Source organism: Tissierellales bacterium (assembly GCA_035301805.1).
In the GTDB taxonomy this organism is placed as follows: Bacteria; Bacillota; Clostridia; order Tissierellales; family DATGTQ01; genus DATGTQ01.
On sequence record DATGTQ010000079.1, the window covers coordinates 1 to 57671 of the forward strand.

Sequence of the window (57671 nt, forward strand, 5' to 3'; positions counted from 1 at the left end):
TGGTGGTTATTGAACCAATAGCAGATAAAAATGTAGTTAGTTTTTTTGAAGAGGTAAGTAAGTCTTTATTGTTAATATTAGTTAGTATATTAGCCGTTGCAACAATGTTCTTTATAACTATATCTATAATAATAGAAGCAGGAAATGCAACTCTTATGTTAAGGTAGGTGAAAAAATGGAAATAGTAAGCTTTTTAAGGAGCTGGGTAATTGATATAGTTATAATGTTTATTTTTATAACTGCATTGCAGATGATGTTACCTAGTAATAGTATGAAAAAATATATAGATGTCATAGTTGGATTTTTAATAATATTTGTAGTTATTAATCCTTTTGTAAAAATTTTATCGGGAAATATTAATTTGGAACAGAATTTTTTGAAAAAATATAAAGAGAACATAAGCTGGAATTATGACGAGGATGAGAGTTTTTTAAATTCACATAATCAACAAATGATTAAATTATATGAAGAAAATTTAGAAGAAAAGATTAAGGAAACTGTGAAATTGGAAACAGGGTATGAAATTACTGATATTAATCTGACTATTATAGATAATGCAGATGACTCGAATTATGGTGAGTTAGTTGGAATAGCCTTGACTATTAATCCTAATGAGAAAATTGAATCTGAAAAAGTAGAAGATAATTCAATAAAAATAAATGAAGTAAAGATTAGTGATGATAAAAAGAATAAAGTATCTGAAAATGATTTCAAAGATGATGGAAAGATAAAAAAAATAATTTCAAAAAATTATGATATATCTAAAGAAAATATTGAAGTTTTTTTAAATAAACAATTGGAAGGTGATTAAAATGAATTTGATCACTAAGTTTAAATTATTCTTAGAAGAAAAAAATAGTAAGAAATTTATGAGAAGTTTACTAATAGTATTATTAGTAGGGGCATTACTTCTAATCATATCTAGTATTTTATTTGATAATAAAGATAAGAAGGACCCCTTTATTAAAAATAATTTACCTGATGATGATTTAGAATTTAAAACAGAAGATTATGCTGAAATGCTAGAGAAAAAACTTGAATATATATTAGGTCAAATAAGTAACGTAGGAGAAGTCAATGTGATGATAACTCTTGAGGATACAGCTGAAAAAGTACCAGCGACTAATACAACTAAAAACCAAGAAACATCTAATGAAGAAGATTCTCAAGGAGGAAGCAGAGAAGTTTTACGAGAAGACTCCACATCTCAAGTTGTTACTAAAGGTGGTGAAGGTACGTTAATTGTACTTAAAGAAATTAAACCTGAAGTCAAGGGGGTAATAGTTGTTGCAGATGGAGCAGAGGATTTACAAGTTCAAGAAAAATTATATCATGCTGTAAAAACGGTGCTAGATATTCCTGGCAATAAAGTTGAGATATATTCAAGTAATTAAAAGGGGGTATATTATGTTTACTATTAAAAAACCTGCTATAATTATTGTATTGACATTGTTGTTAGTTTTAACTGGCTATATAAACCATAAACTTACTCAACAATCTTTATTAAAAGCTTCAAATGATTATCAAAATCATGAAGAAACAGAAATGGCTAATAAATTAGATCCAGATGAGAAAGAATTAGTAGAAACATTGTCAGAAGGTGATGAGAAGAAAAAAGAAAAAGAAAAGGGAAAAGATAAAAAGAGTCAATTAGAAGTAGTGGATTCAAAAGGAGATGAAAATGTATCCAGTTTAACAGAAAAAGCAGATTCAAATATTGAAGCTACAATAAGTGGAAAAAGTAGTTTAGGTTCACAAAATTATTTTATTGAGCACAGACTATCTAGGGATAAATTAAGAGCCAATTTAATAGATAAGCTAAACGAGGTGGTAAATAATGATAAAACTGATAATGAGGTAAGAAAAGAGGCCCAAAAGGAGATAATAAGATTAGGTAATGTGTCAGAAAAGGAACTTCATATTGAAGGACTAATAAAAGCAAAGGGTTTTGATGATGTGCTAGTATTTTTAAAAGAAGAGGAGGCTAGAATAGTAGTATCTACCAATGAGTTAACTGAACAAGATGTTGTTAAGATTTTAGAGATTGTTAGAAGTGAAACAGAACTAGATACTAATCAGGTAAAGGTGATGAAAAAGGATTAGAAATGTTTGTAAAAGATCTAAGCCTTTGGTATAATAATTCTAGGAGTTTGGGGTACATATGAATACGAAGGAGGATAATTATTATGGAAGATATAAACAAGGGAAAAAGTGTTGAATATGGTTCAATTAAAATAGCAAATGAAGTTGTTGCTATAATAGCAGGACTTGCGGCAACAGAAGTAGATGGAGTTGCAGGCATGAGTGGTGGAATTACTGGTGGAATAACTGAAATGTTAGGTATGAAAAACCTTTCTAAAGGTGTGAAAGTAGAGGTAGGAGAAAAGGAAAGTGCCATTGATATTTATGTTGTTGTAGAATATGGTTCTAATATAACAGAGGTGGCTACCTTAGTTCAAGAAAATGTAAAAGAGACTGTGGAAACTATGACCGGCTTAAAGGTAATAGAAGCAAATGTTCATGTCCAAGGAGTTAATATTCCTAAGGAACCGGTTCTTGAAGAGGAATCAAGAGTTAAATAAAAATTTTACCCTCTGCCTGACAGAGGGTAAAATTAAATATTTTTGGGAGGTAATAAGAATCTATGAACATTTTTGATAGAATATTATTAGTATTGTTTGCAATTTGTTCGGCAGTTATTTCTATATTGCTTATTTTGCTACCTTTTAATAATATTAATTTCTTGTCAGAAGACAATATATTATATTATATAAGGACTATGGAAGGTAATTATATATACTCAGTTGTTGGACTTGCTTTTTTTATTGTAAGTATAAGATTTTTAACTTTGGCTTTGAAAGTTAACAATATAAGGGAAAAAGATAGTTATCTTATTAAGCATACTGACCATGGCGAGGTAAAGGTATCTTCTCAGACTATTGTAGGATTAGTAGAAAGTGTATCCAATAAATTCTCTGGTATTAGTAATATTAGGACTGGAGTTAGAATTGAAGAAGGAATTTTATCAATATATATTACAGGAGAAGTAGTTCCAGAGATAAATATTCCAAATACTTCCTTAGAGTTACAAAGTAAGATAAAAGAACATGTTGAAACTTGTACTGGTGCTAAGGTAAATGATGTAAAAGTACAAATAACTGATGTTACAACACCATTAAGAAATGTCAAATAATTAATAGAGGTGTTAGAAAGTGATTAAAGAGAAAGTCTTAAAAATTTTTCAGGGCTTAGGAGATAAAAAAGGTAGAACAATCGGGGCAATAATTGGTTTAATTATAGGAATTTTTATTTTAATTATAGGTTTTTTTAGAACCTTATTTATTGGAATTTGTACTTGGCTGGGCTATTATATTGGCAAAATATCAGATGATAGGGAAAGCTTTAACGACATTTTAAAGAAGGTAATGCCTCATAATAGAGGTAACTAAATAATATTTATTTTCTATAAAATAAGGAGTGTACTATGGGTAGAAAATTAGCTAGAGAAGAAACTATGAAACTATTATATCAGATGGATATGAATAACAATTATACAACTGAAGTTGCAGATCTATACATAGAACTAAATGACTTTCAAAAAGATGAAATAGAATATATAAATCATGCTGTAGATATTATTCTTAACAATTTAGAAGAAATAGATTTAGAAATTGAAAACTATATAAAGGGATGGCGTTTACATCGTTTAGCTAAAATAGATTTAGCAATTTTAAGAATTTCAATTTATGAATTACTATATAGAAAAGATATTCCTGTAGAGGTTTCTATAAACGAAGCAATTGAAATTGCTAAAAAATTTAGCACGGATGAGTCCTCTAAATTCATTAATGGTATCTTAGGGAGCTTTGTGCGTAAGGATATGAAGAAATGAAAAAATATTATTTGGGAATAGATACAAGTGCATATACAACTTCTATAGCCGTTGTAGATAAGGATAGAAATATTATTTTTGATAATAGAAAAGTATTAAAAGTTGAATCAAGAAAAAAAGGTTTAAGACAGCAGGATGCAGTTTTTCAACATTTGAATAATATACCTGATATAATAGGTGATTTAACAGAAAATATAGATGTTGAAAAATTAGATACTGTCTCTGTCAGTGCAAAACCTAGAAATGCGAAGAACTCATATATGCCTGTTTTTGTCGTGGGAAAAGGACAGGCATATATTATTGCTAAAATGTTAAACTTACATTATAAAGAGTTTAGCCATCAAGAAGGACATATTGGAGCTGCAATGATGAGTAATGATTTAATATATAAAGACAAATTTTTAGCTTTCCATCTTTCTGGTGGTACTACGGAAGTTTTATTAGTTAATAATAAAGAAAAAAATTTTAAAATTGACATTATTGGTGGTTCTTTAGATATAAGTGTTGGACAATTAATAGATAGAATAGGGGTACAATTAGGATATAGGTTTCCTTGTGGGAAAAAGCTAGATGAAATTTCTAAGAATAGCTCTATTATCCCTTTAAAATATCCAATTAAGACTAAAGGTACTTGGGCTAATTTTTCAGGTATGGAAAACTTTTTTATTAATTTAATACAACATGAGAAATATGGTGAGGAACAAATTATAAAAACCATGTTCTACACTATTGGTTTAATGCTGGAAAAGCTTATATTAGGAACATGCAAGAAAACTAATATTAATACTATTGTTCTTATAGGTGGTGTAGCATCTAATTCTATTATAAAGGAATATCTTTTGGGTAATTTAAGAAAAAAAGGTATTAATGTATTTTTAACTAATAATAAATTATGTACTGATAACGGGGTCGGGGTAGCTTACTTAGGTACAATCAAGGATGGACACTAATAGGAGGTGAAAAAATGAAGGAAAAACCTTTAAAAGTTAGTGAACTAAATCAATATATTAAAAGAGTATTTGCTAGTGATTTTATTTTATCTAATGTTAGTGTAGAAGGAGAGATTTCTAATTATAACCACCATTATAGCGGACATAGGTATTTTTCTCTAAAAGATGAAAAGGGAAGACTAAAATGTGTACTATTTAAAAACAATAGTAAATGTTTAGATTTAGATCTAAAAGATGGCATGAAGGTTATAGTATCAGGGTATGTCTCTATTTATGAGAGAAATGGTAACTATCAATTATATGTGAAAAGCATCAAAAAAAGTGGATTAGGGGATCTATATATAGCATATGAAAAATTAAAGAAAAAACTTAATAACGAAGGTATGTTCAATGATGATGAAAAAAAGGAAATCCCTTTTTATCCAAAAACTATAGGAGTAGTAACATCTTTAACTGGAGCGGCTATAAAAGATATTATAACTGTACTTAGAAGAAGAAACCCAGGAATAAATATAATTATATATCCTTCATTAGTTCAAGGTAAAGAAGCACCAAAATCTATTTGTGAAGGGTTAAAATATTTAGATAATAGAGAGGATATAGATCTTATTATTACTGGCCGAGGTGGTGGTTCAATAGAAGAGCTTTTTGCATTTAATGATGAAGAAGTGGCAAGAACTATATTTAACATGAAAACTCCTGTTATATCGGCTGTGGGACATGAGACTGATTTCACAATTGCAGACTTTGTTAGTGATTTAAGGGCTCCTACGCCATCGGCAGCTGCAGAACTAGCAGTCCCTAAGGTGGAGAATTTAAAGGAGAACGTAGATAATATATATGATAAATTATTACACGAGTTTCTAAACATAAAAGATTTTAAACAAAATTACTTAACTATCTTAAAAAAGGACTTAGAACATAATAATCCAATGTCTAAATTAAATGAAAGCAGACAAGCCCTAGACTATTTATTCAAAGAACTTAATTATAATATGAATATACAAATTGAAACTCATAAGAACAATTTAAAGCAGATAGGTAATAAACTTAATTTATTAAGTCCTTTATCGTCCTTAGAAAGAGGGTACAGTATAGGAACAAATAATAAAGATAAGGTAATAAAGTCTATTTATGATATAAAAACTGGCGATTTTGTTAATATTATTTTAAAAGATGGTATTATAAGTGCAAAAGTGGAAAATATTAAGGAAGGAGAGTTTATAAAGTGAGTTTAGAAAATATGTCCTATGAAGAGGCAACTAAGAAGATGGAAAAGATAGTTAGCAAGTTGGAAGGTGGAGAACTTACTTTAGACGAAGCCTTAGATAACTTTAAAGAAGGCATAGAATTATATAAATATTGTAATAGTATTTTAGACAAAGTTGATGATAAAATAAAGGTATTGGTAAAAGATGATGAAAATAATATATTAGAAGAGGATTTTTCAACTGGAGGCTAAAGTTATGGATTTAAAACAAGAATTAGAGGCCTATGGAAATATAGTAGATGAAGAATTGAATAAATTATTTATTAACAAGAATGGTTACCAAAAAACAGTAATTGAATCTATGGAGTATAGTTTATTTACTGGAGGCAAAAGATTACGTCCCGTACTTTTATTAAAAAGTTGTGAAGCTTTAACAGGGGATTATAAAGATGCAATTCCTTTTGCTTTAGCAATGGAGATGATACATACTTATTCACTTGTACATGATGATTTGCCTCCAATGGATAATGATGATTATAGACGAGGAAAGAAGACAAATCATAGAGTATATGGCGAAGGAATGGCTATTTTAGCTGGTGATGGATTGTTAAATTTAGCATATGAATCAACAATAAATTATATAATAAAAAATTCTAATTCTAAAGAAGATTTTGAAAGATATATATATGCCCTTGATGTAATAGCAAAATCTGCTGGTATAAATGGAATGATAGGAGGACAAGTAATAGATATAGAGTCAGAAAATGAAAATATTAATATAGATACTTTGCATTGTATGTATGAAAATAAAACGGCGGCATTAATAAAGGCATCTGCTATTGCTGGGGGGATAATAGGTAAAGGTAATGAAAAGGAAATAAAAAGCTTAGGGGAATTTGGTTTGGCTATTGGTCTAGGTTACCAAATAAGAGATGATATATTAGATTTAGAAGAGGATAAAATAGCTAATAAAACAACTTATATATCCTTTTATAAAAAAAATGAAGCAGAAAAAAAGGTAAGAGAATTAAGTCTAAAGGCTATAAAGATACTGGAAGATTTAAAAGGCCATGATACAAGGTTTTTAGAAAGCTTTGCAAGGTATTTAATTAATCGAGAATATTAGCAGTTTTTCTTCATATTGAAATCATAGAATTATTATGTTATAATATTGTTGAGTCTGAGTGGTACAGTATTCTAGTCAGCACAGCTATTCTTGAAGGCGGGGCTAAAAATCCGTCAAAGGGCACATCGATGAAGTTTCTTGTTATAGCTTGCGACGCCCAGTTGGGGGCTATAACAGGGAGTAAGAAGGATGGGGCGATCCACAATGGCATGTGGGCGTTGACCCTACCTTCGTGGAGACTTATTATAAATTTTATAATAAGATAAACCTGAAAAGCAATAAAACATGCTTTCAGTGTAGCCTGCCTTGAGTGAAATAGGCAGATGATAATAATTGTCGAAACCTATTTTGCAAAAGAGGCTAGGGAATAAACTGGCTGTAGAGGAAAACTCCTAGACTGTTCTAAATATGGAGGTATATTAGGGATTACAGTGCGGACTAAGTGGTAATCTAGTTCTATTTATGGCGACATAATAGGGATAAGATTAAAGGGAAACCGCTGTAATGGCGACATACAGTTCTTATTTGGGAAATCCTGCTAGACCTTAAGCCGTAAGATTTACCTAACATACCACCACTCATTAGGCTGATAGCATAATAATAAGGCTATCAGCTTTTTATATTAATTTTTTTGGAGGTTATATATTAAATGGCAAGGAAAGAAAAGGTCTCATATAACATCAAATGGATATTATCAATTTCATTTTGGACTTTTTTAATGGCAATTTTATTTAGCTTTATTACTGAAAAATTGTTGATTAATTTAGATATATTATTTGGATTTTTAATACTTATAATTATAGTTTTTATTGGAATATTTTTTGATATAATAGGAATAGCAGTTACGGTTTCTAGTGAAAAACCTTTTCATTCAATGGCTGCTAATGGAGTCGATGGAGCTAAACAGGCTATAAAATTAATTAGAAACGCTGGACAAGTTTCAAATTTTTGTAATGATGTAATTGGAGATATAAGTGGTATTATTAGTGGTGGTGTAGGGGCAAACATTATATATAAATTAATAAATATATATAGTATAAAAGATGGCACATTGTTAAGTATTATTATTACAGCATTAGTTGCATCTTTAACAGTTGGTGGAAAGGCTTTGGGAAAAGAAATTGCTATTTTTTATTCTGAAAAAATAATTTTTAGAGTGGCAAAATTTTTTGAAACCTTAGAAACAAAGTTTAATATAAATATACTACCAGATATCAAAAAAAAGAATGATTAAAACGATTATGTTTTCAGGAGAGATATTATGGACAAGAAAAAAAGAATAGATGTACTATTAGTTGAAAAAGGCTTTTATAGTACTAGAGAAAAGGCTAAACGAGTTATAATGGAAGGAGTAGTTTTTGTTGGGGAAAATAGAATAGATAAGCCTGGTGAAAAAATAGATATAGATAGTAAAATAATTGTAAAAAAGGACCCAATTCCTTACGTTGGTCGGGGAGGATTAAAACTAGAAAAGGCTATAAATAGTTTTAATATAGAACTTAGGGGGAAAACGGCTATAGATATTGGGGCATCAACTGGTGGGTTTACTGATTGTATGTTAAAAGAAGGAATAAAAAAAGTTTATGCAATAGATGTAGGATATGGACAGCTAGATTGGAAATTACGTAATGATAATAGGGTAGTTGTCAAAGAACGGACTAATATTAGATATGTAAAAGAAGATGATATAGGAGAGAGAGTTGATTTTATCTCTATTGATGTTTCTTTTATATCCTTAAAGTTAGTATTGCCAGTAGCTGAAAGTTTGTTAAAAAAAGAAGGGGAAATAGTAGCTTTAATTAAGCCACAATTTGAAGCTGGTAGGGAAAAGGTAGGTAAAAAAGGTTTAGTTAAAGACAAAGGAGTCCATTTTGAAGTAATAAAAAAAATATTGAATGTTTGTAGTAAGAATAATTTACAATTAGATAACCTTACTTATTCTCCAATTACTGGTGCTACAGGTAATATAGAATTTTTAGCTCATTTAGTAAAAGAGACTAATCTAGATGTAACTTTAAGTGAGCTTCAAATAAAAGAAATAATTGAAAATGCTCATAAAAGATTATAATTTTTTGTTATTTCTTTTATTAAGGAGGAAAAAATGAGAAAATATACGAGACAAAGAAAGATATTAGAATTAATAGATAATAAAGAAATAGAAACTCAAGAAGAATTATCTGAGAATCTGGAGGAAATAGGTATATCTATAACTCAGGCTACTATATCAAGGGATATCAAGGAACTTGGTTTAGTAAAAGTTATTACCAATAATGGACGTTATAAATATTCAGCTATTGAGGACAATAGGGAAAGTAGTAAAGAAAGATTGATGAAAGTCCTTAAAAGTTCTATAATTAATTTTGAGGTAGCTGGACATATTATAGTTATTAGTACTTTACCTGGTGCAGCACAGATTTGTGGATTAGCCATAGATAGTTTTGAGCTAAAAGGTATAGTTGGAACTATTGCTGGCCATGATACATTATTTGTTGCTGTAGATGATATCAATAATGTGGACAAGGTTATTGAAAAGTTAAAAACTTTACTCAATTAGCCAAGGAGGTATCATATGCTTGTTGAGTTGAATATTAAAGATTTTGCAATATTAGAAAATTTAAATATTAATTTTACTAAAGGTTTCAATATTTTGACTGGTGAAACTGGTGCTGGTAAATCTATTATTGTTGAGGCCATAAGCCTAATTTTAGGGGAAAGAGCTAGTAAGGATTTAATTAGAACGGGTAGTCATAAAGCAGTTATTGAAGGTGTTTTTTATTTGGAAAAACCAATGGAAATTAGGCAAGGATTAATTGAATATGGTATAGACCTAGGGGAAGATAATTATTTAATTTTATCTAGGGAAATTTTTTCTACGGGAAGAAGTGTTTCAAGGGTAAATGGTAGGACTGTTACTTTATCTATGCTTAATAAAATTACGGAAAATCTAATAGACATTCATGGACAACACCAACACCAATCATTATTGAATATTGAAAATCATATAAAAATAGTGGATACTTTTGGTGATGCTAATTTTAACAAAATAAAAGAAAATATATCAAAAAAATACATAAAATTAATGGAGTTAAAAAAGAAAGTAAATAATTTATCTATGGATACTATAGAAAGAGATAGAGAAATTGATTTACTTAAATACCAGCTAGAGGAAATAAATAGTGCTAATTTATCTATTGAAGAGGAAAAAGAAGTAGAAAATGAATTTAAAAAAATGTCTAATACAAAGGAAATTACTTCTACAGCTGGAGAAGTAATAGATATTCTAAATTCAAATGACTATAATCGTTCTTCAGTTTTAGATGAATTAAACAATAGTATCACCTTAATGAATAATATAGAAACATATGATAAAAAGCTAAAAGAAATTAGTGATTCATTGGAAAATTTCAGCTATGAATTACAAGAGGTATCTATTACCTTAATGCAATATATAGAAAGCATTAACTTTGATGAAGAGAAAATGATTTATTTAGAGGATAGAATGGATATTATCAATACATTGAAGAAAAAGTATGGAAATACTATAGAGGATATTTTTAAATATGAAAATAAAATAAGGGAAAGGTTAAATTTATTAATAGATAATGATAATGAAATACAAGAACTTAAAATTCAAATAGCTGAGTTAGAAAAAGAATTAAATGATAGTTGCAAAATTTTATCAAGAGAGAGAAAAATAATTAGTCAAAAATTAGAAGAAGCTATTTCAAAAGAATTAGGTCAATTAAATATGCAAAAAGTAGTTTTAAAGGTTAATTTTGAAAAAAAAGATTATTTTACAAAAGAAGGTTATGATAAAATTGAGTTTTTAATTTCTACTAACTTAGGTGAAGAATTAAAACCTTTATCTAGAATTGTTTCTGGGGGAGAAATTTCTAGGATAATGCTCGCTTTCAAGACTATCTTAGCTGATTATGATAATGTTCCCTGTCTAATATTCGATGAAATAGATACAGGAATAAGTGGCAGAACTGCACAGATAGTTGGTGAAAAGATAAACAAAATTTCAAAAAAACGTCAAATTATTTGTATTTCTCATTTGCCACAAATTGCTGCTTTGGCAGATACACATTTTTCTATTAATAAAACTATTAAAGAAGGTAAAACTATAACAAATGTAAATAAATTAAGTTATGAAGAAAGAATTAATGAAATGTCTAGATTATTAGGTGGTGTAGATTTAACTAATACTACTAAGCTTCATGCAGAGGAAATGCTAAAAATGTCAAAAAAATTTAAAAATAAATAAAAGCATCCTAAAAAAGGATGCTTTTATTTATTTGGAAAAAAACATTATACTTAGTAAATTGATAAATATTTTTAGAGAATAAATAATATAAAATAAGGCCAAATTATATGTGCAACAATATTTTAGGGAGGTGAATATTTCATAAGGGACAATTGGGAGTGTGATTATTATTGAGGAAATTTAAAAATAGAAAAATATTTTCTATATTTTTTTTGATTATAGCTTTTTTTTATATGATACAAATTGCTAGCATTTTTTATTGTCCTAAAGAAATTAGAATAGTTAAAGGGGAAGATAAAGAGTTAGAATTATTATTTCCTTTTAGATTAAAAAATCGGGGTAAAGAAAATAAAATTTTAGAAACAACCTTTAACTTAAATAATAGGTCTAAACTAAAAAGGTCTTACAATATTGTGGCTAATCAAGAAGGAAATGCAAAATTTAATTTAAATATACTAGGTTTTATTCCAGTTAAAAATGTAGATGTTAATGTAGTAGATAGACAGGAACTGATTCTTGGAGGTAATTCTATTGGTGTAAGCCTTAATACAAAAGGTGTATTGGTAGTTGCTGTTACTGATATAATAGGTATAGATGGAAAGAACTATAATCCAGCAAGAACTGCAGGAATTAAAGCAGGAGATAGTATTATAGATATTAATGGTGAGAAAGTAAAAAATGCGGAACATGTAGTTCAATTATTAAATGATTTAAAAGATAGTAGTATAAAAATAACTATTGAAAGAAATGGAGCTAATTTTGTAACTAGTGTGACGCCAGTACAAAGCCTTCAAGATAACTGCTATAGACTAGGAATTTGGGTTAGAGATAAAACTGCAGGTATTGGTACCTTAACTTTTTATGATGAAAAAAGCAAAAACTTTGGAGCTTTAGGCCATGGTATTACAGATATTGATACTGGAAAATTATTAAATGTTAGAAATGGTAAAATAATGGATGCTAAAATTGCAAATATTGAACAGGGAAAAAAAGGGGAACCTGGCGAAATAAAAGGAATCTTTTATGAGACGGAAAATACAGTAGGAGATATAAAAGAGAATACTAATTTTGGTATTTACGGAAAATTAAATGATGAATTTATAAAAAATAATAGAGCAGAAGCCTTACCAATAGGATTTAGAGATGAAGTAAAGGAAGGTAAGGCTTATATATTAACTACAATAAATGATAACAAAATTCAAAAATATGAAATAGAAATTTTAAAAAAGCAGCAGCAATTTTCACCTGAATCTAAAAGTATGGTGATTAAGATAACAGATGAAAAACTTTTAAATAAAACCGGTGGCATAGTACAGGGAATGAGTGGTAGTCCTATTATTCAAGATGATAAAATAATTGGAGCCGTAACCCATGTCTTTGTAAATGATCCTACAAAAGGTTATGGTCTTTATATAGAGTGGATGTTGGAACAGTTAAGTATGGGGAAGGGTGAAAAAATTGGTAATGTAGAAGAAGATAGGTAGATTTACCTATCTTTTTCTATTAAATTAAAAAATAGAAAAAAGGAACTATTATGGTAGAATTAAAGGAAATAAGGTTTCGTTGTCGAAAGGAATAAATGAGAGTAATTATTAAATATTAAACAGGGGGTAATTTTTTTGGAAAAAACAACAGTATTGATTGCGGATGACAACAAAGATTTTACCGATATTTTATGCGAATACTTATCCATGCATGAAGATTTTAAAGTAATCGGGGTAGTAAAAGATGGGCTGGAAGCATTAGAAGAAATGCCTAAGGCGGAACCGGACGTTTTAATATTAGATATTATAATGCCTCATTTAGATGGTTTAGAAGTATTAGAAAGGCTAAATAGCATGGTGATTAAAAAATATCCTAAAGTAATTGTATTGTCTGCAGTAGGACAAGATAAAATAACTCAAAAAGCTATTAAATTGGGAGCAGATTACTATGTAGTTAAACCATTTGATTTTGATATTTTTATAAAAAGGCTAAGGGAAATAGCAGGTAATGCCAAAGAAGAACCAATAAAACGAAATTATATTAATATTCCTAAAAAATCCATAAATAATGGTGAAAATCAAGTAAGTGTTGAGGCAAAAATAACTAATATTATACATGAAATAGGAGTTCCTGCCCATATTAAAGGATATCAGTATTTAAGAGAAGCAATATCTCTGGTTATAGACGATGTTGAACTATTAGGAGCTGTTACTAAAGAACTATATCCAAATATTGCAAAGAAATATGGTACTACTCCAAGTAGGGTTGAAAGAGCTATAAGACATGCAATAGAAGTTGCTTGGAGCAGAGGTAAAATAGATACTATAAATAATATCTTTGGATATACTGTTCATACAGATAAAGGTAAGCCTACTAATAGCGAGTTTATAGCCATGGTGGCAGACAAACTCAGATTAGAACAGGAAATATTACAGTACTGATTTAGTAGCATCAGGACCTCGTAAGTAGTTCTTACTTATGAGGTTTTCTATATTTAATTCCTAATCTTTAATTTAACATGAACAAATATTATGCTATAATAAACTAGGGAGATTATAATAATTATTTAATGCTATAAAAGATGAATTGTATAACTAGAAAAATCGGAGGAATATTATGTTCATTAAAGGTGTTGTAAAAAAAGATAAGGTAACTAAAAATTTAACAAAGCGATTGAAACTTGGTGATATTGCATTAATAGCCCATAAGGATTTAGACGAAATTGCAGCCACCTCCCTTGTAGAAAAAAAAGTAAAGGCAATAATTAATACTGAGCCAACTATTAGTGGAAAATACCCAAATCAAGGACCTATAATCCTTTTAGAATCAGGTATTCCTATTTATGAAGTATCTGATAGTGAGATTTTTCACCATATAGAAGAAGGGGAAGTAATAGAAATTGAAAATGGGAAAATGTTTTGTGGTGACGAAGTATTAGGAAGTTGTCAACTATTAGATAAAGAAAAAATTGAAAACTTACTTAATAAGGGCTACGAAAACTTAGAAAGAGAATTAGATAAATTTATAGAAAATACCCTTGAATATGCAAAAAAGGAGAAAGGTCTTGTTACAGGAAAGGTTGATGTGCCAAATATAAAGACTAAAATAAAAGGTAAACATGTTTTAGTCGTTGTAAGAGGGAAGGGATTCAAGAGAGATTTAGCTGCAATTCAATCTTATATAAGCGAAGTTGATCCTATAATGATAGGGGTAGATGGTGGAGGGGATGCCTTATTGGAAATTGGATATACTCCTGATATAGTTATTGGTGATATGGATAGTGTTAGTGATAAGTGTTTAAAAGCTACAAAGGAAATAGTTGTCCACGCTTATCCAAATGGGGAAGCTCCCGGTCTTGATAGGGTGAAAAGCCTAGGAATTGAACCAGTAGTATTTCCAGCACCAGGAACTAGTGAAGATATTGCATTACTTCTTGCCTTTTCTAATAATGCAGATTTAATTGTTGCTGTAGGTACTCATAGTAATATGATTGATTTTCTAGAAAAAGGCAGAAAAGGAATGGCAAGCACATTTTTGGTTAGATTGAAAGTAGGCTCTAAATTAATTGATGCAAAAGGTGTAAATCAACTTTATAAAGCACATTTTAAATTAAAATATGTATTAGGATTATGTTTAGCGGCTTTAATTCCTATTTTGGTTATAACTTTAATGTATCCACCTATGCAGGAGTTTTTGAAGTTAATAAAAATTAGATTAAGAATAATGTTTGGGTTATAAGGAGTGATATTTTGAGTCCGAATATAAAATATTATGTAGTTACTATTGCAGCAATTTTTTTAGCTCTAGGAATAGGTATATATATAGGTTTTACTTTAGATGCTCATAATTTATTAATTGAGCAAAAAGATGATATTGTTACAAAAATAGAAGAAAAGTTCGATTATTTAAACGATGAAAATAAAGATTTAAAAGAAGAAGTTAGTGAGTTAGAAAAGGAGAACAACAAATATAATGATTATATAGAGACTATTTATTCATCTGTAATTAAAGATAGGTTAAAGAATATTAATGTAGCCATTGTAGAAACAAATGATGATTATGTATACTCTGGTATAGGTAAAACTTTAGAATTAGCTGGAGCAAATGTAGCTAGTATAACCACAATTAAAGATAGGTATTTAAGCGAGGAACTATTAGAAAAGATTAACAATTCTTTACCAGAGAGTGAAAGTATTAAAGATAATTTAATTGAAGGTGGAGTAATTAATTTAACAGAAGGAATTATTAAAGGGGAAAAGAATGAATTGATGCAAAAGCTTAGAGAAAATGATGCTGTAAATTTTGTTGGAAATTATGATATACCTATAGATTTTGTAATTATTGCTGGTGGAACGGAAAGTAAGGAGTCAAACAATATCTCCCAGATTGATAAAAATATTATAGAAGTAGCAAAAGGACTAGAGGTTCCTATTATTGGAATAGAAAAGGAAAAGGTAAATTATTCTTATACTGAAGGATACAAAGATTACCGTATATCTACAGTTGATAATGTAGATAGCACAATTGGTAAGACTGCATTAATATTATCTATGGAAGGCAGACCTGGAAATTATGGAGTAAAGCCTGGTGCTGAAGAATTATTACCTAATTTAGACAGTAATATTTCAGAATAGGACAAGGAGAGAAAGTTATGGAAAGAAAAGATAAAATTGTTGCGGTAGTACCGGTTTATAATGAAGAAAATAAAATTAGTGATACAATTGAAGGGCTAAAGTTAATAAATGCCATTGATAATATTATTGTAGTAGATGATGGATCTACAGACAAGACTTATAATATTATTAAACAATTAGGGGTAAACATTATAAAATTAGAGAAAAACTCAGGTAAAGGTTATGCTATAAAATCAGCTATTAAAAATCTAGAATATGAATATTTAGCCTTAGTTGATGGAGATTTGGGGAAAAGCAGTTATGAAATAGAAAAACTTATTGATCCAGTTGTTAATGGTGAAGTTGATGTAACTATTGCAAAGTTCCCACCTGCTAAAAAGAAAGGGGGATTTGGTTTTGTAAAAAAACTTGCAAAAAATGGTATTAAATATTATACTGGAACTGAGATCAATTCAGGTTTATCTGGGCAGAGAGTTTATAAAAGAGAGGTAATAGAGGATATAAACAATATACCTGATACTTTTGGTATAGAAGTAGCTATGACAGTAGAAACATTGAGAAAAGGGTATAGTATTAAAGAGGTAGATGTAAATATGACCCATGATGAAACTGAAAGAGATATTAAAGGATTTTATCATAGAGGCAAGCAATTTTTAAACATACTTTGGACTTTAATAAAGTTAGGGATTAGAAGGTGAATATATGGAACTATTAAAAATAAATATAGGAAGTTATTTAATAAGTCTTATATTATCTACTATAGCTATGCCTTTTTTCTTAAATATGCTTATAGATAGTAATTGTGCTGCTTTAAATTATAAAAAGGAAGAGATACCTATAAGTTTAGGTATACTATTTATTATTGTTCAAACTATGACCGTGAGTCTTTTTTCTATAATTAAGGAACATCATGTAAGCGTTATTATGGCCTATTTAGTTGGGTTTATATTGATAGGTTTTGTTGGAATATTTGATGATATAGTTGGAGATACAACGATTAAAGGATTTAAAGGACATATTTCTGCCTTTTTTAAAGGGAGACTTACTACGGGAGGACTTAAGGCTGGAGTAGGCTTTTTAGCTGCATTAATATTTTCTGCCCTAGTCTCTCATAATGTTCTAGATTTATTAGTAAATATATTATTAATAGCATTATTTATAAACTTTATTAATCTCTTTGATTTAAGACCTGGAAGAGCTTCAAAAGTTTTTATACTTCTATCTATTATTTTATTTGGGACTAATGATAAAACACATTATTTTGATTTTATTATTTTTTCTTTTTATGGTATTTTAACGAGATACTTACCTGTAGATATAAAAGCTAAAGCTATGATGGGCGATGTAGGTTCTAATAGTTTAGGTTTGACTTTAGGCATATATTGTGTCCTAAGCCATGGTTTAAAGATAAAAATTATATATTTAATTGTTTTAATAATGCTGCAAATTCTTGCTGAAAAAATATCCTTTTCTGAAGTAATAGAAAATAATAAGATACTAAAATATATTGATAATATTGGTAGATAGGAGGTAATTTCACTGATAAGTTATAAGAAAGGAATTGTAATTGAAGTTATAGAAAAAAATGATGTAGATTGGATAAAATTAGAGATTGATGATAATATAGAAAAAGCTGTTAATTATAGAAAGTTGACAGGAAAAATAAAAGTTGGTGATATAGTTATAGTAAATACAACTGCTGTAGAGCTTTCCTTAGGTACTGGCGGATATCATTATGTTATTTATAATTATTGTAATGAGAGCAAGAAAGCAGAGGGTAAAGGTCATATTATGAAATTAAGATATACGCCATTACAAATTAAATGTTTAACATCCGAAGAAGAAGATAGTCCTTATCATGAAGAATTTTTAAACTTTAAAAATTTAGAAGGCTCAATATTTATAGTAGGTACCTTACATAGTATGCTTGCACCTATTGCTTGTATGATTAAGTGGCTGGATCCAACAATTAATCTAAATTATATTATGACCGATGCAGGAGCATTACCAATAAGTTTTAGTCGTACAGTGGAAGAATTAAAGGAAAAAAGAATAATTAATAAAACTATAACTATTGGTCATGCTTTTGGTGGTGATCTAGAGTGTACAAATATTTACAATGGATTAATTGCAGCAAAAGAAATTTTAAATAGTGATGTAACCATTATTACTATGGGGCCAGGAATAGTAGGTACAGGTACAAAGTATGGATTTAGTGGAATAGAACAAGGTTCTATAATTGACAGTATTAATACATTGGGAGGTTTACCAATGGCTGTACCTAGAATAAGTTTTGGTGATAAAAGAAAGAGACATAGGGGTATTAGTCACCATACCATTACAGTATTAAGTGAGGTTTGTAAAACATCAGCTAATGTTATTTTCCCAATTATTGAAGAGGATAAATTAAATATATTAAAAAGACAAATTACTGAAAATAATATTAATAAGAAACATAATTTAACCTATGAAAAAGGTGAAAATATTGAAAAGGCTTTAAAAACCTATAATATGAAAGTAACAACTATGGGTAGAGGCTTCCATGATGACAAGGAATATTTTTTAACTTTAGGTGCTGTTGGTCAAAAAGCAGTTCAAATTTTAAATGAAGGGAATGAACGTTGAGATGGATTTTGAAGAAAAAACTATGAAGACAGAAAATGTATATAAGGGTAAAATGTTAAACTTAAGAATAGATACTGTAGAACTACCAGATAAAAAATATTCTAAAAGAGAAATAGTGGAGCACCCTGGTTCAGTAGCTATAGTTCCTATAACAGAAGACAATGAAATTATTTTAGTAAGACAATATAGGAAAGCAGTAGAAAGCAACTTATTGGAGATTCCAGCTGGAAAGTTAGAAGTTAATGAAGAACCAAAAGAGACAGCTATAAGGGAGTTAAAAGAGGAAACAGGAATTAAAGCTAAAAAATTAGAATATATAACTGAGTTTTATACATCACCTGGCTTTTCTAATGAGAAAATGTATTTGTTTTTAGCTATGGATTTATCTATGGATGTATTAGAACCTGCTGATGATGAGTATATAGAAATAACTAAAGTAAAAATAGATAAGTTAGCCAATATGATTAAAAAAGGAGAAATCTTAGACAGTAAAACAATGATAGGTATATATATGGCTATGGAGCATCTTGAAAGTAAATAAAATTACTTAGTGATATTATTCTCTTTTCAAGCATAAGATTTTCATATAGAGCTTGTATATTATGTGAAGGGAGGATAAATTTTTGCAATACAAAATTAAAAATTTATTTCGAAGGAACTTTCAAGATAATTTTATAATTTATTTTACTATAATAGTATTTCTGATTGCAGGAATAGTAATTGGTTCAATAACTATTAAAGTGTTAAATGCAGAACAAAAAAGTGAAATATTAAACTTTTTTAATTCTTTTTTTAAGAGTTTAGATAATAAAGATTATAATAATTTGCAAATTCTAAAACAATCAGTTTTAGATAATTTTAAAACCATTTTTGTAATATGGATAACTGGAATCCTTATCATAGGTATACCTATTATACCTATGATAGTATTGTTAAGAGGGTTTGCTTTGGGTTTTACAGTTGGTTTTTTAGTAAATGAATTTGGGATAAAGGGTTTTCTTTTCTCCTTACTTGCAATATTACCACAAAATATATTCATAATACCTGGTATTATATTTGTTTCATCTACAGGCTTAATACTTTCTTTAAAACAAATAAGAGGTGGTAAAACTAGAAGGAATAAAGAAAATACTTTTCAAGACATTATAAATTATTCAATTACAATTTTAACTTTTTCTATTGTAGTATTTTTAGGTAGTTTAGTTGAGGCTTATATTACACCTATATTTATAAAATTACTTACTGATTATTTTTCCTAAAATCAGATTTGTTTAAAAGTTTTTTAAAAAGTATATCAAAGTATATTAATATATAAAAGTAGTAGAAAGTTATAAAGGGGCCGTTTGTATGGAAGAATTAATAGAAGCTTATATTTTATATCTTAAGGAAACTAAGGGATTAGCAGATAATACTTTAGAGGCCTATAAAAGGGATATATTTCAATTTAAAGAATACTTAGATAGTAATCATTCAGTTAAATTAATAGAAGTGAATAAAACTCAAATTATAACATACTTAATGTTTTTACAAAAAGAAAATAAAGCTATTTCTACAGTTAGTCGAATTATATCATCTTTAAGATGTTTTTACCAGTATCTATTATATAAAAAAATTATTAAAGAGGACCCAACTTTTAATTTACAAGCACCTCAACAGGAGAAGAAACATCCTGATATTTTAACTACCGAGGAAGTTGAACTATTTTTATCAATGCCAAAGGGAGAGGATTTTAAAAGTATAAGGGACAAGGCTATGTTAGAATTATTATATGGAACAGGGGTAAGAGTATCTGAACTTATTTCACTGGATGCAGATGATGTGAACTTAGATATAGGTTACATAGTTATTAGAGAATCTGAACTTAAAGAAAGGGCAGTTCCAATAGGGAAAGCTTCTCTTAGTTCTTTAAAACCATATATAAATAATTATAGAGAAAAGGTTTTAAAAAATGAAAATGAAAATGCTTTATTTTTAAATTATCGGGGCAAAAGGTTAACAAGACAAGGTTTTTGGAAAATTGTAAAGTTTTATACCAAAAAGTCTAATATTAATAAAAACATAACTCCCCAAAAATTGAGGCATTCCTTTGCTGTCCATTTATTACAAAATGGAGCAAATGTAAAAGCTGTTCAGGAAATATTGGGACATTCAAATGTTTCAACAACTAATTATTATTTCACTACGGTGGATAATATAAATTTAAAGGATACTTAGAATAAAACTCATCCAAGAACATAGGAGGTATAAAAATATGACTTTTTTAAAAAAAATCGAAGAAAGCGCAAAATATATATTAAATAAAAGTGAAGTAAAACCAAGTATAGGTATAGTTTTAGGTTCTGGCTTAGGAACTTTAGCAGATGATATAATAAATCCAGTCATTATTGATTATAATGAGATACCTAACTTTCCTGTTTCAACTGTTGAAGGTCATAAGGGACGACTTGTTATTGGAGAACTAAGTGGAAAAAATGTTCTAGCTATGCAAGGCAGATTTCATTATTATGAAGGCTATTCAATAGAAGATGTTACTTTCCCTATTAGAGTTATGAAAGGGATAGGGATAGAAAAATTAATAGTTACTAATGCAGCTGGAGGTTCTAATAAAAATTTTGAATCTGGCGATTTAATGATAATAAGGGATCATATTAATTTTTCAGGAATCAATCCTTTAATGGGAAAAAATTATGATGAATTAGGACCACGTTTTTTAGATATGAGTATGGCCTATGATAAAGAGTTAATAGATATAGCTAAAGAAGTTGGTAATAATATAAATTTAGATTTAAAAGAAGGTGTATATATGTGGTTTTCAGGGCCAACTTATGAGACACCTGCTGAAATAAAAATGGCTACAGTATTAGGGGCTGATGCTGTAGGTATGTCTACAGTACCAGAGGTAATAGTGGCAAATCATGGTAGCATGAAAGTTCTAGGTATTTCATGTATAACTAATATGGCTGCAGGTATATTAGATAAAAGCTTAGATCATAATGAGGTTATAGAAACTTCTAAAAAAGTCAAAGATAAATTTGAACTATTAGTAAAAGAAATTATTAAAAGAATATAATTGAGGTGTTGTAGCTATGAATATGTACGACATTATTAAGAAAAAAAGGGATGGATTAGAATTAAATGAGGAAGAGATAAAATATTTTGTTGAAGGATATACCCATAATAAAATACCTGATTATCAGGTATCAGCCCTGTTAATGGCAATTTATTTTAATAAAATGAATGAAAAAGAAACCTTAGATTTAACTAAGGCCATGATTGATTCAGGGGATACAGTAGATTTGTCTATGATTGATGGCATAAAGGTTGACAAGCATAGTACAGGTGGTGTAGGTGATAAAACTACTATAGCATTGGCACCGATGGTTGCTGCTTGTGATGTACCTTTTGTAAAAATGTCTGGTAGGGGTCTTGGTCATACCGGCGGAACTCTAGATAAATTAGAATCTATAAAGAATTTCAAAGTAGAATTGGCTGAAGAAGAGTTTAGAACAATAGCAAAAGAAAATGGTTTAGCTATCTGTAGTCAAAGTGGAAATATTACGCCAGCAGATAAGAAATTATATGCTCTTAGGGATGTAACAGCTACAGTGGAAAACATTTCTCTTATTGCAAGTAGTATTATGAGTAAAAAGTTAGCAATTTCACCAGATGCCATTTTATTAGATGTGAAAGTTGGTAAAGGTGCTTTTATGAAAGATATAGAAAGTGCTTTATTATTAGCGGAAGAAATGGTCAGTATAGGAGATGGTTTTGGAAAAGAAACTATTGCTGTACTTACTAATATGGATGAACCTATAGGTTTTGCTGTAGGTAATGCACTAGAGGTTAAGGAAGCTGTTAATACCTTAAAAGGAAAAGGGCCTTCAGATTTTCATAAATTATGTATCGAACTTGGAGCTCGATTATTAATACTAGCCCAAAAAACTTCTACTTTAGATGAAGGAAAAAAGATGTTAGAAGAAGTAATTAGTAATGGTAAGGCCTATGAGAAATTTTTAGAAATGGTTAAGATACAACAAGGAGATATTAGATCTATAGAAAATATGGATTTACTTCCAGAGGCTCAACATATTATTGAGGTTAAAAGTTCAAAGGATGGTTTTGTAAAATCAATAGATGCGGAAAAGATAGGGCAATTAGCTTTACTATTAGGTGCTGGAAGAGAAGTTAAGGATAGTGATATTGATCTAGCAGTAGGTATTGAATTGAAGAAAAGAGTAGATGATAAAGTACGTAAAGGAGACGTATTGGCAATTGTCCATAGTAATAATATGGATAAGGCAAAAGCCGTTGAAAAAGAATTAAAAAAGATAATAGAGATAGGCGAAAAAAATAAAATTGCTAAAAAATTAATATATGGAGAAGTAACAAGGAAGGGAAAAAGGCTTTATTAATAAAGCCTTTTTAATCTTAATAAAATAACACTTCTATCCTGTTGTTGAATAACTACAATATTTAATGGTTATTCTAAATGTAAATAAAAAAGATAGGAGGTTATGTATTGAGTAGAAAAATATTAAGATTTATTTCAATATATTTAACAATAATCCTAATTTTATTAAGTCCAAATATAAGTTCTGCAGAATCTGAAGAGGTTTTTGATATTGATGCAAAATCAGCTTTATTAATGGATTTTAATACAGGAGAAATAATATATGAGAAGAATCCTCATGAAAGATTAGCACCAGCGAGTATTAGTAAAATAATGGTTTTATTAATTGCAATGGAAAGTATAGAAGATGGAAAAATAAGCTTAGATGATGAGGTAATAATAAGTGGTAATGCTGAAAGTATGGGAGGAAGCCAAGTATTTTTGGAGGAGGGGGAAGTACAAAAAGTAGATGATTTAATAAAGGCTATTAGCCTTAGATCGGCTAATGATGCTAGTGTAGCACTGGGAGAACATATTTCTAAAAGTGAATCAGCCTTTTTAAAGTTAATGAATAAAAGAGCAAAAGAGTTAGGAATGGAAAATACTAATTTTGCTAATGCTACAGGCCTACCAAATGATAACCATTATACTACGGCTTATGATATAGCTATAATGTCAAGGGAATTAATGAAATACCCTAAAATACAAGATTGGCTAACGCTATGGATGGCTGAAATGAAAGTTTCTAGGGATAAGGATATAGTTCAAGGCTTAGTAAATACTAATAGATTAATAAAAGATTATGATGGAGCAAATGGAATTAAGACAGGTTCAACTCAAGAGGCAGGATTTTGTCTTTCTGGTTCAGCAAAAAGGGGTAATTTACAGTTAATATCAGTGGTCTTGGGTTGTGAAAATTCAAAGATTAGATTTGAAGAAAGTAAAAGACTTCTAGATTATGGTTTTGACAATTATAACTCTGTTACTATAGGCAAAAAAGGTGATATAGTTGCTCAAACAAAGGTAAATAAAGGAAGTGAAGAGTTTACTAATATTGTCTTGGGAAGAGACAGTTTTATACTTGTACCTGAAGGTTCCTCATCAAATGTAGAAAAAGAAATTAACATACCAGAGACAATTGATGCACCTATAGAAATAGATAGGGTTATTGGAGAATTAATTTTGCAAATAGATGGAAAGACAATTGATAAGGTAGATTTAGTATGTGAAAAAAAGATTGAAAAGGCTAATGTCTTAGATATGATAAAGAAGATAATTAATATGTATTAATAGAAATATATAAATAATAAGCTAGATATAATTGTTTTTTATTCTATTTAGTTATACAATATATCTAGCTTTGTTATTTATATTTTAAAGTATTATATAAGGGAATTGTCAATTAAAAATATAGAATTAATTTATTATTTTGAAAGAGGGTTTGATATGGTTTTAAATAAAATTATTGCTTTACCAGGTTTATTTATGGCTATTATCTTTCATGAAGTGGCCCATGGATATACAGCCTATAAATTAGGGGATCCTACTGCTAAAAACGCAGGACGTTTAACTTTAAATCCAATTAAACATATCGATTTAACAGGATTTTTATTTTTATTGATTTTTAAATTTGGATGGGCCAAGCCTGTTCCTGTTAATTCTATGTATTTTAAACATAGGAAAAGAGATATGATACTAGTATCTTTAGCTGGCCCTTTAACTAATTTCCTTTTAGCATTGGTACTTGGAGGGATCCTTTCTATAGGTTTTATTACAAATGAAATAGTGGCTCAGATTTTAATTATTGGTATTTGGTATAATATAATGTTGGGAATATTTAACTTACTGCCATTTCCTCCTTTGGACGGTTCTAAGGTAGTTGCTAGCTTGTTGCCTACTAAATATGAATACTTTTTTTATGAAAACCAACGCTACTTAAGTTTAATACTAATTATTTTAATATTAACTAATTCAGTTGATAAAATACTAAGTCCTTTAATTGACTTTACTTTAAATATAATGATGAAAATATTTGCTTAACTAGGGGTAATAATATGGAGTATAAAGTAGTATTAGAAACATTTGAAGGTCCTTTAGATTTACTATTGCATTTAATAGAAAAAGCAGAAGTAGATATTTATGACATCCCTATAAGTAAAATTACTGACCAATATATAAAATATTTAAAGAATATGCAAAAATTAGATTTAGAAGTTACTAGTGAGTTTTTAGTTATGGCATCAACATTATTAGAAATAAAATCGAAAATGCTTTTACCTAAAATTAAAAGTGAAGATAGGAATAATAGCGATAAAGAAGAAGCCCAAGAGGATCCTAGATATGATTTAGTGAAAAGATTATTAGAATATAAAAGATATAAGGTTGTTTCCCAAAAGTTGAGACAACGGGAAAAAAAACAAAATAAAATATTTTATAAACCTCAGGAAGATTTAAGTCATATTGAACCTGAGGAAGAGGACATATTAGAAGATTTGGAATTGGAGCAATTAGTTATAACTTTAAATAAAATATTAAAGGATAAAAATAAGAATTATGAACCAATAAATTTTGATGAAATACATAGGGATGAAATTACATTAGATGAATGTATAAAAGAGGTTAAAGATGTACTAAGAAGAAAGGGTAGTATTAAGTTTACTCAGTTATTCCATGATAATGTTACTAGGACGGAAATAGTAGTAAATTTTTTATCAATTTTAGAACTTGTCCGATTAAAGGATGTAACTATTATACAAGAAGAAGACTTTTCAGATATACTAATTATAAAGACTGAATAAAGAGGTGCCTATAAAGTGGATAAGAGAGAAATAAAATCAATAATTGAATCTTTGTTATTTGTTTGGGGGGATCCTCTTTCTTTAAAAGATATAGCTAATGTATTAAATATAGAGGAGAAAGAGTTAAAGACAATAATTAATGAAATGATAGATGAATTTGATTATGAACGTAGAGGTGTAAAAATAAGCAAAATAGACAATGGGTATCAGTTAGGAACGCGAAATGAACATTTTAAATGGATAAAAAAGCTTTGTGTTCCAAAGGAAAATAAAAGCCTTTCTAATGCTGCTATTGAAACCTTATCTATAATAGCCTATAGTCAGCCAATAACAAAGACTGAAATTGAATCTATAAGAGGTGTTAGATGTGATAAGGCAGTAGAAACTCTTGTTAATAAAAAACTTATTGAAGAGAGAGGTAGGTTAGATAGAACTGGAAGACCTATTATATATGGAACTACAAGTAGGTTTTTACAGTATTTTGGTTTAAAAGATTTAAAGGAATTGCCACCTCTTAATAATATAGAAGAAGATATTATTGGAGAAAAATAATACATATATGTATTATTTTTCTTTTTTTATGGCATCATAACTAATAGCAATATTAAAAGAGGTGAGAAAATGCTATGGATAATATTGATTGCCATTTTATTAATCATATTATTTTTACCAATTAATATAAAAATAAAATTTAATAATGAAAATAGGAGCAAATTAGTTGTAAAAATTACACTACTAAAAGATTTAATTAACCTACCTGTAAGTTTTAAGAATAAGGATAAAAATAGTAGTAAAAATAAAGAGAAAAATAACTATTTAGATAATATCTTTCTAAATAAAAAATATATTATATATTTTTTAAAAAAATCAAAAGTTTTGCAATTTAAATGGACTACTATTGTAGGATTTAATAATGCAGCAACAACTGCTATTAGCACAGGAACCTTATGGTCTATAAAGTATAATGTTGTAGCTTTCTTCTTTAGGGATAAACCTATTGAAGATTTTTTTATTAATGTGGTGCCAGAATTTAATAAAAATAAATTTAATACGGAAGTTATTTGCATAATTAAAACTAAAGTTGTTCATATTATTATTATAGGTCTATGGATTTTAATACGAAATAAAGGTGGTGAAAGAGTTGTCGGAACACCCAATAGAAGGTTTAATGAAAACAACTATGGATAATTTAAAGGAAATGATTGATGTAAATACTATAGTAGGAGACCCTGTTCAATCTCCTGATGGTTTAGTAATTATACCAGTTTCAAAAGTATCTTTTGGTTTTGCATCTGGAGGTAGTGAATTTAATTTCGCGCCTTTTAATAAAAATATAAGTGAAATAGAGGCAGATAAGCATCCATTTGGAGGAGGTAGTGGAGCCGGAGTATCACTGCAACCAGTTGGTTTTATAGTAGTTGGCAATGAACAAATTAAGCTAATGCCTGTAGATGAAGGAAATAATGCTTTAAGTAGTTTCTTCGATTTTATGAATTCTATGTCAAATAATGTACAAAATATGATAAATAATAAGAAAGATAATGAAACTACAATAAAGGTAAAAAATAATTCATATGATGATGAAAATGAATAAGAAATATATAATATTATCTATAGGAGTTTGCTTACTACTATTTAGCGGTACGATAGGTTATGCTGATGGTGTAAAAGTACATGGTGAAGGGGTTATATTAATGGATACTGATTCTGGAAGAGTATTATATGAATATAATCCCTATTCAGAATTATCTATGGCTAGCACCACCAAAATTATGACTGCTTTGGTTGCTCTTGAAAATGGAAATTTAGACGATATAGTAACTATTAAAAAAAGCAGTGTTGGAATAGAAGGGTCAAGTATATATCTATATGAGGAAGAGGAAATTTCTTTAGAAGATTTATTATATGGATTAATGCTTAGATCAGGTAATGATGCGGCAATAGCTATTGCTGAGTTTATAGGAGGTTCTGTTGATGGATTTGTTGAATTGATGAATAAGAAGGCAAAGGAAATCGGTGCAAGAAATACAAACTTTACTAATCCCCATGGCCTTAGTGATGAAAATCATTACACTACTTCCTATGATCTAACCATTATTACAAGAGCAGCCTTAAAAAATGAGAATTTCAATAAAATTGTTAAAACTCAAAAATGGGTTGCAAATAGGGAAAAAAATCAATATTTTTATAATAAAAATAAAACCCTATGGCAATATGAAGGGGGAGATGGGGTAAAGACTGGTTATACAAAAAAAGCTGGTAGATGCTTAGTTGCTAGTGCAACTAGGAATGATTTACAATTAATATCTACAGTATTAAATGATGGGAACTGGTTTAATGATTGCTATGAACTTTTAGATTATGGATTCCAAAATTTTTCTCAGGTAATTATATATGATGCAGGTCAGTATGTTGAAAATGTAGAAGTTATTAACGGAAATAAAGATAAGGTACCGATAGTTACTAAAAATAGTTTCACTTATCCTTTAAGAAAAGAAGAGATAGACAAAATAACGGTTTTCTATAAATTGCCACCAGGAATAGAGGCTCCCATTAAAAAAGGAGAAGAAATAGGAGAAATATCTGTGTACTTAGATGGAAAACTAATTCATACTGAAAAGATGATAACTAAAGAAAACATAAATAAATTGAATATTTTAGAAAAGATGCTTAAGAACCTATAAGATTAGGTTCTTATTTTTGTAACATAAATAATTAATATTAATAATCTAGTAGAAAGAGCAATAAAGGGGGCAAAAAAAGATGGTTAAATATTGGAAATGTGTAGATGCTGGCAGTGAATATTGTCCTTGCTATTTAGCTGAAACTAAAAATTGTATTTCATGTTCTCAATTAAGGGGGGAAGAATTTTGTGATTGTCAATGGAATGGTGTTTGTATTTTAAATGAATATATAAATAATCTAGAAAAAGTTTCTCTTAGTAGGAAAAATTATAAAGGAAAGATAATTGATAAAAAGATACTAGAGAATGGTGTAGTTATTATTAAAATAAAGACGGAAAAAGATTTAGTTAAGAATTTAATGGAACCGGGATCTTATGTTTTTATTAAAGGAATTAAAGATGAAGATTATTTTAAAACTCCTATGTCTATTTTTAAAATAGACTCAGAAGCAAATATTTATATAGTATATCAGGAACTTGGATGTAAAACTAAAAGCTTAAGGGATAAATATGAAATTAATATAAGAGGGCCTTATTGGCATGGAATCCTAGGAAGTAGGAATTTAAAAAATATTACTAATTCAAAATCTTTAGTTATAGCAAGAGGTATTGGACAATCTTCGATTTTATTAGCAACTGAAAAATTAATATCTAATAATAATAAGGTATATATTATATTAGATAAAGGAAAGCTAAATAGTTTATATTTTTATGATTTTTTTGATGATATGGATAAAGTAATTATAAAAGAGCTGGATTTATTTACAAAGGAAGGAAGTACCTTCTTGGAAAGTATACTAAAAAAAGAAAAATTTAGCCTTGTGCTAAGTGGAGGTTCCAATATGTTACACAGGAGGATAAGTAGTAAGATAAGTCTTTTAGACGAGAAACCATATTTCTTAACTTCAAATAATGGTATCCTTTGTTGCGGTGAGGGAGTATGTGGGTCATGTATGGTGAAAACCATAGATGGAACAAAGACAAAATTGTGTAAATCTCTTGTAGCTCCAAATAAATTGTATTAAGAGGGGGTATTTGTATATGTCTAAGGTTGTAATTATAGGTGGTGGTTGGTCCGGTTGTGCGGCAAGTATTACTGCTAAAAAGGCTGGGGCTGAAGTAATACTTATTGAAAGAACAGATATGCTGCTAGGTTTAGGTAATGTTGGTGGTATAATGAGAAATAATGGTAGGTTTACAGCTACAGAAGAAAATATATTATTAGGTGCAAAAGAACTTTTTGAAATAACTGATAAATTTTCAAGGCATAAAAATATAGATTTTCCAGGTCATAGCCATGCTAGTTTATATGATGTGAATGAAATTGAACCAGAAGTGCGAAGACTGCTTATAGATATGAATATAGAACTAATATTTAAAAAAAGGGCTACAGATGTTATAATGAAGGATAATGAAATTACAGGAATAGTATTAAGTGATGAAAGCACTGTATATGGAGATGTGTTTATTGAAACTACAGGAAGTACAGGACCTATGGGTAATTGTCTTAAATATGGTAACGGATGCTCTATGTGTATTTTAAGATGTCCAACCTTTGGTCCAAGAATAAGTATTAATAATAAAGCTGGTATTGATGATATAGTTGGATTAAAAAAAGATGGAACTGTAGGGGCCTTTAGTGGTTCTTGCAAATTAAATAAGGATTCTCTTAGTAAAGAAATAAGGGAAAAACTAAATAGTACTGGTGTTGCTATACTACCTGTTCCTTCAGAAGATATAAATTTTGATAAATTAGATAAAAAAGTATGTCAACAATATGCCTTAAAGGAATATGCTGAAAATATTATACTTTTAGATACTGGTCAAGCAAAAATAATGACTTCGTTTTATCCATTAGAAGAACTAAGGAAGATAAAAGGCTTGGAAAAAGCTAAATATGAGGATCCTTATTCTGGTGGCATAGGAAACTCTATAAGGTATATTTCAATGGCACCTAGGGATAATAAAATGAAAGTTAAGGGCATAAAGAACTTATTTTGTGGAGGGGAAAAGGCAGGTTTATTTGTGGGCCATACAGAAGCTATATCTACAGGAAGCTTAGCCGGTCACAATAGTGTACGGTTTATAAAAAATGAACCCTTAGTTGAAATACCAATAGATTTGGCCATAGGGGATATAATTAGTTATACTAACAAAGTTATGGGTACTGAGGAAGGCTTAAAAGATAGATATACTTTTGCCGGTGGAAGTTATTTTGAAAGAATGAAAAAACAAAATTTATATACTATGAATATAGAGGATATAAGTAAACGGGTTAAAGGCACCGGATTATTAAATCTGTATAACTCGCAAATTTAATAAAATAACTACTAAAGAAAAATGAAAGGGGAAAATTATGAGATTACAAAAATACATGGCACAGGCAGGTGTTGCTTCTAGAAGAAAATCGGAAAAAGTAATCCTAGATGGAAGGGTTAAGGTCAATGGAAAGAAGGTTACAAAATTAGGCACTAAAATAAATCCTAAGGAAGATATTATTCAAGTTGACAATAAAAGAATTAATATGGAAAATACTATGATTTATATTGTGTTAAATAAACCTATTGATTATGTTACTACAGTAAAGGATGAATTTAATAGAAAAACAGTCCTAGATTTAGTTAAAGGAGTGGAGGAAAGAATATACCCAGTAGGTAGACTGGATTATGACACTTCAGGACTTCTTTTATTAACTAATGATGGTGATGTAACTTATAAAATGACTCATCCTAGTTTTGAAGTTGATAAAACATATATTGGAGAAGTTAAGGGAATACCGACAGAAGATGAAATTAAAAGGTTTGGAGAAGGTTTAATAATTGATGGGTATAAAACTTGGCCAGCTAAAGTCAAAATTTTAAAAGAAAATGTGGAAAGTTCAATTCTTAAAATTACAATACATGAAGGAAGAAATAGACAGGTAAGAAAAATGTGTGAAGCAATAAATCATCCAATAATTAATTTAAAAAGAGTTAGTATAGGAGAAATAAATTTAGAATCTTTAAATATAGGAGAATGGAGATTTTTAAGGGAAGGAGAAATTGAATATATTAAAAGCTTTTAGCATTAGAACAATAAATTTGCTCTAATGCTATCTTTTTGCCTTTTAAATTACCGACTATATTGTTATAATGTTCTTGGACTTCTAAAAAATTATATATAGTTGTCTTAAAATATAATTATGGTATATTAAACATGTAGCATAAAAGAAGAGACTTTTATTATTGTTGTAGGAGCGATAGAAGTGAAATATAAATATATGAATAACGTTCTTAATATATCAAAGGCTTTAATGGATTTAGCAATTTATAATGGGGATACAGTAATAGATGCAACTGTTGGAAATGGAAATGACACTTTATACATGGCTAACTTAATAGGAGATGAAGGAAAAGTTTATGGTTTTGATATACAAAAAACGGCTATAAATAGAACAAAGCAGGCATTAGAAAAGGCAGGCTTTAACAATAGGGTTACGCTTATAAATTCTGGCCATGAGACTATGGATGAGTATGTGAAGGAAAAGGTAAAACTTGTTGTTTTTAATTTAGGTTTTTTACCTAAAGGAGATAAAAAAATAACTACTTTGCCAGGCACTACTATAATGGCCATGGAGAAATCTTTGAAACTTTTAGTAGATAATGGTTTATTATTGATTATTTCTTATATAGGCCATAGTGGTGGTTTAGAGGAAAAAGAAGCTGTAGAAAATTACCTTAAGGAACTGAATCAAAAAGAATATAATGTTTTAAAATATAAGTTTATAAATCAAATAAATAATCCGCCTATATTATATGGCGTAGAAAAACGATCTTTTAAGGAGGGCTAAAATGTCTGGAGTAAAGATAACAGAAACAATTTTAAGAGATGCGCACCAATCACTAATTGCAACTAGGATGAAAACTGATGAAATGTTACCTATAGCTGAGAAATTAGATAAGGTAGGTTTTCATTCTTTAGAGGTATGGGGAGGGGCAACTTTTGATTCTTGTTTACGTTTTTTAAATGAGGATCCATGGGAAAGATTGAGAACGCTGAGGAAGGCGTTTGAGAACACAAAATTTCAAATGTTATTAAGGGGACAAAACTTATTAGGCTACAGACATTATTCAGATGATGTTGTTGAAGAATTCGTTAAAAAGTCTATTGAAAATGGTATAGACATAATGAGAATTTTCGATGCATTAAATGATCCAAGAAATTTAAAAACTTCTATTAAAGCAACAAATAAATATGGTGGACATGCGCAAGCAGCTATTTCTTACACTGTAAGTCCGGTTCATAATATTGATTATTATGTGGATTTGGCAAAAGAATTTGAAGGTATGGGAGCAGACTCTATATGTATTAAGGATATGTCAGGTATATTACTTCCTTATGTTGCTGAAGAATTGATAACTAAAATGAAAAAAGAAATTTCTATACCAATTCAAATACATTCCCATTTTACAAGCGGAATAGCTAATCAAACCTATATGAAGGCTATAGAAGCAGGGGCGGATATTATAGATACAGCCTTTTCACCTTTTGGTATGGGAACAAGTCAACCAGCTACAGAGTCCATGGTTGCATCTTTAAGAAATTCACCCTATGATTCTGGTCTTGATATGGATTTATTACTAGAGATTTCCGATTATTTTAATGGTATAAAGGAAAAATATAAAAGGGACGGTTTATTAAGTGAGAAAGTATTAATGGTAAATGCAAAAACATTGAAATATCAAGTGCCTGGTGGAATGATATCTAATTTAGTATCTCAATTAGATGGACAAGGAGCTTTAGACAAGTTTGAAGAAGTACTGGAAGAGGTGCCTAAAGTAAGAGAAGATTTAGGATATCCACCATTAGTAACTCCTATGAGCCAAATAGTAGGTACACAATCGGTTTTTAATGTAGTATTAGGTGAAAGATATAAAGTAGTACCAAAAGAGGCTAAAAACTATGTTAAAGGCTTATATGGGAAACCAACAGTTCCTATTAAAAAAGAAGTAGAAGAAAAAATAATAGGAAATGAATATGTCTACACCGGTAGACCTGCAGACTTATTAAAACCGGAATTAGATACACTTAGAGACGATATTAAAGAATATATTGAACAAGATGAAGATGTTTTAAGTTATGCTTTATTTCCATCAGTTGCTATTGACTATTTTAAATATAGACAAGCAGAGAAATATAAAATAGATAGCAATTTAGTGGATAACGAACTTAAAACTTATCCAGTATAAAAAATATTAATTAAATACAGTACAAACACGAGAAGAACCCATATACCTAAATAGCAATGATTTTATTATACGCAAAAGTAATAAATATTGACTAACAGCAATAAAGTATATTGTTAAAAGTATAAGATAGTTAAAATATAATAAATAGCGAATGGATAGTATGTCAACTGTCTATTCGCTATTTTGCATTTTATATATATTTTTTCATATATTTTAGATAGATATCTTATATGTATTTCTTTAGAATTATTAAAAAGTATTGATAAATTAGGAATGGATGAAATAAATCTTGCATATTTTACTTAAATGAATAAAAAATGAAATAAATCTTGCATATAATATATATCTTTGGTATTATCTAATTAAAGGTAGTTCTTTACTAAATACATTAATAAGGAGGAAAATTAATGGCTACAAAAGCTATGAAAACGCTTTACATAGACAAAAATTGGTGTAAAGGGTGTAGAATATGTGTAGCATTTTGTCCTAAAGATGTACTTGAAATAAAAGATGGTAAAGTAAATATTAAAAATGGTGATGATTGTATTAGATGTGGGCAATGTGAATTAAGATGTCCTGATTATGCAATTTATTTAAGGGGGGAATAGCATGTCTAATAATAGCGTAAGACTTATGCAAGGCAATGAGGCTTGTGTAGAAGGTGCAATAGCTGCTGGAATGAGATTTTATGCCGGCTATCCAATAACTCCTTCTACAGAAATTGCTGAAATTTCTGCTGCTAAATTACCTGCAATAAAAGGTAAGTTTATTCAAATGGAAGATGAAATAGCGAGTATGGGGGCGATTATTGGTGCTTCTTTAGCAGGGTATAAGTCCATGACAGCAACTAGTGGACCAGGCTTTTCATTAAAACAAGAAAACTTAGGCTATGCCGCAATGGCAGAAGTACCCTGTGTAATCGTTAATGTTCAAAGAGGTGGTCCGAGTACAGGATTGCCGACAGCTCCTGCACAAGGGGATATGATGCAAGCTAGATGGGGTACTCACGGTGATCATCCAGTTATTGCTTTATATCCATCTACAGTTAGAGAAATTTATGATATTACAATACGTGCTTTTAATTTAGCTGAAAAATACAGAACACCAGTAATGCTCTTAATGGATGAAGTAATTGGGCATATGAGAGAAAAAATTGAAATTCCAAAAGAGGATACTATAGAAATTATAAATAGAAAAAAACCTGAAGAGAATTTAGGTGAATATAATCCTTATGAAGTTAAAGAAGGAGATTTAGTTCCACCTATGGCAGCCTATGGTGAAGGATATAGATTTCATGTTACAGGACTTGTACATGACAAGACAGGATTTCCAACTAATGATAAACAGGTTGCTGAAATGTCTATTAAGAGACTTGTAAATAAAATTGAAGATAATGCAGATGACATTGTTGAATATGAGGAGTACAAACTTAGGGATGCTGACATAGCAATAGTTGCCTATGGCTCTACTTCTAGATCTGCAAAATCCGCTATAGATATGGGAAGAGAATCTGGTTTAAAAGTAGGGTTATTTAGACCTATAACTATTTGGCCTTCTCCAGAGAAGAAACTTAAAGAATTGTCAAAGAAAGTTAAGAAAATAGTTGTTATAGAAATGAACTTAGGTCAGTACTTTTTAGAAGTTGATAGGGTTGCAGGTAAGAATACAGAAGTTCATAAATATGGTCGTGTTGATGGAGAGTTAATAACTCCAGAAGAGATATTATCAGTTATTAAGGAGGTATAAAAGATGCCAAGTGAATTAGTAGAAAAGTATTATAGAGCAAATAAATTACCTCATATTTGGTGTCCCGGTTGTGGAAATGGAATAGTTACAAGAAGTATTGTAAAAGCTATTGATAATCTTGGGCTAGAAAAAGATAAAGTATGTATAGTTTCTGGTATTGGTTGTTCTTCAAGGGCTTCTGGTTATTTAGATTTTAATACCATACATACAACTCATGGTAGAGCTCTTGCATTTGCTACAGGTATAAAATTTGCCAATCCAGAATTAACAGTTATAGTAATAACTGGAGATGGAGATAGTGCTGCCATAGGCGGAAACCATTTAATCCATGCGGCAAGAAGGAATATTGATATTACTACTATTGTATATAATAATAATATTTATGGTATGACGGGAGGCCAATATTCACCTACAACTCCTACAGGAGACAAAGGTACTACTGCACCTTATGGAAATATTGATAGTAATTTCGACCTTTGTAAGCTTTCCGAAGCTGCTGGGGCAACTTATGTAGGAAGAGCTACAGTATATAATGCAAATATGATAACTAAGCTAGCTGAAGGTGGTATAAAGAATAAAGGATTCTCTTTCATTGAAACATTGACTACCTGTCCTACTTACTATGGACGTAGAAATAAAAAAGGCGATCCAGTGGATATGATGGAATTTATAAAAAATTGTTCTATAAATATTAAGGCCTACGAAAAATTACCAACAGAAAAAAAGGATGGTAAAATAGTTGTTGGAGAATTATTTAAAACTAGTCGACCAGAATATACTGAGAAATATAAAAAATTAATAGAATCCTTTTAAGGGGGGATATGTAATGCATAAAGAATTAAGACTAAGTGGTTCTGGGGGACAAGGGCTAATTTTAGCAGGAATCATACTTGCGGAAGCAGCTTTAGATGATGGAAAAAATGTTGTTCAATCTCAATCCTATGGGCCAGAGGCCAGAGGTGGTGCAAGTAAATCGGAGGTTATAATAAGTGAGGATGAAATAAATTATCCAAAGATTGGCGATAGTGATATTCTATTATGCCTAACTGAAGTGGCTTATGATAAATATATAGGTAGTTTAAAAGAAAATGGTGTACTTATACTTGATAATAATATAACTAAAAAAGTTGACAAAGATAAATGTAAAGTGTATAAAGTTCCTATACTAGATATTGCAGAGAATAAATTAAAAAAACCTATGGTTGCAAATATTGTGGCTCTAGGCACTATATATGAATTAACTAATGTTGTTAGTAAAGATTCCCTAGAAAAAGCTGTATTAAATAGAGTTCCTAAGGGAACGGAAGAGCTTAATAAAAAGGCTCTTGAATATGGATTTAACTTAATATTAGATATAAAAGATTAAAGATTAAGGAAGATTAATATGGAAAATTACGTTAACTTAATAAAGCTCCTACAAACAAATTTCAATAAACTAAGCAAAGGCCAAAAACTTATTGCTGAATATATCATAGAAAATTACGACAAAGCTGCTTTTATGACAGCATCAAAATTAGGTGAAACTGTTGGTGTTAGTGAATCTACAGTAGTTAGATTTGCCAATACTTTAGGTTATAAAGGTTATAGAGAATTACAAAATGAATTACAAGAATTAGTTAAAAATAAATTAACTACTGTACAAAGAATAAGTTTAACAGATAGTTATTTAGATACAAAAGATAATTCAATGAAAAAAGTATTAAAAAAGGATATGGATAATATTAGAAGTACCATTGATGAATTAGATTATGAAAACTTTGACATAGCTATTGAAAATATTTTAAAAGCTAAAACAGTTTATGTATTAGGCCTTAGAAGTTCTGCTTTTCTAGCAGGCTATTTAGGATTTTATTTTAATTTTATAGTTGATAATGTGAAAGTTGTAACATCTGCACCAAGTGATGTTTTTGAACAATTATTAAAAGCTACAGAAAATGATGTAGTTATTGGAATAAGTTATCCACGGTATTCTAAAAGAACATTAGAGGCTCTAGATTATGCTAAGGAAAAAGGCTGTAAAATAATTGGCATAACTGATAGTTTAGTTTCACCAGCTGCACAAATAGCAGATATAACTCTTATAGCTGGAAGTAATATGGTATCCTTTGTAGACTCCTTAGTGGCTCCTATGAGTTTAATTAATGCACTTATAGTTGGAGTTGCTATGGAAAAAGAGGAAGGCATTACAAAATATTTTGAGGATCTAGAAGCAATATGGGAAAAACATAATGTTTATGGAATTAGTAATAGAAATAATAATCTAAATAAATAAAAGGGTCTATGTATGACCCTTTTATTTATTTTTTCAATTAATTGTTGTTTTAATAGGGAATTTTGTAGGCAAAACCTATGATATCATATCAAATGTTATCATAAATGATACATACTATATTATTATTTAATCTATTTTTTAAACTATTTTTTAACTAAATCAGTTATCTCATATTTAAAATAAGAAAAAAATATAAAAATCTGGTATAATAAATTTTAGTAAATTAATGAAAATAAAATAATAAAAACAATTAATAATATAAAAGGTGATTAAAATGAAAAAAATTTATTTAACAAGACATGGTGAATCAAAATGGAATGTATTAAAAAAGGTACAAGGGCAACAAAATATTGATTTAACACAGAAAGGCATTAAGCAGGCAGAAAAATTAGCTAAAAGACTAAATAACCAAGAAATTGATGCTATATATAGTAGTGATTTATCAAGGGCATATGAGACAGCTAAAATAGTAGGAGCTGAAAATAAAATTAATATTGTAAAATTGAAGGAATTACGAGAAATTAAATTTGGACCTTGGGAGGGTTTAGATATAGAAGAAATAATAAATAATTATGGTGAAGAATATAAATTATGGTTAAAGACCCCCCATAAGCTTAAACTAGAGAAAGTAGAAACAGTAGAAGAACTAAAGGAACGGGCTAAAAAAGCTTTAGATATTATTTTAAGCAATAAAGAACTGGAGAATGTGCTTATTGTAAGTCATGGAGCATTTTTAAAAGCGATATTATTAGTTCTTTTAGATTTAGATATTTCTAGTTTTAGCAGGTTTTCACTAAATAATGTTAGTTTAAGTATTGTTGAATTTAGACAATACAATAATATTTTAAAATTATTCAATGATATTAATCACCTACGAGAGGATAATGTTTATAATGACTGATAAAGTTGCTATTATTGGCGGTGGACCAGCTGGAATGATCTCTGCTGGATATGCTGCAGCTAGAAATAAAGATGTCACTCTATTTGAAAAGAATGAAAAGCTAGGAAAAAAACTATATATAACAGGTAAAGGTAGATGTAATATAACGAATAATTCTCCCATAGAAGATTTTTTCGATAACGTAGTAACTAATAGGGAGTTTTTATATAGTGCATTTTATAGCTTTTCTAATTATAATATTATAGAATTATTAGAAGAATATGGGTTACAGAGTAAGGTAGAAAGAGGAAACAGAGTTTTTCCATCTACAGATAAATCAAGTGATGTAATTAATACACTGAAACTTTTTCTAAAAGATAAAAAAGCAAATATAGTTTTAAATAGTAATGTAGTTTCTGTCAATTCAAAAGGTAATGGTTTTATAGTTACACTGGATAGTGAAGACGAATATTATTTTAATAAAATTATATTAGCTACTGGTGGACAATCTTATCCTTTTACTGGTTCAACAGGAGACGGCTATAAATTCGCTAAAAATTTTGGTCATACAATTGAAAGCATAAGACCTGGTCTAATTCCTATTGAATTAAAAGATAAGTGGTTATCCTCACTACAAGGATTAACATTAAAAAATGTTACCTTGTCTGCTAAGAAAGATAATAAAGTTATTTATGATGAATTTGGTGAAATGATATTTACCCATTTTGGTATATCTGGGCCTATAGTTCTATCTCTAAGTAGTTATTTAAACAAATATTCTTTAAGAGAAATAAGTTTATATTTAGATTTAAAACCAGCTCTTACAAATGAAAAATTAGAAAAGAGAATATTAAGAGATTTTGATATATACAAGAACAAATATATAGAAAATGGTCTAGTTGATTTATTACCTAAAAAGATGATTCCTATTATATTAAATAATGCAGGTATAGATGGAAATAAATTTATTCATCAAGTTACAAAAAAAGAAAGATATGAATTAGTTAAAACTATTAAAAATTTTCCACTAAATACTTTAGGCTTTAGACCAATTAAGGAGGCTATAGTTACTTCTGGTGGTGTCTCAACATTGGAGATTAATTCTTCTACTATGGAATCTAAATTAAAAAAGGGTTTGTTTTTTTCTGGTGAAATTATTGATGTAGATGCATTAACGGGAGGATATAATTTACAAATTGCATATTCTACTGGCTATTTAGCAGGGAATAATGTGTAGTTAGATACATTATTTCTTTTAATATTGCATATTATATTTATAGAATATGTAATATTTAGGAGGAGTTTTTGTGCGTAAATTATTTCATGGATTAGAAATAGTAATATTAATTTTAACAGTTATAAGTATGCTATTTTTAGTCTTTATTCAAATTATTTCACCTAGTGATATGGATATAGTAGCAGTAATTGGTAAACATAATAATGGTAATGAATTTACTCCTATGAATAAGTTAAATATAAATGAAAAAGGCATTGTTATTTTAAAGTTATTAAATAATAATTTAGAAGATATTAAAATACTTGTAAATGGGGATGAAGTTGATAATTTTCAAGGTAATGATGAAGTAAGCATCCAAGTATATAATAATGATTTAATTGAAATAGATGGTACTAAATATTTAGAAAGGGTAAAAGTTCAAATAATAGGTATTAGCGAAAATTTAAAGCTACCTGAATTAGATACTACTATTGAAACTTCTCAAAGCATTGAAATGTTAGGAAGAGTTAAGTTAAAATAGCTTGAGTCTAATGCCTTTTTAATATATAATTATAAAAGAAAGTGGTGTTTTATGAGTATTATTGCTATTAGAGGAGCAATTACGGTAGAACAAAATAATAAAGCTGACATTGCTAAAAACACAAAGGAACTTATTCAAAAAATAGAAAAGGAAAATAATATAGAAAAGGATAAGGTAATAAGTATTATATTCTCTGTAACTAAAGATTTAAATGCGGATTATCCAGCAAAAACTGCAAGGGAGCTAGGCTATATTCATAGTGGTTTAATGTGTTTTAATGAAATGGAAGTTTCAAATAGTTTAAGAAAATGTATAAGAGTAATGATATTATATAATGAGGAAACTTCCCAAAGTAATGTAAAACACGTTTATTTGAAAGAAGCTAAGGTATTACGTCCAGATTTATCTTGATGAAAATTATGCAACAACCACCACAAGGTGGTTATAATTTTATATAGGAGGAAATACAGCATGAAAAATAAATTTTCTATTGCAATAGATGGTCCTGCTGCTTCTGGCAAAAGCACTATGGCTAAAATTATTAGTAAAAAATTAGGACTAGAATATATTGATACAGGAGCTATGTATAGGGCATTAACATTAAAAGTTATAAGTGAAAATATTGATTTTTCAAATATACCTTCTATTGTTAGCCTATTAGAAAATACTAAAATTGATTTCTCTAACAATCATATTTATTTGGATAATGAAAAAGTAGACAAGCAGATACGAAAAAATATTATTAATCAAAATGTTTCAAATATATCAAAGATTAAACAAGTAAGAAGTATAATGGTTAAAAAGCAACAGGACATTGCTAAAGAGAAAAATGTAATTATGGATGGCCGTGACATTGGAACAATAGTATTACCTAATGCTGAGTATAAATTCTTTGTATTAGCCTCTATTGAAGAAAGAGCTAAAAGGAGACACTTAGAGCTAATAAAGAAGGGTGAAAAGAGTGTAAGCTTTGAACAAGTAAAAGAAGAAATAGCTATAAGAGATAAAATTGATAGTAATAGAGAAGTTGGGCCTTTATTAAAAAGTCCAGATGCTTATGAAATTGATACAACTAACAAAACTATTGATGAATCTGTAAAAAAAATACTTAATATTATTGAGGGGGATAATTAATTGACATTTTATAAAGTTTGTAGGGGAATTTGCAATGTTTTATTTAGAATCTTTTTCAGATTTAAGGTAATCGGGAAGGAAAAAATACCAAAGGATGGCAAGGTTATAGTCTGTGCTAACCATATAAGTCTTTTAGACCCAATTGCATTGGCTATATCAATTCCAAGGCCTATAAACTTTATGGCAAAAAAAGAACTTTTTGAAAATAAATTTTCTAAATGGTTAATAGGAAATTTAGGGGCCTTCCCCGTAGATAGGGAAGGTTCAGATTTATCGGCAATTAGAAATTCTATGAAAGTATTAAAAAATAATGGCATATTAGGCATTTTTCCAGAGGGTAAAAGAGTTTATGAACCTGATATTAAAAATGCAAAACCAGGCATAGGTATAATTGCTGTAAAGGCACAGGCACCAGTAATACCTATTTATATAGATTCTAAATATAGGATTTTTGGTAAAGTATTGATTAAAGTTGGAGATCCAATAAAAGTTGATAAATATCATAAACAAAAAACTACAGGTGAAGATTATAAAAAACTAAGTGAAGAGATAATGTACTCAATTTATTCACTTAAGTAGAATAGGGGGAAATGTTTTGCAAATTATTTTAGCAGACCATGCAGGCTATTGTTTTGGTGTAGATAGGGCTATAAATTTAGCCCTGGAAACAATAAATAATTTTAGTGAAGATACAAATATTTATTCATTAGGTCCATTGATACACAATAAACAAGTGGTAGCTCACCTAAAGAATTTAGGTTTAGAAGTTATAGAAGAAATTTCTAATGAAGGTAAAGGTAAAATAATTATTAGAGCTCATGGCGTTCCATATGAAATTCAGCAAAATGCCGAAAAAAAAGGCTTTGAGGTTGTTGATACAACTTGCCCTTACGTAAAAAGTGTCCATAATAGAGTGAAGAATTATCAGGAAAAAGGGTATAAAATAGTTATTATTGGTGATTCTAATCATCCGGAAGTGATAGGAATCAATGGATGGTGTAACAATGAAGCTGAAATTATCAATAATATTGAATATGCTAATAGTCTAGATGAATATGAGAAAATATGCGTTGTTTCACAAACTACTAATACTAAAGAAAAATTTGAAACCCTCTCTGAAATAATTAAGGACAAAGGTAAAGAGGTCAAAATTTTTAACACTATATGTAATGCTACAAAACTTCGCCAAGATGCTTGTAAAGATGTAGCTCAAAAAGTAGATGCTATGGTTGTAATAGGTGGATTTCATAGTTCTAATACTAATAAATTAGCAGAGGTAGCAAGAAATTATTGTCCTAGTGTATACCATATTGAAACAATAGAAGATTTACCTTTGCAAGAGGTACTAAAATTTAATACAATAGGAGTAACTGCAGGTGCCTCTACACCTGATGTCATAATTAAGGAGGTTATAGATACAATGAAGAATTCAAATAATAATATTGATGATCAAGAAATGTTGGAAGCAATAGAAAATTCTTTTGTTAGTATTCATCGCGGAGATGTAGTTAAGGGAGAAGTTATAACAGTAACTAATAATGAAGTTATGGTAAATATTAACTATAAATCAGATGGTATAGTTTCTAAAGGAGAGCTTTCAAATGACCAAGATATAAATCCTAAAAGTCTATATAAAGAGGGAGATACTGTTGAGGTCTATGTAATAAATTTGGATGATGGCGAAGGTAACGTTCTACTCTCAATTAAGAAAGTTGATAATATTAAAAATTGGGAGAAATTAGAGGAAATATACGAAAATAACGGGGTAATAGAGTGCAAAGTAACTGATATAGTAAAGGGTGGAGTTATCGGATTAGTTAATGAAATAAATGGATTTATACCTGCTTCTCATTTATCGACTAATTATGTTAAAGATTTGAGCAACTATAATGGTAAAGTATTTAATGTAAAGATAATTGATTTTGATAAAGAAAAAAATAGAATTATATTATCGAGAAAAAATGTAGAACTAGAAGAATTAGAGAAAAAAAGAGAAGGTCTATGGGAATCTTTAGAAATTAATAAGACTATTAGTGGAGAAGTAAAAAGATTGACAAACTTTGGTGCTTTTGTTGATTTAGGTGGTGTAGATGGATTAATTCACATATCGGATCTATCTTGGTCAAGGATTAATCATCCTTCAGATATTTTAAAAGAAGGTGAAGAAGTTAAAGTAATTGTACAAGATTTTAATAAAGAAAAGAATAGAATCTCATTAGGCTATAAGCAAAAGTATCCAAAACCATGGGATGTATTTATTGAAAACAACAAAGTAGGAGATATTGTTGAAGGAATAGTAGTTAATCTATTAGATTTTGGAGCATTTGTACAATTAAAAGAAGGAGTAGATGGATTAGTTCACGTTTCTCAAATATCAAATGAGCATGTCCATAAGCCAAAGGATGTTTTAAGTAAAGGTGATAAAGTAAAAGTAAAAATAATTGATATAGGAGAAGAAGAAAGAATAAGTTTAAGTATAAAAGAGGCTATCCAAAAAGATATAGAAGATAAAGGTAAATATAATGATGAAAATGAAGAGCCAGAAGTTACTATTGGTGATATGATAAAGGATAAAGAATAATTAATTGGGGTTTGATGTATAAAATATTTAGTTATGGTAATAATATTATTGACCTCACAAACTACATCAAGACCCCCTTTATAATGATTCTGTGGTATTCTTACCACAGAACTTTTTTTATGCTAAAATATAATTTTTTTACAATAAGATTGTTTAGTTTCTCTAAACAATCTTATTGTATGTTATACTTATAGTATCTTAATTAACAAAGGGGGGGTTATATTGGATACAAAAAAGTTTTTGCAGAAATTAAGTAATGCTTATGGTATTTCTGGTTTTGAAAGTGGTTTAAATGATATTGTTATATCGGCAATGAAAAACTATACTGATGATATTCATGTTGATAATTTAGGTAATATTTTAGCAGTAAAAAAAGGTACAAATAATAAAGAAAATTTAAAAGTCATGTTGGCCGCTCATCTTGACGAAATAGGCTTAATTGTAACTTATATTGAAGAGAATGGATTTATTAGATTTTCTAATATAGGTGGAATTGATCCAAGAACATTATTAAGTCAAGAAGTAGTAGTACATGGAAAAGAAGATATTATTGGAATAATAGGAGCTAGGCCACCCCATTTTCAATCTTCTGATAGGGCTAATAAAACAATAAAAATGGAGGATATGACTATTGATTTAGGTCTATCAAAAGAGGAAGTAAAAAGAGTAGTAAAAATTGGAGATCCAATTACAATAAGGCGAAATTTTGCAAGTTTACAAGGTGAAAGGGTTACAGGCAAAGCATTAGATGATAGAGCTGGTGTAGTGACTTTATTAGAATGTGCTAAAGAATTAGAAAAGATAGTTCATGAAGTAGATGTATATTTTGTTTCCACTGTGCAAGAAGAGGTAGGAGTTAGGGGAGCTTTTACCAGTACTTATAGTATAAATCCTGACATAGGTATAGCCATCGATGTAGGCTTTGGAGCCACTCCTGAATTGCCAAAAAAAGATACCTTAGAAATGGGCAAGGGGCCAGGAATTACTTTAGGTGGAAATATACATCCAGGACTAAGAAAGCATATAGTTAAGTTAGCTGATGAATATAATATTCCCTATCAAATGGAAATCGCTCCTGGAGCTACAGGTACAGATGGATATGCCATACAGATAACAAAGGCTGGCATACCTACATTATGTATATCAATACCATTAAGGTATATGCATACTTCAGTTGAAATTATAGATATGGTAGATATAAGAAATACCGCTAAATTATTATCACTATTTATAAGTTCTATAACTAGTGATAACTTGGAGGGATTCCTATGTTATTAAAAAAATTAACAGAAGCTTCTGGCGTATCTGGAAATGAAAGTGAAGTTAGAAATATTATTATAGATGAAATAAAGGATTATGTAGATGATATAAAGATAGATAATATTGGGAATGTTATTGTTTACAAAAAGGGAAAAGTTAATGCCCCTAAATTAATGGTTACAGCTCATTTAGATGAAGTTGGACTTATGGTAGTTAATATAGATGATTCTGGCCTTCTAAAGTTTGTGCCTGTGGGAGGTATAGATAAAAGAGTATTAGTTTCAAAACCAGTGAAAGTTGGAAAAGATAAAATACAAGGTGTTATAGGTGCAAAGCCTATACATTTACAAAAACGTACTGAATGGGAAAATGCTTTAGATATTGAGGATTTATATATTGATATAGGTGTTAATAATAAAGAGGAAGCAGAAAAATTAGTTTCTATAGGAGATTATGTAACATTTGATACTGAATCCTTAGAATTTGGCAATAATTTAATTAAAGCTAAAGCATTAGATAATAGGGTAGGTTGTAGTTTACTTATAGATTTGCTAAAAGAAGAGTCAAGTTTCAGTTATTATGGGGTATTTACGGTTATGGAAGAAGTAGGTCTTAGGGGAGCTGGTCCTGCTGCCTTTAGTGTAGAGCCAGATGTAAGCATTATATTGGAAGGTACTTTGTGTTCTGATATGCCAAAAGCTGAAGTTTATGAAATTTCAACTGTTTTAGGAGATGGGCCTGCTATTTCATTAATGGATAGAACTACAGTTTATAATATTAAACTAAGAGAAAGAATTGTATCTATAGCTAAGAAAAATAATATACCTTATCAATATAGAAAAACTACTTTTGGTGGAAATGATTCTGGGAAAATTCATTTAGCTAAAGAGGGCTCTATAACTACAACAATTTCTGTACCTTGTAGATATATACATTCACCTGTTTCTGTTATGTCAAAGGATGATTATGAAAATACTTTTAAACTTTTAAAGGCAGTTTTGAAAGATATAGAAGGGGAGGGTTTATAAATGAATTTTAACGGTCAGCTACTTAATGATTTAACAAATGTTTATTCACCATCTAGTAATGAAGATAGAATAAGAGAATTTATTGAAAATGAAATAAAAGACTATGTAGATGAGGTTGAAGTAGACGCTTTAGGAAACTTAATTGCAAGAAAAAAAGGTAATGGTAAAAAAATAATGTTAGCTGCTCATATGGATCAAATTGGACTTATGATAACTGCTATTGATAAAAAAGGGTTTTTACGATTTACAAATGTAGGTGGCATATCGCCAGATATTTCATTGAGTCAAAAAGTCGTTTTTGAAAATGGTACTGTTGGAGTTATATATACAGAGCCTATGGAGGATTCATCAAGGATAGAACTTGATAAAATGTATATAGATATTGGAGCTTTTAGTAAGGAAGAAGCAGAGCAAAAGGTGAAAATAGGAGATATTTGTGTTTATAAATCTGGTTATGAGGAAAATGAAAATGTTGTTTTTTCACAATGTTTAGATGATAGGGTAGGATGTTATGTATTAATAGATACTATTAAAAATGTTAAAAAGACTAATAATGATTTATACTTTGTTTTTTCAGTTCAAGAAGAAGTAGGACTTAGGGGTGCTAAAACTTCCGCATATAGAATTAATCCAGACATGGGAATTGCTATTGATGTTACAGGTAGTGGAGATACACCAAAGGCTAAGAAATTTGCTATAAGTTTAGATAAAGGTACAGCAATTAAAGTAAAGGATAATTCCATACTTGCTCACCCTAAGGTTAGAGAATTAATGGTAGAAGTAGCCGGGGAAAAAGATATTCCATATCAAATGGAAGTGTTAGAATTTGGGGGTACAGATTCAGGTGCCATCCATCTTACAAGAGAAGGAATACCTTCAGGGGTAATTTCTATTCCTACTAGGTATGTACATTCTACTATAGAGATGGCCTCCAAAAATGACATAGTAAATTCAATTAGGCTTTTGACAAATCTTCTTGAAAAAGAAATATAAATTAAAAACTTAAGGGACTGAGACTTTCAGTCCTTTTTTTATAAAAATTAGAATTTAAAGCCTATAAAATTCGATAAATTGACAAAATATCTACTTATACGATTTTGTTTAGAATAATTTGTAATATTATATTGAAATTTAGAATAAAAAACTTAAATAGGATATAAAGGAATTTCAAGTTTTTTGACGAACTTATAATTAACAGGGATTTAAAGGGGGAAGAAAAATGTTGGATACACAAAAACATTATACTATTTCTGAAGCTGCAGAAGTTACTGAATACCCTCCACATGTTCTAAGGTATTATGAAAAAGAATTTGAGCTAGATATTCCTAGAAATGAAGCCAATCATAGATATTATACCTTTCAGGAAATTGAAATATTTCAGTATATAAAGGTTCTACAAGAAAAGGGTTTCAGTAACAAACAAATTAAATTAATAATTGAATCGCCGCAATTAGCCTTAAATGAGGAGGAAAGTGCAGCTTTAACAAATATAATGCCTAGGGACAAAATAGAACCGGCGAAATTATCGAAGGAAATAAGTGGATATCTTCAAGAAGAGTTTTTTAATGAACTGGAAGCTGCTTTAGATAAAAATGCTGAAGGAAGTGATAAGCTTCTTGAGGAATTGAGGGATGAGATAACTAAATTAAGAAATGAATTGAATAATAGTGAAAGGGATGTACTGATTTGTGAAAATGCTAAACTTAAAATGAAGGTTAAGCAAAAAACCTATGAAAATTTAGAACTTAAAGAAGAAATTAATAAATCTAAAAATAAACAGAACCCTTTAAAACGTTTGTTTAAAAAACCATAAAAAATTTTGCAAGACATGAATTTTAACTTGCATAGCAACCTTTTATATATAAAAAAAGAATGAAATATTGCAATAAAATTATAACTAGTATTCAATTATCAGAAAATACTGTTGATTTTATTTGTTGAGCATGGTATAATTTAGATAACTAATATATAAGGGGTTGACTGTTATGGATTCAAAAAGTATAAATAGTAAGAATATTTCTCCTACATATAATCATAACCATAAAAAATGTGGTGCTGTAACTTGTATAAATAATGTTCAAGGAACTTGTAGTTTTAAAAAATGTGATTTATATGAAAACGTACTGATACAGGAGGATTAACTACTTAAAAAATAAATATTATATAATTAAATTGAGTAGGTGGTAAAAATATAGAGTTTACTACCTACTCAATTTAATTATTGTATAAAAACTAACTATGATATAAAAGCTTATAAAAACTAATGATTGTGATATAATGGTATAGAAATAGTTGAAAGTAAGAAACAGGAGGTACAGTAATGAATTTAGATAATATAAAAAACGATAAAAAATATACGATTTTAACTTTTGGTTGTCAAATGAATGAACATGATTCTGAAAAAATCTCTTGGATTTTAGAACAAATGGGTTATAGATTTACAAATGAAATAAAAGATAGCGATATTATTATATATAATACTTGTTTAGTAAGAGAAAATGCAGAGCTAAAGGTTTATGGCCAATTAGGAGCATTGAAGCATTTAAAAAACCAAAAGCCTGATATGATACTAGCAGTATGTGGTTGTATGATGCAACGTAAAGAAATTAGAGAAGTTATAGTGGAAAAGTATAGCCATGTTGATATAATATTTGGAACTAATAATATTCAAAAATTGCCTCAATTAATAAACAGGCATTTACAAACAAAAGAAACTATAGTTGATATTGTTGAGGATACTAGGGAGATAGTAGAGGATATTGATGCAAATAGAAAATACGATTTTAAAGCCTTTACTAATATAACATATGGATGTAACAACTTTTGCTCCTATTGTATAGTACCTTATACTAGAGGTAGGGAAAAGAGTAGAGAACCCGAGGCCATAATAAAAGAAATAAGCAATTTAGCCAAAAAAGGTTATAAGGAAATTACTTTATTAGGACAAAACGTTAATTCCTATGGTAAAACATTAAATAAAGACTATAGATTTCCACAGCTTTTAAGAGATGTAAATAAAATTGATGGTATTGAAAGAATTAGATTTATGACATCTCATCCTAAGGATTTATCCGATGATTTAATATATGCAATGGCTGAATGTGAAAAAGTTTGTGAGCATTTACACTTACCGGTTCAATCAGGGAGCAATAGAATTCTAAAACTGATGAATAGAAAGTATACAAAAGAAGACTATTTAGCTAAAATAGAGAAAGTAAAAAGTATAATTCCTAATATTTCTATAACTACTGATATAATTGTAGGATTTCCTAGTGAAACAGAAGAGGATTTTAATGAAACCTTAGATTTAGTTGAAAAAGTAAAATATGATTCAGCTTTTACTTTCTTATATTCAATTAGAGAGGGAACTCAAGCAGCAAAAATGGAAGAACAAATTCCCTATGAAGTTAAGCATCAAAGATTCCAAAGATTATTAGATAAACTATATGTTGTTATGTATGATAATAATTTAAAATATAAAGATAAGGTAGTTGAGGTTTTAGTAGAAGGTACTAGTAAAAATGATGATACTGTATTGAGTGGAAGAACTAGAAGTGAAAAATTGATACATTTTAGTGGTGACAAAGATTTAATAGGCAAATTAGTTAAAGTAAAAGTTACTGAAGTTAAAACTTTTACTTTAGAAGGTATATTAGTTTAGAAGGTAATTAGTATAGTAATAAACAGCTGGAGGGATTTAGTTGAAAGAAATGACACCTATGATGAAACAATATATGGAGATTAAATCTAATTATAAAGATAGCATACTTTTTTTTAGGTTAGGTGACTTTTATGAAATGTTTTTTGATGATGCATTAATCGCTTCTAGGGAATTAGAAATTACTTTGACACAAAGGGGAATAGGCCAGGATAAGAAGGCACCTATGTGTGGTGTGCCTTATCATGCAGTGGAACCTTATATTGCAAAATTAATTGATAAAGGTTATAAGGTTGCAATATGTGAACAACTTGAATCCCCATCAGAAGCTAAAGGTATTGTTAAAAGGGATGTAATTCAAGTTGTAACTCCTGGTACTATAACGGATATGAATGCTCTAGATGAAAAATCAAATAATTTTTTAGCCTGCATATATCATGATGAATATGGTGCAGGTATATCATATGTTGATAATTCTACGGGAGAATTATATACTACTGAACTTTTAGGAAATGGACAATCTACATTAAATTTTGTTCTAGACGAAATAGGAAAAATACAACCTTCGGAGATTATTTTAAATAATAAGCTGAGAAGAAAAAATAAAATAATTAAAATAATACAAAATAACATTAATTCCTATATAAATGAATATGATAATCAGTTAATAAATATAAAGTTTTGCAAAGATATTATTGAAAATAATTTTGATGATAATGTATTTGAAAAGTCAGGTATAAATAGAAAAAAGTACAGTGTTTTAGCTACTGGAATTCTTTTAAACTATTTAAAAGAAACTCAAAAAATTGCCCTTACTCATATTAATGAAGTTATATACTATAATTTGGATAATTATATGGAACTAGATATAAATACTAGAATAAATCTTGAAATTAATGAAACTATTATGGGAAAAGGTAAGAAGGGTAGTTTAATATGGCTACTAGATAAAACATCTACTGCCATGGGAGGTAGATTGCTAAAAAATTGGCTGGAGCAGCCATTAATTGAAAAAGAACTTATAGAGGAAAGACTTGATATTGTAGAAATCTTTTCTAAAGATGTTATTTTAACAAGTGAAATTAAAGAATATTTAAAGAATATTTATGATTTGGAAAGATTGATGGGGAAAATTACTTATGGTAATTGTAATGCAAGAGATTTAATTTCTTTAAAAAGTTCATTGGAAGAATTACCTAAGATAAAGAAGCTTATTATTGATTCAGGATATGCCCCATTAAATAAATTAGCAGATAAAATTGATACCCTAGATGATGTATTTAATTTGATTGATAATTCTATAGTAGACGAACCACCTATATCTATAAAAGAAGGCGGAATAATTAAAGGTGACTTTAATGAAGAACTAAGATCACTAAAATCCATTTCGAAGAATGGTAAGGAATGGTTAAGTAATTTAGAACAAGAAGAAAAAAAGAAAACAGGGATTAAATCATTAAAAATTGGATATAACAAACTTTTCGGTTACTTTATAGAGGTAACTAAATCTAATTTAGAATTGGTGCCTGATGAATATATTAGAAAGCAAACATTAGTTAATTCTGAAAGATATATAACTCCTAAGTTAAAAGATATGGAATCAACAATTTTAGGTTCTGAAGAAAAAATGATTGATTTAGAATATAAAATTTTTGTAAATATTAGGGATAGAATAAAGAAGGAAACGGCAAGAATACAAAAAGTAAGTAAAATAATATCTAAAATTGATGCTTTAAATTCTTTAGGATATGTGGCATATACGAATAATTATGTTAGACCTAGTTTAAACAACGATGGCTTTATAGATATAAAAGAAGGTAGACATCCAGTAGTTGAGAAAACTTTAGAGGAAGAATTATTTGTTCCTAATGATACAGTGTTAGATAATAAAGATAGTAGATGTTTAATAATTACTGGTCCTAATATGGCTGGTAAATCAACGTATATGCGACAGGTAGCACTTATAACACTAATGGCTCAGGTAGGTAGCTTTGTTCCTGCTAAAGAAGCTTCTGTAGGGCTAGTAGATAGAATATTTACTAGGATAGGTGCATCTGATAACTTATCACAAGGTGAAAGTACTTTCATGGTTGAGATGAATGAAGTATCTAATATAATTAGCAATGCTACTAAAGATAGTTTAATAATATTAGATGAAGTAGGTAGGGGAACTAGTACCTATGATGGACTAAGTATTGCTTGGGCAGTTGTGGAATATATAGCTGAAAATATAAAAGCTAGGACTTTATTTGCTACACATTATCATGAGCTAACTGAACTTGAAAATAGACTTCCAGGAATTAAAAATTATAATATTCTTATAGAAGAACAAGGTGATGAAATTATATTCTTAAGAAAAATAGTAGAAGGAAGTACTAATAAAAGTTATGGTGTTGAAGTAGCAAAACTTGCTGGTATAAATCAAAGTATTATTATGAGGGCCAATGAGATATTAAAGAGTATTGAATTTAGTCATAAGGAAAATCAAAACATAGAAATAAAAGATAGTAGTAACGAAAACACTCAATTAAACCTTACAGATTATAAAAAGGATAATTTAATAGAGAAGATTAAATATATAGATACAGTAAAAATGACTCCAATAGAGGCCTTAAATATTCTTCATAAATTAGTAGAGGAAGCAAAGGAACTTTAGGAGATGATAAAGATGAATAGGATAAAAATACTTGATGAAGTTACTGTTAATAAAATTGCAGCAGGTGAAATTATAGAAAGACCTGCCTCTATAGTAAAAGAGTTAGTTGAAAACTCAATTGATGCAGGGGCAAAAAACATTGTAGTAGAAATTAAGGATGCTGGTAAAAGTTATATAAGAGTAACAGATGATGGAAAGGGCATTCCTAATGATGAGGTAGATTTAGCTTTTAAAAGACATTCTACAAGTAAAATAGAATTTATAGAAGATCTTAGTGAAACTATATCTTTAGGTTTTCGTGGAGAAGCCTTAGCTAGTATATCTACAGTAAGTAAGATGGAAACTTTAACAAAAACGAAGGATAGTTTAAAGGGTAGCCAATTATATATAGAAAATGGCAAAGTTATAGAAAAAAATATAGTTGGATGTCCCATAGGTACCACAATGATCGTTAAAGACCTATTTTATAATATACCTGTTAGAAAAAAATTTTTAAAGAGTAATATTACTGAATCTAAACATATAAGTGATTTAATATATAAATTGGCCCTTGGTAACTCAAATATATCATTTAAATATATTAAAGATGATAGGGTTGTAATAAATACACCTGGGAATAATGATTTATCTTCAAATATTTATTTATTACTTGGCAAAGAATTTGTTGAGAATTTAAAGGAAGTTTATTATGAAGATGATGTTTCGAAAATTTATGGGTATATTTCAAATAATATTTTTTATAGAGGGAGTAGGGCTCACCAATATGTTTATATTAACAATAGATATATAAAAAGCCATCATATATCAAAAATTGTAGAAGAGAAGTATAAAACATTAATACCTATTAATAAATTTCCAGTGTTTATATTATTTATAGAAATTGATCCTATGTTAATAGATGTAAATATTCATCCAACCAAACAAGAGGTAAAAATTGAACAACAATATATGTTAGATGTAGCAATAAATAAATGTATAAATTCTGCTATTCATAGTTTATACAGTGTACCAAAAGTTGAATTATCTAAAAAGAAAAAAAAGAAGACAGAATATGAAGATATTACATTTTTAGATATACCAAAAGAAAATATGAATAGTAGTCAAAAGGATGAAAAAAAGCCAGTAGATGAAATTAGAGATTCTGATGAAGATTACAATGATTATAATAATAGGTATGAGAATATAAATTATAAAAATATAGATAATAATAGCAATAGCTATAATCATGCAGATTATGAGGATGTAGACTATAATAATATAAATTATGAAGATGTAGATGATAACAATCTATATAGTCAAAATAAAGCTGAAGATAGTGTTGAGAAAAAGAGTATAAGTAGGGAATGTAAAAGGGATAAAAATTCAATAGATAATCATGATTTAAAAACTAAATCCAAGGGAGATAAATTTCCGTTATTAACAGATTTAAAAATAATTGGCATTGCGTTTAAAACCTATATAATTACTCAAGATAATACTAATGATAGTTTGTATATTATAGACCAACATGCTAGCCACGAAAGAATATTATATGAAAAGTATAAAAAGGAATATAAAAATGAAAAGGTTATAATTCAAAAAATGTTAGCTCCTGAGATAATAGATTTAACTGATCAAGAATTAAGTGTTTTTAAGGAGAACATAGATTTGTTTCGTAAATTAGGTTTTGAAATAGATGAATTTGGTATGAATAGCATAGCTTTAAGGGGAGTGCCTGTATTGTTTGGTAAACCTAATTATAAAGAATTATTTTTTGATATATTAGATAATTTTAATGAAGATATAGAGAGTAATTATGAAATGAGATTAGAGAAGATAATGAAAATTGCTTGTTCTAACGCTGTGAAGGCCGGGGATGAAATCACGGAAATAGAAGTATATAACTTATTTAAACAACTAGAGGAAATAGAAAATCCATATACATGTCCTCATGGCAGACCAACTATTATAAAAATGACTAAGCAAGAGTTAGAGAAGCAATTTAAAAGGATTATGTAAAAGGATTATGTAAAAGGTTTATGTATTTATGTAAAGGATGATTAAATGACAGTTGAAAAAATACCTTTATTTATTCTTTTAGGGCCAACTGCGGTAGGAAAAACAGGTGTTTCAGTTAAGATTGCTGAAAAGTTAGAGGGAGAAATTATTTCGGCTGATTCTATGCAGATATATAAATATATGGATATTGGAACGGCAAAGATTAAAGAGGAAGAAATGAAGGATATTCCACATTATATGATAGACATTGTTTATCCAGATGAAGAGTTTACTGTAGCAGATTATAAAGAAGCTGCTACAGAACATATAGAGGACATATATAATAGAGGAAAGTTACCGATGATAGTAGGAGGTACAGGGTTTTATATTAATTCACTAGTATATCAATTAAGTTTTACTCAAGTATCTCCAAATTATATATTGAGAGATAAATATTTATCATTGGCTGATAAGTATGGGAATGACTATATTTACAATCAGCTAAAGGAAGTAGATCCTAAGTCGGCTAAAAGAATCCATAAAAACGATAGAAAAAGAGTTATAAGAGCCTTAGAGATATATAATGAAACTGGTAAACCTATGTCAGATTATTATAAAGATCTCCGAAGGCCAAATAATAAATATGATTTAACTTTAGTTGGACTAAGCATGGAAAGGGCAAGATTATATTCAAGGATAAATAAAAGAGTAGAATTAATGATAAAAGAAGGACTTTTAGGAGAAGTAGAGAATCTATTAAAAATGGGATATGATAAAAGTTTAACTTCTATGAAGGGAATTGGTTATGAAGAAGTTATTAAATATTTTGAAGGAGAGATTAGTTTAGAAGAAGCAATTAACTTAATAAAACAAAACTCAAGAAGACTTGCAAAAAGACAGTTAACTTGGTTTAGAAGGAATAAAGATATAAAGTGGATAGATATTGACAAATTTACTGGTTCATATAATATAGAAAATGATATTATAAATTATGTAAAGAAAAAGTAAATAATTAAATAAAAGAATTAAATAATAATAAGGGAGGTTGTCAATTTGAAAGGCCCAATGAATCTTCAAGATGTTTTTTTGAATAGAGCTAGAAAAGAGAGAGTAGGTATTACGGTTTTTTTAGTAAATGGATATCAGCTAAAAGGTATTGTTAAAGGTTTTGATAATTATACATTAATTCTTGATAGTGAAGGAAAACAACAATTAATTTATAAACATGCAATATCAACAATAGTACCAAGTACAATTATAGATTTAGCTAATAAAGATACATTATAGAATGGAAATAATATAATCATAAAAGACCTGGGATTAATTCCAGGTCTTTTATGATTAAACTAATAATATTTTACAATATAATTTCTATGTAAACCTTTAAAATTGTCTATATAGTCCTATAACTAAACCTAATATTAGTACGTTATCAGTATATATTGGCCCCATAGAAGAATTTTCTGGTTGTAATCTTATATAATTTTCTTCTTTAAAAAATCTTTTAACTGTTGCTTCTTCATCAATTAAAGCAACGACAATATCACCATTATTCGCATAATTTTGTTGTTTCACTAGAATATAATCGCCACTATATATACCAGCATCAATCATACTATCCCCTTGAACTTTAAGCATGAAAATGTCTGCATCTTGAGTAAATTCTTTGGATATAGGGAAAGTGCTTTCTATATTTTCTACAGCCAAAATAGGTTTTCCAGCAGTAACACAGCCAACAACTGGTACAGAAACAATATCTTGTTTTGAATTTAGATAGTTTTTATCAGTTATTTCAATAGCTCTTGGTTTAGTTGGATCTTTTCTTATATATCCTCTTTCTTCAAGGGCTTCTAAATGCCCGTGAACAGTCGAAGTAGATTTAAGGTTTACTCCTTTACATATTTCTCTTACAGAAGGAGGATAACCTTTAATTTCAACTTGTGACTTAATAAAATTAAGTATCTGAAGTTGTCTATCACTTAAGTCTTTATACACGTATATCACCCCTTATATTTACTTTATTTATATGATTATACCATATTAATATTTAAACATCAAACATTAGTTCTAATTTGAATTATTATGGTCAGCAAGTGGATTGCTCTTTACAGCAGTTCTAAGACGTTGGTCATCAATGTGAGTATATATTTGGGTTGTAGAAACATTTTCATGTCCTAAAATTTCTTGCAACGCTCTAATATCTACATTACCATATTGATACATTAAAGTTGCCGCTGTATGTCTTAGCTTATGGGCGGAATAGACAGTAGGATCTAACCCTGCTATCTTTAAATATTTATCTATTGCATGCTGAACAGCTCTAGTACTTATTCTGTTTTTTCTTTTACTTAAAAATAATGCTTTTTTATCATTATTTTCTTCAGGTCTAACCTTTAAATAGTCATCAATAGCAGAAATACAAGAGTCATTTAAGTATATAGTCCTTTCTTTATCTCCTTTTCCTACAACGGCTAAAGTGTCACCTTTTATCTTATCAATATCAATACTAACAAGCTCTGACAATCTTAAGCCACAGTTTAAGAAGAGGGTGAGGATAGCATAATCTCTTTTTCTATAGTACTCATTTTTATTAGTGTTAACGGCATCTAGAAGTTTTGTCGCTTCTTCTAAAGTGAGGAAGACAGGTTGTCGATTTTTAGTTTTAGGGAACTCTAAGAAATCTGCTGGATTTTTATCTATAACATTTACAATGCCATAAAGATAAGAATAAAATGATTTAATACTAGCAACTTTTCGAGATTTAGTATAATTACCATTATTCATATTTTTATCTACATAACCAATATAGGCATGAAGGTCCTGTAAGTTAATTCTTTTGATGAAATCAACATCAATATCAGTGATGTCAATATCCTCAAAAGGAATAGAGTCATCAACTAATCGATATCTAAGTTTAAGGTATTTGAAGAAAGT

General features: G+C 28.8%; 64 protein-coding genes (1 of these 64 running past the window's edge). 62 read left to right on the plus strand and 2 right to left on the minus strand.

Annotated features, from left to right (window positions below; translation table 11 throughout):
- The first annotated feature begins 2 nt into the window (after nt 1–2).
- From VK071_03340 to hfq, 62 genes are all read left to right on the plus strand, one after another.
- Nucleotides 3–167, plus strand: coding sequence for a hypothetical protein (locus VK071_03340; protein ID HLR34346.1), 165 nt, complete (start codon nt 3–5; stop codon nt 165–167).
- A gap of 8 nt (nt 168–175) precedes the next feature.
- On the plus strand, nt 176–811 hold the full coding sequence (spoIIIAF, locus tag VK071_03345) for a stage III sporulation protein AF (protein ID HLR34347.1): 636 nt from the start codon (nt 176–178) through the stop codon (nt 809–811).
- A gap of 1 nt (nt 812) precedes the next feature.
- Entirely contained in the window at nt 813–1394 is a 582-nt protein-coding gene (locus VK071_03350) for a sporulation stage III protein AG (protein HLR34348.1), read from the plus strand.
- Between the two features lie 13 nt (nt 1395–1407).
- On the plus strand, nt 1408–2103 hold the full coding sequence (locus VK071_03355; GenBank protein HLR34349.1) for a SpoIIIAH-like family protein: 696 nt from the start codon (nt 1408–1410) through the stop codon (nt 2101–2103).
- A gap of 83 nt (nt 2104–2186) precedes the next feature.
- Nucleotides 2187–2582 carry an Asp23/Gls24 family envelope stress response protein gene (locus tag VK071_03360; protein ID HLR34350.1) on the plus strand — a complete coding sequence of 132 codons (396 nt, stop codon included), beginning with the start codon at nt 2187–2189 and terminating at the stop codon, nt 2580–2582.
- Nucleotides 2583–2644: 62 nt separating this feature from the next.
- Complete coding sequence (amaP, locus tag VK071_03365; protein HLR34351.1) at nt 2645–3193, plus strand: alkaline shock response membrane anchor protein AmaP; 549 nt, start codon at nt 2645–2647, stop codon at nt 3191–3193.
- A gap of 19 nt (nt 3194–3212) precedes the next feature.
- The gene (locus VK071_03370) at nt 3213–3449 is read left to right on the plus strand and encodes a DUF2273 domain-containing protein (protein ID HLR34352.1); all 237 of its coding nucleotides are present in this window, start codon (nt 3213–3215) and stop codon (nt 3447–3449) included.
- A gap of 35 nt (nt 3450–3484) precedes the next feature.
- Nucleotides 3485–3892, plus strand: coding sequence for a transcription antitermination factor NusB (nusB, locus tag VK071_03375; GenBank protein HLR34353.1), 408 nt, complete (start codon nt 3485–3487; stop codon nt 3890–3892).
- Nucleotides 3889–4842, plus strand: coding sequence for a hypothetical protein (locus VK071_03380; GenBank protein HLR34354.1), 954 nt, complete (start codon nt 3889–3891; stop codon nt 4840–4842). The genes nusB and VK071_03380 overlap by 4 nt, the downstream gene beginning before the upstream one ends.
- A 14-nt stretch (nt 4843–4856) precedes the next feature.
- On the plus strand, nt 4857–6074 hold the full coding sequence (xseA, locus tag VK071_03385; protein ID HLR34355.1) for an exodeoxyribonuclease VII large subunit: 1218 nt from the start codon (nt 4857–4859) through the stop codon (nt 6072–6074).
- Nucleotides 6071–6304: an exodeoxyribonuclease VII small subunit gene (xseB, locus tag VK071_03390; protein ID HLR34356.1), complete on the plus strand. Its 234-nt coding sequence runs from the start codon at nt 6071–6073 to the stop codon at nt 6302–6304. Before xseA ends, xseB begins: the two co-directional genes overlap by 4 nt.
- Before the next feature lie 4 nt (nt 6305–6308).
- Nucleotides 6309–7178, plus strand: coding sequence for a farnesyl diphosphate synthase (locus VK071_03395; GenBank protein HLR34357.1), 870 nt, complete (start codon nt 6309–6311; stop codon nt 7176–7178).
- Between the two features lie 649 nt (nt 7179–7827).
- Nucleotides 7828–8412, plus strand: a complete 585-nt coding sequence (locus tag VK071_03400) for a hypothetical protein (protein HLR34358.1) — start codon at nt 7828–7830, stop codon at nt 8410–8412.
- Between the two features lie 27 nt (nt 8413–8439).
- Entirely contained in the window at nt 8440–9246 is an 807-nt protein-coding gene (locus VK071_03405; protein HLR34359.1) for a TlyA family RNA methyltransferase, read from the plus strand.
- A 33-nt stretch (nt 9247–9279) separates the two neighbouring features.
- On the plus strand, nt 9280–9732 hold the full coding sequence (gene argR / locus VK071_03410) for an arginine repressor (protein HLR34360.1): 453 nt from the start codon (nt 9280–9282) through the stop codon (nt 9730–9732).
- A 15-nt stretch (nt 9733–9747) separates the two neighbouring features.
- Entirely contained in the window at nt 9748–11445 is a 1698-nt protein-coding gene (recN, locus tag VK071_03415) for a DNA repair protein RecN (GenBank protein ID HLR34361.1), read from the plus strand.
- A 170-nt stretch (nt 11446–11615) separates the two neighbouring features.
- On the plus strand, nt 11616–12929 hold the full coding sequence (gene spoIVB, locus VK071_03420; GenBank protein ID HLR34362.1) for a SpoIVB peptidase: 1314 nt from the start codon (nt 11616–11618) through the stop codon (nt 12927–12929).
- A gap of 135 nt (nt 12930–13064) precedes the next feature.
- On the plus strand, nt 13065–13871 hold the full coding sequence (gene spo0A / locus VK071_03425) for a sporulation transcription factor Spo0A (GenBank protein HLR34363.1): 807 nt from the start codon (nt 13065–13067) through the stop codon (nt 13869–13871).
- 175 nt (nt 13872–14046) lie between these two features.
- Nucleotides 14047–15168: a putative cytokinetic ring protein SteA gene (gene steA / locus VK071_03430; protein HLR34364.1), complete on the plus strand. Its 1122-nt coding sequence runs from the start codon at nt 14047–14049 to the stop codon at nt 15166–15168.
- An 11-nt stretch (nt 15169–15179) separates the two neighbouring features.
- Nucleotides 15180–16064 (plus strand): copper transporter, encoded by an 885-nt coding sequence (locus VK071_03435; protein HLR34365.1) that lies wholly within the window; start codon nt 15180–15182, stop codon nt 16062–16064.
- Nucleotides 16065–16081: 17 nt separating this feature from the next.
- Nucleotides 16082–16762, plus strand: a complete 681-nt coding sequence (locus VK071_03440; GenBank protein HLR34366.1) for a glycosyltransferase family 2 protein — start codon at nt 16082–16084, stop codon at nt 16760–16762.
- Nucleotides 16763–16766: 4 nt separating this feature from the next.
- On the plus strand, nt 16767–17591 hold the full coding sequence (locus tag VK071_03445) for a phospho-N-acetylmuramoyl-pentapeptide-transferase (protein HLR34367.1): 825 nt from the start codon (nt 16767–16769) through the stop codon (nt 17589–17591).
- 72 nt (nt 17592–17663) lie between these two features.
- Nucleotides 17664–18689: a DUF3866 family protein gene (locus tag VK071_03450; GenBank protein ID HLR34368.1), complete on the plus strand. Its 1026-nt coding sequence runs from the start codon at nt 17664–17666 to the stop codon at nt 18687–18689.
- Between the two features lies 1 nt (nt 18690).
- Complete coding sequence (locus tag VK071_03455; protein ID HLR34369.1) at nt 18691–19230, plus strand: NUDIX hydrolase; 540 nt, start codon at nt 18691–18693, stop codon at nt 19228–19230.
- 82 nt (nt 19231–19312) lie between these two features.
- On the plus strand, nt 19313–19948 hold the full coding sequence (gene spoIIM / locus VK071_03460; GenBank protein HLR34370.1) for a stage II sporulation protein M: 636 nt from the start codon (nt 19313–19315) through the stop codon (nt 19946–19948).
- Nucleotides 19949–20036: 88 nt separating this feature from the next.
- Entirely contained in the window at nt 20037–20903 is an 867-nt protein-coding gene (locus VK071_03465; GenBank protein ID HLR34371.1) for a tyrosine recombinase, read from the plus strand.
- 37 nt (nt 20904–20940) lie between these two features.
- On the plus strand, nt 20941–21759 hold the full coding sequence (locus VK071_03470) for a purine-nucleoside phosphorylase (GenBank protein HLR34372.1): 819 nt from the start codon (nt 20941–20943) through the stop codon (nt 21757–21759).
- Between the two features lie 16 nt (nt 21760–21775).
- Entirely contained in the window at nt 21776–23101 is a 1326-nt protein-coding gene (locus VK071_03475; protein HLR34373.1) for a pyrimidine-nucleoside phosphorylase, read from the plus strand.
- A 107-nt stretch (nt 23102–23208) separates the two neighbouring features.
- Nucleotides 23209–24369 (plus strand): D-alanyl-D-alanine carboxypeptidase family protein, encoded by a 1161-nt coding sequence (locus tag VK071_03480; protein ID HLR34374.1) that lies wholly within the window; start codon nt 23209–23211, stop codon nt 24367–24369.
- Between the two features lie 156 nt (nt 24370–24525).
- Nucleotides 24526–25119, plus strand: coding sequence for a site-2 protease family protein (locus VK071_03485; GenBank protein ID HLR34375.1), 594 nt, complete (start codon nt 24526–24528; stop codon nt 25117–25119).
- A gap of 14 nt (nt 25120–25133) precedes the next feature.
- The gene (locus tag VK071_03490) at nt 25134–25877 is read left to right on the plus strand and encodes a segregation/condensation protein A (protein ID HLR34376.1); all 744 of its coding nucleotides are present in this window, start codon (nt 25134–25136) and stop codon (nt 25875–25877) included.
- 15 nt (nt 25878–25892) lie between these two features.
- Entirely contained in the window at nt 25893–26429 is a 537-nt protein-coding gene (scpB, locus tag VK071_03495) for an SMC-Scp complex subunit ScpB (protein HLR34377.1), read from the plus strand.
- 69 nt (nt 26430–26498) lie between these two features.
- Nucleotides 26499–27065, plus strand: coding sequence for a DUF2953 domain-containing protein (locus tag VK071_03500; protein ID HLR34378.1), 567 nt, complete (start codon nt 26499–26501; stop codon nt 27063–27065).
- Nucleotides 27046–27471, plus strand: a complete 426-nt coding sequence (ytfJ, locus tag VK071_03505) for a GerW family sporulation protein (GenBank protein HLR34379.1) — start codon at nt 27046–27048, stop codon at nt 27469–27471. Before VK071_03500 ends, ytfJ begins: the two co-directional genes overlap by 20 nt.
- Entirely contained in the window at nt 27452–28561 is a 1110-nt protein-coding gene (locus VK071_03510) for a D-alanyl-D-alanine carboxypeptidase family protein (GenBank protein ID HLR34380.1), read from the plus strand. Before ytfJ ends, VK071_03510 begins: the two co-directional genes overlap by 20 nt.
- 79 nt (nt 28562–28640) lie before the next feature.
- Nucleotides 28641–29585 carry a sulfide/dihydroorotate dehydrogenase-like FAD/NAD-binding protein gene (locus tag VK071_03515; protein ID HLR34381.1) on the plus strand — a complete coding sequence of 315 codons (945 nt, stop codon included), beginning with the start codon at nt 28641–28643 and terminating at the stop codon, nt 29583–29585.
- A 16-nt stretch (nt 29586–29601) separates the two neighbouring features.
- The gene (locus VK071_03520; GenBank protein HLR34382.1) at nt 29602–30879 is read left to right on the plus strand and encodes an FAD-dependent oxidoreductase; all 1278 of its coding nucleotides are present in this window, start codon (nt 29602–29604) and stop codon (nt 30877–30879) included.
- A 37-nt stretch (nt 30880–30916) separates the two neighbouring features.
- Nucleotides 30917–31624, plus strand: coding sequence for a pseudouridine synthase (locus VK071_03525; protein ID HLR34383.1), 708 nt, complete (start codon nt 30917–30919; stop codon nt 31622–31624).
- A 138-nt stretch (nt 31625–31762) separates the two neighbouring features.
- Nucleotides 31763–32389: a class I SAM-dependent methyltransferase gene (locus VK071_03530; GenBank protein HLR34384.1), complete on the plus strand. Its 627-nt coding sequence runs from the start codon at nt 31763–31765 to the stop codon at nt 32387–32389.
- 1 nt (nt 32390) lies between these two features.
- Nucleotides 32391–33788, plus strand: coding sequence for an oxaloacetate decarboxylase subunit alpha (locus VK071_03535; protein HLR34385.1), 1398 nt, complete (start codon nt 32391–32393; stop codon nt 33786–33788).
- 407 nt (nt 33789–34195) lie between these two features.
- Nucleotides 34196–34396 (plus strand): 4Fe-4S binding protein, encoded by a 201-nt coding sequence (locus VK071_03540; protein HLR34386.1) that lies wholly within the window; start codon nt 34196–34198, stop codon nt 34394–34396.
- A 1-nt stretch (nt 34397) separates the two neighbouring features.
- Entirely contained in the window at nt 34398–35534 is a 1137-nt protein-coding gene (locus VK071_03545) for a 2-oxoacid:acceptor oxidoreductase subunit alpha (protein HLR34387.1), read from the plus strand.
- Between the two features lie 3 nt (nt 35535–35537).
- Nucleotides 35538–36347: a 2-oxoacid:ferredoxin oxidoreductase subunit beta gene (locus VK071_03550; GenBank protein HLR34388.1), complete on the plus strand. Its 810-nt coding sequence runs from the start codon at nt 35538–35540 to the stop codon at nt 36345–36347.
- A gap of 13 nt (nt 36348–36360) precedes the next feature.
- Nucleotides 36361–36900 (plus strand): 2-oxoacid:acceptor oxidoreductase family protein, encoded by a 540-nt coding sequence (locus VK071_03555; GenBank protein HLR34389.1) that lies wholly within the window; start codon nt 36361–36363, stop codon nt 36898–36900.
- A gap of 18 nt (nt 36901–36918) precedes the next feature.
- On the plus strand, nt 36919–37806 hold the full coding sequence (locus VK071_03560; protein ID HLR34390.1) for a MurR/RpiR family transcriptional regulator: 888 nt from the start codon (nt 36919–36921) through the stop codon (nt 37804–37806).
- 274 nt (nt 37807–38080) lie between these two features.
- Nucleotides 38081–38707: a histidine phosphatase family protein gene (locus tag VK071_03565; protein HLR34391.1), complete on the plus strand. Its 627-nt coding sequence runs from the start codon at nt 38081–38083 to the stop codon at nt 38705–38707.
- Nucleotides 38700–39923 carry an NAD(P)/FAD-dependent oxidoreductase gene (locus VK071_03570; GenBank protein ID HLR34392.1) on the plus strand — a complete coding sequence of 408 codons (1224 nt, stop codon included), beginning with the start codon at nt 38700–38702 and terminating at the stop codon, nt 39921–39923. The genes VK071_03565 and VK071_03570 overlap by 8 nt, the downstream gene beginning before the upstream one ends.
- Nucleotides 39924–39993: 70 nt before the next feature.
- A complete protein-coding gene (locus VK071_03575) occupies nt 39994–40443 on the plus strand; it encodes a hypothetical protein (GenBank protein ID HLR34393.1) in 450 nt (149 codons plus the stop codon).
- Nucleotides 40444–40494: 51 nt separating this feature from the next.
- Complete coding sequence (gene aroH / locus VK071_03580; GenBank protein ID HLR34394.1) at nt 40495–40854, plus strand: chorismate mutase; 360 nt, start codon at nt 40495–40497, stop codon at nt 40852–40854.
- Between the two features lie 60 nt (nt 40855–40914).
- A complete protein-coding gene (cmk, locus tag VK071_03585; protein ID HLR34395.1) occupies nt 40915–41577 on the plus strand; it encodes a (d)CMP kinase in 663 nt (220 codons plus the stop codon).
- Nucleotides 41578–42156, plus strand: a complete 579-nt coding sequence (locus VK071_03590; protein HLR34396.1) for a lysophospholipid acyltransferase family protein — start codon at nt 41578–41580, stop codon at nt 42154–42156. It abuts the gene before it with no gap.
- A gap of 16 nt (nt 42157–42172) precedes the next feature.
- A complete protein-coding gene (locus VK071_03595) occupies nt 42173–44158 on the plus strand; it encodes a bifunctional 4-hydroxy-3-methylbut-2-enyl diphosphate reductase/30S ribosomal protein S1 (GenBank protein HLR34397.1) in 1986 nt (661 codons plus the stop codon).
- A gap of 222 nt (nt 44159–44380) precedes the next feature.
- Nucleotides 44381–45436: a M42 family metallopeptidase gene (locus VK071_03600; protein ID HLR34398.1), complete on the plus strand. Its 1056-nt coding sequence runs from the start codon at nt 44381–44383 to the stop codon at nt 45434–45436.
- A complete protein-coding gene (locus tag VK071_03605; GenBank protein ID HLR34399.1) occupies nt 45427–46446 on the plus strand; it encodes a M42 family metallopeptidase in 1020 nt (339 codons plus the stop codon). The genes VK071_03600 and VK071_03605 overlap by 10 nt, the downstream gene beginning before the upstream one ends.
- Nucleotides 46447–47439, plus strand: a complete 993-nt coding sequence (locus VK071_03610; protein ID HLR34400.1) for a M42 family metallopeptidase — start codon at nt 46447–46449, stop codon at nt 47437–47439.
- A 226-nt stretch (nt 47440–47665) separates the two neighbouring features.
- A complete protein-coding gene (locus tag VK071_03615; protein ID HLR34401.1) occupies nt 47666–48259 on the plus strand; it encodes a MerR family transcriptional regulator in 594 nt (197 codons plus the stop codon).
- 172 nt (nt 48260–48431) lie between these two features.
- Nucleotides 48432–48587: a hypothetical protein gene (locus VK071_03620; protein HLR34402.1), complete on the plus strand. Its 156-nt coding sequence runs from the start codon at nt 48432–48434 to the stop codon at nt 48585–48587.
- A gap of 179 nt (nt 48588–48766) precedes the next feature.
- On the plus strand, nt 48767–50107 hold the full coding sequence (gene miaB / locus VK071_03625) for a tRNA (N6-isopentenyl adenosine(37)-C2)-methylthiotransferase MiaB (protein HLR34403.1): 1341 nt from the start codon (nt 48767–48769) through the stop codon (nt 50105–50107).
- A 49-nt stretch (nt 50108–50156) separates the two neighbouring features.
- The gene (gene mutS / locus VK071_03630; protein ID HLR34404.1) at nt 50157–52760 is read left to right on the plus strand and encodes a DNA mismatch repair protein MutS; all 2604 of its coding nucleotides are present in this window, start codon (nt 50157–50159) and stop codon (nt 52758–52760) included.
- 12 nt (nt 52761–52772) lie between these two features.
- Nucleotides 52773–54758 carry a DNA mismatch repair endonuclease MutL gene (mutL, locus tag VK071_03635; GenBank protein ID HLR34405.1) on the plus strand — a complete coding sequence of 662 codons (1986 nt, stop codon included), beginning with the start codon at nt 52773–52775 and terminating at the stop codon, nt 54756–54758.
- Between the two features lie 45 nt (nt 54759–54803).
- Entirely contained in the window at nt 54804–55745 is a 942-nt protein-coding gene (gene miaA, locus VK071_03640) for a tRNA (adenosine(37)-N6)-dimethylallyltransferase MiaA (GenBank protein ID HLR34406.1), read from the plus strand.
- 57 nt (nt 55746–55802) lie between these two features.
- Nucleotides 55803–56024: an RNA chaperone Hfq gene (gene hfq, locus VK071_03645; protein ID HLR34407.1), complete on the plus strand. Its 222-nt coding sequence runs from the start codon at nt 55803–55805 to the stop codon at nt 56022–56024.
- A gap of 96 nt (nt 56025–56120) precedes the next feature.
- On the opposite strand, the gene lexA is transcribed toward hfq, so the two are convergent.
- Both lexA and VK071_03655 read right to left on the minus strand, forming a co-directional pair.
- Nucleotides 56121–56732, minus strand: a complete 612-nt coding sequence (lexA, locus tag VK071_03650; protein HLR34408.1) for a transcriptional repressor LexA — start codon at nt 56730–56732, stop codon at nt 56121–56123.
- Between the two features lie 72 nt (nt 56733–56804).
- Nucleotides 56805–57671 carry the 3' portion of a tyrosine recombinase XerC gene (locus VK071_03655; protein ID HLR34409.1) on the minus strand. The gene runs 102 nt beyond the window's last position, so only the last 867 of its 969 coding nucleotides appear in the window; its start codon lies off the right edge, out of view — the gene reads right to left on this strand; it ends in the stop codon at nt 56805–56807.

Excerpts from the sequence above, each read along its gene's own strand:
- VK071_03400 (HLR34358.1), top strand. The coding sequence starts at position 7,828 with ATGGCAAGGAAAGAAAAGGTCTCATATAACATCAAATGGATATTATCA.
- VK071_03395 (HLR34357.1), top strand. The coding sequence starts at position 6,309 with ATGGATTTAAAACAAGAATTAGAGGCCTATGGAAATATAGTAGATGAA.
- VK071_03440 (HLR34366.1), top strand. The coding sequence starts at position 16,082 with ATGGAAAGAAAAGATAAAATTGTTGCGGTAGTACCGGTTTATAATGAA.
- mutL (HLR34405.1), top strand. The coding sequence starts at position 52,773 with ATGAATAGGATAAAAATACTTGATGAAGTTACTGTTAATAAAATTGCA.
- VK071_03380 (HLR34354.1), top strand. The coding sequence starts at position 3,889 with ATGAAAAAATATTATTTGGGAATAGATACAAGTGCATATACAACTTCT.
- ytfJ (HLR34379.1), top strand. The coding sequence starts at position 27,046 with ATGAAAACAACTATGGATAATTTAAAGGAAATGATTGATGTAAATACT.
- amaP (HLR34351.1), top strand. The coding sequence starts at position 2,645 with ATGAACATTTTTGATAGAATATTATTAGTATTGTTTGCAATTTGTTCG.
- recN (HLR34361.1), top strand. The coding sequence starts at position 9,748 with ATGCTTGTTGAGTTGAATATTAAAGATTTTGCAATATTAGAAAATTTA.
- VK071_03485 (HLR34375.1), top strand. The coding sequence starts at position 24,526 with ATGGTTTTAAATAAAATTATTGCTTTACCAGGTTTATTTATGGCTATT.
- VK071_03350 (HLR34348.1), top strand. The coding sequence starts at position 813 with ATGAATTTGATCACTAAGTTTAAATTATTCTTAGAAGAAAAAAATAGT.
- mutS (HLR34404.1), top strand. The coding sequence starts at position 50,157 with ATGACACCTATGATGAAACAATATATGGAGATTAAATCTAATTATAAA.
- VK071_03570 (HLR34392.1), top strand. The coding sequence starts at position 38,700 with ATGACTGATAAAGTTGCTATTATTGGCGGTGGACCAGCTGGAATGATC.
- VK071_03605 (HLR34399.1), top strand. The coding sequence starts at position 45,427 with ATGTTATTAAAAAAATTAACAGAAGCTTCTGGCGTATCTGGAAATGAA.
- VK071_03610 (HLR34400.1), top strand. The coding sequence starts at position 46,447 with ATGAATTTTAACGGTCAGCTACTTAATGATTTAACAAATGTTTATTCA.
- VK071_03560 (HLR34390.1), top strand. The coding sequence starts at position 36,919 with ATGGAAAATTACGTTAACTTAATAAAGCTCCTACAAACAAATTTCAAT.
- VK071_03475 (HLR34373.1), top strand. The coding sequence starts at position 21,776 with ATGAATATGTACGACATTATTAAGAAAAAAAGGGATGGATTAGAATTA.
- VK071_03555 (HLR34389.1), top strand. The coding sequence starts at position 36,361 with ATGCATAAAGAATTAAGACTAAGTGGTTCTGGGGGACAAGGGCTAATT.
- VK071_03445 (HLR34367.1), top strand. The coding sequence starts at position 16,767 with ATGGAACTATTAAAAATAAATATAGGAAGTTATTTAATAAGTCTTATA.
- VK071_03615 (HLR34401.1), top strand. The coding sequence starts at position 47,666 with ATGTTGGATACACAAAAACATTATACTATTTCTGAAGCTGCAGAAGTT.
- VK071_03465 (HLR34371.1), top strand. The coding sequence starts at position 20,037 with ATGGAAGAATTAATAGAAGCTTATATTTTATATCTTAAGGAAACTAAG.
- VK071_03545 (HLR34387.1), top strand. The coding sequence starts at position 34,398 with ATGTCTAATAATAGCGTAAGACTTATGCAAGGCAATGAGGCTTGTGTA.
- VK071_03565 (HLR34391.1), top strand. The coding sequence starts at position 38,081 with ATGAAAAAAATTTATTTAACAAGACATGGTGAATCAAAATGGAATGTA.
- argR (HLR34360.1), top strand. The coding sequence starts at position 9,280 with ATGAGAAAATATACGAGACAAAGAAAGATATTAGAATTAATAGATAAT.
- VK071_03470 (HLR34372.1), top strand. The coding sequence starts at position 20,941 with ATGACTTTTTTAAAAAAAATCGAAGAAAGCGCAAAATATATATTAAAT.
- VK071_03520 (HLR34382.1), top strand. The coding sequence starts at position 29,602 with ATGTCTAAGGTTGTAATTATAGGTGGTGGTTGGTCCGGTTGTGCGGCA.
- VK071_03540 (HLR34386.1), top strand. The coding sequence starts at position 34,196 with ATGGCTACAAAAGCTATGAAAACGCTTTACATAGACAAAAATTGGTGT.
- nusB (HLR34353.1), top strand. The coding sequence starts at position 3,485 with ATGGGTAGAAAATTAGCTAGAGAAGAAACTATGAAACTATTATATCAG.
- cmk (HLR34395.1), top strand. The coding sequence starts at position 40,915 with ATGAAAAATAAATTTTCTATTGCAATAGATGGTCCTGCTGCTTCTGGC.
- VK071_03355 (HLR34349.1), top strand. The coding sequence starts at position 1,408 with ATGTTTACTATTAAAAAACCTGCTATAATTATTGTATTGACATTGTTG.
- VK071_03405 (HLR34359.1), top strand. The coding sequence starts at position 8,440 with ATGGACAAGAAAAAAAGAATAGATGTACTATTAGTTGAAAAAGGCTTT.
- miaA (HLR34406.1), top strand. The coding sequence starts at position 54,804 with ATGACAGTTGAAAAAATACCTTTATTTATTCTTTTAGGGCCAACTGCG.
- VK071_03535 (HLR34385.1), top strand. The coding sequence starts at position 32,391 with ATGTCTGGAGTAAAGATAACAGAAACAATTTTAAGAGATGCGCACCAA.
- VK071_03525 (HLR34383.1), top strand. The coding sequence starts at position 30,917 with ATGAGATTACAAAAATACATGGCACAGGCAGGTGTTGCTTCTAGAAGA.
- VK071_03455 (HLR34369.1), top strand. The coding sequence starts at position 18,691 with ATGGATTTTGAAGAAAAAACTATGAAGACAGAAAATGTATATAAGGGT.
- miaB (HLR34403.1), top strand. The coding sequence starts at position 48,767 with ATGAATTTAGATAATATAAAAAACGATAAAAAATATACGATTTTAACT.
- VK071_03510 (HLR34380.1), top strand. The coding sequence starts at position 27,452 with ATGATGATGAAAATGAATAAGAAATATATAATATTATCTATAGGAGTT.
- VK071_03360 (HLR34350.1), top strand. The coding sequence starts at position 2,187 with ATGGAAGATATAAACAAGGGAAAAAGTGTTGAATATGGTTCAATTAAA.
- VK071_03550 (HLR34388.1), top strand. The coding sequence starts at position 35,538 with ATGCCAAGTGAATTAGTAGAAAAGTATTATAGAGCAAATAAATTACCT.
- hfq (HLR34407.1), top strand. The coding sequence starts at position 55,803 with ATGAATCTTCAAGATGTTTTTTTGAATAGAGCTAGAAAAGAGAGAGTA.
- spoIIIAF (HLR34347.1), top strand. The coding sequence starts at position 176 with ATGGAAATAGTAAGCTTTTTAAGGAGCTGGGTAATTGATATAGTTATA.
- VK071_03500 (HLR34378.1), top strand. The coding sequence starts at position 26,499 with ATGCTATGGATAATATTGATTGCCATTTTATTAATCATATTATTTTTA.
- steA (HLR34364.1), top strand. The coding sequence starts at position 14,047 with ATGTTCATTAAAGGTGTTGTAAAAAAAGATAAGGTAACTAAAAATTTA.
- aroH (HLR34394.1), top strand. The coding sequence starts at position 40,495 with ATGAGTATTATTGCTATTAGAGGAGCAATTACGGTAGAACAAAATAAT.
- VK071_03490 (HLR34376.1), top strand. The coding sequence starts at position 25,134 with ATGGAGTATAAAGTAGTATTAGAAACATTTGAAGGTCCTTTAGATTTA.
- VK071_03620 (HLR34402.1), top strand. The coding sequence starts at position 48,432 with ATGGATTCAAAAAGTATAAATAGTAAGAATATTTCTCCTACATATAAT.
- xseA (HLR34355.1), top strand. The coding sequence starts at position 4,857 with ATGAAGGAAAAACCTTTAAAAGTTAGTGAACTAAATCAATATATTAAA.
- VK071_03515 (HLR34381.1), top strand. The coding sequence starts at position 28,641 with ATGGTTAAATATTGGAAATGTGTAGATGCTGGCAGTGAATATTGTCCT.